At 68.5% G+C, this 57,671-nt stretch carries 50 protein-coding genes (2 of these 50 only partly in view); 13 read left to right on the top strand and 37 right to left on the bottom strand.

Annotated elements, in window-relative coordinates:
• Both AC5RVS_RS16390 and AC5RVS_RS16385 read right to left on the bottom strand, forming a co-directional pair.
• Positions 1 to 903 carry the 5' portion of a ComEC/Rec2 family competence protein gene (locus AC5RVS_RS16390; RefSeq protein WP_494108929.1) on the bottom strand. Its footprint begins 1,323 nt before the window's first position, so the window shows 903 of its 2,226 coding nt (coding positions 1-903); its start codon is at positions 901 to 903; the stop codon falls past the left edge of the window.
• A gap of 536 nt (positions 904 to 1,439) precedes the next feature.
• A complete protein-coding gene (locus AC5RVS_RS16385) occupies positions 1,440 to 2,255 on the bottom strand; it encodes a ComEA family DNA-binding protein (protein ID WP_494108928.1) in 816 nt (271 codons plus the stop codon).
• Between the two features lie 287 nt (positions 2,256 to 2,542).
• On the opposite strand from AC5RVS_RS16385, the gene AC5RVS_RS16380 reads away from it, so the two are divergent.
• The 3 genes from AC5RVS_RS16380 to AC5RVS_RS16370 all read left to right on the top strand — a co-directional run bounded on the left by AC5RVS_RS16380 (position 2,543) and on the right by AC5RVS_RS16370 (position 4,702).
• The gene (locus tag AC5RVS_RS16380) at positions 2,543 to 3,085 is read left to right on the top strand and encodes a hypothetical protein (RefSeq protein WP_494108927.1); all 543 of its coding nucleotides are present in this window, start codon (positions 2,543 to 2,545) and stop codon (positions 3,083 to 3,085) included.
• A gap of 215 nt (positions 3,086 to 3,300) precedes the next feature.
• Positions 3,301 to 3,867 carry a phosphoribosyltransferase family protein gene (locus tag AC5RVS_RS16375; protein ID WP_494108926.1) on the top strand — a complete coding sequence of 189 codons (567 nt, stop codon included), beginning with the start codon at positions 3,301 to 3,303 and terminating at the stop codon, positions 3,865 to 3,867.
• Positions 3,868 to 3,997: 130 nt separating this feature from the next.
• Positions 3,998 to 4,702, top strand: coding sequence for a hypothetical protein (locus AC5RVS_RS16370; protein WP_494108925.1), 705 nt, complete (start codon positions 3,998 to 4,000; stop codon positions 4,700 to 4,702).
• A gap of 232 nt (positions 4,703 to 4,934) precedes the next feature.
• Here the strand turns inward: AC5RVS_RS16370 and AC5RVS_RS16365 are convergent, their stop codons facing one another.
• Both AC5RVS_RS16365 and AC5RVS_RS16360 read right to left on the bottom strand, forming a co-directional pair.
• Positions 4,935 to 5,819 (bottom strand): hypothetical protein, encoded by an 885-nt coding sequence (locus tag AC5RVS_RS16365; RefSeq protein WP_494108924.1) that lies wholly within the window; start codon positions 5,817 to 5,819, stop codon positions 4,935 to 4,937.
• A 139-nt stretch (positions 5,820 to 5,958) separates the two neighbouring features.
• Positions 5,959 to 6,543, bottom strand: a complete 585-nt coding sequence (locus tag AC5RVS_RS16360; RefSeq protein ID WP_494108923.1) for a hypothetical protein — start codon at positions 6,541 to 6,543, stop codon at positions 5,959 to 5,961.
• Positions 6,544 to 7,071: 528 nt separating this feature from the next.
• Here AC5RVS_RS16360 and AC5RVS_RS16355 point away from each other — a divergent pair.
• Both AC5RVS_RS16355 and AC5RVS_RS16350 read left to right on the top strand, forming a co-directional pair.
• Positions 7,072 to 7,536: a hypothetical protein gene (locus tag AC5RVS_RS16355; protein WP_494108922.1), complete on the top strand. Its 465-nt coding sequence runs from the start codon at positions 7,072 to 7,074 to the stop codon at positions 7,534 to 7,536.
• Between the two features lie 20 nt (positions 7,537 to 7,556).
• Positions 7,557 to 8,318: a hypothetical protein gene (locus AC5RVS_RS16350; protein WP_494108921.1), complete on the top strand. Its 762-nt coding sequence runs from the start codon at positions 7,557 to 7,559 to the stop codon at positions 8,316 to 8,318.
• A 219-nt stretch (positions 8,319 to 8,537) separates the two neighbouring features.
• Here AC5RVS_RS16350 and AC5RVS_RS16345 read toward each other — a convergent pair whose 3' ends face one another.
• From AC5RVS_RS16345 to glpK, 3 genes are all read right to left on the bottom strand, one after another.
• Entirely contained in the window at positions 8,538 to 9,485 is a 948-nt protein-coding gene (locus AC5RVS_RS16345) for a DegV family protein (protein WP_494108920.1), read from the bottom strand.
• 17 nt (positions 9,486 to 9,502) lie between these two features.
• Positions 9,503 to 11,992: a leucine--tRNA ligase gene (gene leuS / locus AC5RVS_RS16340; protein WP_494108919.1), complete on the bottom strand. Its 2,490-nt coding sequence runs from the start codon at positions 11,990 to 11,992 to the stop codon at positions 9,503 to 9,505.
• 164 nt (positions 11,993 to 12,156) lie between these two features.
• The gene (gene glpK, locus AC5RVS_RS16335) at positions 12,157 to 13,671 is read right to left on the bottom strand and encodes a glycerol kinase GlpK (RefSeq protein ID WP_494108918.1); all 1,515 of its coding nucleotides are present in this window, start codon (positions 13,669 to 13,671) and stop codon (positions 12,157 to 12,159) included.
• 242 nt (positions 13,672 to 13,913) lie between these two features.
• On the opposite strand from glpK, the gene AC5RVS_RS16330 reads away from it, so the two are divergent.
• The 3 genes from AC5RVS_RS16330 (at position 13,914) to AC5RVS_RS16320 (ending at position 18,116) form a co-directional block, all read left to right on the top strand.
• A complete protein-coding gene (locus AC5RVS_RS16330) occupies positions 13,914 to 14,792 on the top strand; it encodes an alpha/beta fold hydrolase (protein WP_494108917.1) in 879 nt (292 codons plus the stop codon).
• Positions 14,789 to 15,874, top strand: coding sequence for a glycosyltransferase family 4 protein (locus AC5RVS_RS16325; RefSeq protein WP_494108916.1), 1,086 nt, complete (start codon positions 14,789 to 14,791; stop codon positions 15,872 to 15,874). Before AC5RVS_RS16330 ends, AC5RVS_RS16325 begins: the two co-directional genes overlap by 4 nt.
• Positions 15,875 to 16,370: 496 nt before the next feature.
• Complete coding sequence (locus AC5RVS_RS16320) at positions 16,371 to 18,116, top strand: HNH endonuclease (RefSeq protein WP_494108915.1); 1,746 nt, start codon at positions 16,371 to 16,373, stop codon at positions 18,114 to 18,116.
• On the opposite strand, the gene AC5RVS_RS16315 is transcribed toward AC5RVS_RS16320, so the two are convergent.
• The 25 genes from AC5RVS_RS16315 to rpsD form a co-directional block, all read right to left on the bottom strand.
• A complete protein-coding gene (locus AC5RVS_RS16315; protein WP_494108914.1) occupies positions 18,038 to 20,290 on the bottom strand; it encodes a primosomal protein N' in 2,253 nt (750 codons plus the stop codon). The two genes, AC5RVS_RS16320 and AC5RVS_RS16315, sit on opposite strands and share 79 nt — an antisense overlap.
• A gap of 5 nt (positions 20,291 to 20,295) precedes the next feature.
• Complete coding sequence (gene metK / locus AC5RVS_RS16310; protein ID WP_493987141.1) at positions 20,296 to 21,501, bottom strand: methionine adenosyltransferase; 1,206 nt, start codon at positions 21,499 to 21,501, stop codon at positions 20,296 to 20,298.
• A gap of 198 nt (positions 21,502 to 21,699) precedes the next feature.
• Positions 21,700 to 22,980: a bifunctional phosphopantothenoylcysteine decarboxylase/phosphopantothenate synthase gene (locus AC5RVS_RS16305; protein ID WP_494108913.1), complete on the bottom strand. Its 1,281-nt coding sequence runs from the start codon at positions 22,978 to 22,980 to the stop codon at positions 21,700 to 21,702.
• 24 nt (positions 22,981 to 23,004) lie between these two features.
• Positions 23,005 to 23,268, bottom strand: a complete 264-nt coding sequence (gene rpoZ / locus AC5RVS_RS16300) for a DNA-directed RNA polymerase subunit omega (RefSeq protein ID WP_493977538.1) — start codon at positions 23,266 to 23,268, stop codon at positions 23,005 to 23,007.
• Between the two features lie 42 nt (positions 23,269 to 23,310).
• Positions 23,311 to 23,883 carry a guanylate kinase gene (gmk, locus tag AC5RVS_RS16295; RefSeq protein WP_494108912.1) on the bottom strand — a complete coding sequence of 191 codons (573 nt, stop codon included), beginning with the start codon at positions 23,881 to 23,883 and terminating at the stop codon, positions 23,311 to 23,313.
• Between the two features lie 12 nt (positions 23,884 to 23,895).
• Positions 23,896 to 24,213, bottom strand: coding sequence for an integration host factor, actinobacterial type (gene mihF, locus AC5RVS_RS16290; RefSeq protein ID WP_494108911.1), 318 nt, complete (start codon positions 24,211 to 24,213; stop codon positions 23,896 to 23,898).
• Positions 24,214 to 24,367: 154 nt separating this feature from the next.
• Positions 24,368 to 25,243, bottom strand: coding sequence for an orotidine-5'-phosphate decarboxylase (gene pyrF / locus AC5RVS_RS16285; RefSeq protein ID WP_494108910.1), 876 nt, complete (start codon positions 25,241 to 25,243; stop codon positions 24,368 to 24,370).
• On the bottom strand, positions 25,236 to 28,535 hold the full coding sequence (gene carB, locus AC5RVS_RS16280) for a carbamoyl-phosphate synthase large subunit (protein ID WP_494108909.1): 3,300 nt from the start codon (positions 28,533 to 28,535) through the stop codon (positions 25,236 to 25,238). The genes pyrF and carB overlap by 8 nt, the downstream gene beginning before the upstream one ends.
• Positions 28,535 to 29,740 (bottom strand): glutamine-hydrolyzing carbamoyl-phosphate synthase small subunit, encoded by a 1,206-nt coding sequence (gene carA, locus AC5RVS_RS16275; protein ID WP_493987135.1) that lies wholly within the window; start codon positions 29,738 to 29,740, stop codon positions 28,535 to 28,537. The genes carB and carA overlap by 1 nt, the downstream gene beginning before the upstream one ends.
• 8 nt (positions 29,741 to 29,748) lie before the next feature.
• Positions 29,749 to 30,249 (bottom strand): PH-like domain-containing protein, encoded by a 501-nt coding sequence (locus tag AC5RVS_RS16270; protein ID WP_494108908.1) that lies wholly within the window; start codon positions 30,247 to 30,249, stop codon positions 29,749 to 29,751.
• 1 nt (position 30,250) lies between these two features.
• Complete coding sequence (locus AC5RVS_RS16265) at positions 30,251 to 31,579, bottom strand: dihydroorotase (RefSeq protein WP_494108907.1); 1,329 nt, start codon at positions 31,577 to 31,579, stop codon at positions 30,251 to 30,253.
• The gene (locus AC5RVS_RS16260; RefSeq protein WP_494108906.1) at positions 31,576 to 32,580 is read right to left on the bottom strand and encodes an aspartate carbamoyltransferase catalytic subunit; all 1,005 of its coding nucleotides are present in this window, start codon (positions 32,578 to 32,580) and stop codon (positions 31,576 to 31,578) included. The genes AC5RVS_RS16265 and AC5RVS_RS16260 overlap by 4 nt, the downstream gene beginning before the upstream one ends.
• Entirely contained in the window at positions 32,577 to 33,173 is a 597-nt protein-coding gene (gene pyrR, locus AC5RVS_RS16255) for a bifunctional pyr operon transcriptional regulator/uracil phosphoribosyltransferase PyrR (RefSeq protein ID WP_494108905.1), read from the bottom strand. The genes AC5RVS_RS16260 and pyrR overlap by 4 nt, the downstream gene beginning before the upstream one ends.
• Positions 33,174 to 33,450: 277 nt before the next feature.
• Complete coding sequence (gene nusB, locus AC5RVS_RS16250; protein WP_493987130.1) at positions 33,451 to 33,870, bottom strand: transcription antitermination factor NusB; 420 nt, start codon at positions 33,868 to 33,870, stop codon at positions 33,451 to 33,453.
• Positions 33,870 to 34,433: an elongation factor P gene (efp, locus tag AC5RVS_RS16245; RefSeq protein ID WP_493987129.1), complete on the bottom strand. Its 564-nt coding sequence runs from the start codon at positions 34,431 to 34,433 to the stop codon at positions 33,870 to 33,872. Before efp ends, nusB begins: the two co-directional genes overlap by 1 nt.
• Before the next feature lie 122 nt (positions 34,434 to 34,555).
• Positions 34,556 to 35,653 carry a 3-dehydroquinate synthase gene (gene aroB, locus AC5RVS_RS16240; RefSeq protein WP_494108904.1) on the bottom strand — a complete coding sequence of 366 codons (1,098 nt, stop codon included), beginning with the start codon at positions 35,651 to 35,653 and terminating at the stop codon, positions 34,556 to 34,558.
• Positions 35,650 to 36,192 (bottom strand): shikimate kinase, encoded by a 543-nt coding sequence (locus AC5RVS_RS16235; RefSeq protein ID WP_494108903.1) that lies wholly within the window; start codon positions 36,190 to 36,192, stop codon positions 35,650 to 35,652. The genes aroB and AC5RVS_RS16235 overlap by 4 nt, the downstream gene beginning before the upstream one ends.
• A complete protein-coding gene (gene aroC, locus AC5RVS_RS16230) occupies positions 36,192 to 37,391 on the bottom strand; it encodes a chorismate synthase (protein ID WP_494108902.1) in 1,200 nt (399 codons plus the stop codon). Before aroC ends, AC5RVS_RS16235 begins: the two co-directional genes overlap by 1 nt.
• A 32-nt stretch (positions 37,392 to 37,423) precedes the next feature.
• A complete protein-coding gene (locus AC5RVS_RS16225; protein ID WP_494108997.1) occupies positions 37,424 to 38,338 on the bottom strand; it encodes a shikimate dehydrogenase in 915 nt (304 codons plus the stop codon).
• Entirely contained in the window at positions 38,335 to 39,870 is a 1,536-nt protein-coding gene (gene mltG, locus AC5RVS_RS16220; RefSeq protein WP_494108901.1) for an endolytic transglycosylase MltG, read from the bottom strand. Before mltG ends, AC5RVS_RS16225 begins: the two co-directional genes overlap by 4 nt.
• Complete coding sequence (ruvX, locus tag AC5RVS_RS16215) at positions 39,867 to 40,439, bottom strand: Holliday junction resolvase RuvX (RefSeq protein WP_494108900.1); 573 nt, start codon at positions 40,437 to 40,439, stop codon at positions 39,867 to 39,869. The genes mltG and ruvX overlap by 4 nt, the downstream gene beginning before the upstream one ends.
• Positions 40,440 to 40,447: 8 nt before the next feature.
• Positions 40,448 to 43,126 carry an alanine--tRNA ligase gene (alaS, locus tag AC5RVS_RS16210; RefSeq protein WP_494108899.1) on the bottom strand — a complete coding sequence of 893 codons (2,679 nt, stop codon included), beginning with the start codon at positions 43,124 to 43,126 and terminating at the stop codon, positions 40,448 to 40,450.
• Between the two features lie 76 nt (positions 43,127 to 43,202).
• A complete protein-coding gene (locus AC5RVS_RS16205; protein ID WP_494108898.1) occupies positions 43,203 to 43,436 on the bottom strand; it encodes a DUF6167 family protein in 234 nt (77 codons plus the stop codon).
• 19 nt (positions 43,437 to 43,455) lie between these two features.
• Positions 43,456 to 43,839 (bottom strand): DUF948 domain-containing protein, encoded by a 384-nt coding sequence (locus AC5RVS_RS16200; RefSeq protein ID WP_493987121.1) that lies wholly within the window; start codon positions 43,837 to 43,839, stop codon positions 43,456 to 43,458.
• Positions 43,840 to 44,089: 250 nt separating this feature from the next.
• Positions 44,090 to 44,716, bottom strand: coding sequence for a 30S ribosomal protein S4 (rpsD, locus tag AC5RVS_RS16195; RefSeq protein ID WP_493987120.1), 627 nt, complete (start codon positions 44,714 to 44,716; stop codon positions 44,090 to 44,092).
• Positions 44,717 to 45,048: 332 nt separating this feature from the next.
• On the opposite strand from rpsD, the gene dtd reads away from it, so the two are divergent.
• The gene (dtd, locus tag AC5RVS_RS16190; RefSeq protein WP_493987119.1) at positions 45,049 to 45,501 is read left to right on the top strand and encodes a D-aminoacyl-tRNA deacylase; all 453 of its coding nucleotides are present in this window, start codon (positions 45,049 to 45,051) and stop codon (positions 45,499 to 45,501) included.
• A gap of 25 nt (positions 45,502 to 45,526) precedes the next feature.
• Here the strand turns inward: dtd and AC5RVS_RS16185 are convergent, their stop codons facing one another.
• The 3 genes from AC5RVS_RS16185 to aspS all read right to left on the bottom strand — a co-directional run bounded on the left by AC5RVS_RS16185 (position 45,527) and on the right by aspS (position 49,491).
• Positions 45,527 to 46,945, bottom strand: a complete 1,419-nt coding sequence (locus AC5RVS_RS16185) for a replication-associated recombination protein A (RefSeq protein WP_493987118.1) — start codon at positions 46,943 to 46,945, stop codon at positions 45,527 to 45,529.
• Between the two features lie 48 nt (positions 46,946 to 46,993).
• A complete protein-coding gene (locus tag AC5RVS_RS16180; protein ID WP_494108897.1) occupies positions 46,994 to 47,611 on the bottom strand; it encodes a GNAT family N-acetyltransferase in 618 nt (205 codons plus the stop codon).
• 83 nt (positions 47,612 to 47,694) lie between these two features.
• Complete coding sequence (gene aspS, locus AC5RVS_RS16175) at positions 47,695 to 49,491, bottom strand: aspartate--tRNA ligase (RefSeq protein ID WP_494108896.1); 1,797 nt, start codon at positions 49,489 to 49,491, stop codon at positions 47,695 to 47,697.
• 212 nt (positions 49,492 to 49,703) lie between these two features.
• Between aspS and AC5RVS_RS16170 the strand changes: the two genes are divergently transcribed.
• Positions 49,704 to 50,954: an APC family permease gene (locus AC5RVS_RS16170; RefSeq protein ID WP_494108895.1), complete on the top strand. Its 1,251-nt coding sequence runs from the start codon at positions 49,704 to 49,706 to the stop codon at positions 50,952 to 50,954.
• Positions 50,955 to 50,996: 42 nt separating this feature from the next.
• Here the strand turns inward: AC5RVS_RS16170 and hisS are convergent, their stop codons facing one another.
• Positions 50,997 to 52,346 carry a histidine--tRNA ligase gene (gene hisS / locus AC5RVS_RS16165; protein WP_493987114.1) on the bottom strand — a complete coding sequence of 450 codons (1,350 nt, stop codon included), beginning with the start codon at positions 52,344 to 52,346 and terminating at the stop codon, positions 50,997 to 50,999.
• Between the two features lie 195 nt (positions 52,347 to 52,541).
• Between hisS and AC5RVS_RS16160 the strand changes: the two genes are divergently transcribed.
• The 3 genes from AC5RVS_RS16160 (at position 52,542) to AC5RVS_RS16150 (ending at position 55,827) form a co-directional block, all read left to right on the top strand.
• Positions 52,542 to 53,333 (top strand): peptidylprolyl isomerase, encoded by a 792-nt coding sequence (locus tag AC5RVS_RS16160; protein ID WP_494108894.1) that lies wholly within the window; start codon positions 52,542 to 52,544, stop codon positions 53,331 to 53,333.
• Between the two features lie 62 nt (positions 53,334 to 53,395).
• Positions 53,396 to 55,117, top strand: coding sequence for a DUF349 domain-containing protein (locus tag AC5RVS_RS16155; protein ID WP_494108893.1), 1,722 nt, complete (start codon positions 53,396 to 53,398; stop codon positions 55,115 to 55,117).
• 98 nt (positions 55,118 to 55,215) lie between these two features.
• Positions 55,216 to 55,827, top strand: coding sequence for a type IV toxin-antitoxin system AbiEi family antitoxin (locus AC5RVS_RS16150; protein ID WP_494108892.1), 612 nt, complete (start codon positions 55,216 to 55,218; stop codon positions 55,825 to 55,827).
• 56 nt (positions 55,828 to 55,883) lie between these two features.
• On the opposite strand, the gene AC5RVS_RS16145 is transcribed toward AC5RVS_RS16150, so the two are convergent.
• A protein-coding gene (locus tag AC5RVS_RS16145; protein WP_493987529.1) for a RelA/SpoT family protein crosses the window boundary here: on the bottom strand, positions 55,884 to 57,671 show its 3' portion. The gene runs 423 nt beyond the window's last position; the window shows 1,788 of its 2,211 coding nt (coding positions 424-2,211); its start codon lies off the right edge, out of view — the gene reads right to left on this strand; its stop codon occupies positions 55,884 to 55,886.

Genomic DNA, 57,671 nt, shown 5'->3' with positions numbered 1-57,671 from the left:
CCGGCGGGAACACACGGTCCCCAGCAGTACGAGGGAAAGGGTCGCAAGCACCGACAGCACGAAGCTGTAGCTGGACGCCAGCCACGGATCCACGATCAGCAGCACCAGCACCGCGAAGGCCAGAAAGGCCAGCGAGGCCCTGCGCCGTCCGCTCAGCACCGCGACCACCCCCAGCGAGCCCATCACCGCGGCGCGCAGCACGCTGGGCTCCGGCCGGACCAGGAGCACGAATCCGACGAGACCGGTCAGGCCCGCAACAGCTTTCGCCCAACGGGGCAGCCGGACCGCCGATCCGAGCAGGTAGATGAAGGCCAGCACGTACGAAACATTGGCGCCGCTGACCGTGAGAAGGTGCGTCAGCCCGGTACGCCGCATGGCCTCCTCGAGGTCCGCACCCTGGTGTTCCTTGTCCCCCAGCACCATCCCGGGGAGGAGCCCGCGGGCGTCGGGTGGCAATCCGGCCAGCGCCGCCACGAACTGGCCGCGCAGGCCCGAGACCCATGCATCCAGGGGTGGCGCCGAGCGTTCCAACGGGGCGGTGGATGCTATCAGCAGGGCGTCGACGGCCTGGCCCGGGTCCGCCCGGACGAGCTTGCCGGAGGTGCGCAGCCGCTCGCCGAACCGCACGTGGGACCACTCCGGCCCGCCGAGGACCAGCACCGGGGTGTCGGCCTCGAACCGCACGCGGTCGGCCGTGGCCTCCACGATGGTTGCGGTCAGGTGGAAACGCGGGCCGCTGCCAAACTGCCGCGGCGCCTTGACTTGCGCTGCGTCACCGGTGGCCACCAGGCGGGCCGTGATGGTCTGCTCGCCCGTGATGGCCGTCCCGATCGGGCCCGCCAGCCGCTCCGCCTGTTGCAGGCCTACCGTCAGTGCCAGCAGCCCGGTGCAACTGCACAGCACAACGACGACGGCGATGCCTCCCGCACCGCGGGCGCCGCGCCGAGGCCGGGCGCGAGATTGAGGCGGGTTCCCCTGCTGCCGGGCCCGTGTGTGGCGCCGGCTTCCCTGCCGTGGGGACCTTGGCTGAGGCGGGTCTTCCCGGGGCCGGGACCGGTGGTGCCATGCCGACAAGCTGGCCGGGCGAGGCAGTGGCCAAACCGGCCGCAGCGGCAACAGCAAACCGGCGGTCGCTGTACAGGCGGTTCCCAAGAGCACGCCCGCGGACAGCAGGGCAACCCCCGGCGGCGCGTGGGGCAGCGCCAAGGCAGCTCCCCAGCATGCCGCCGCCGCGAGCCCCAAGCGAAGATCCAGGCGCCGGCCGTCGGCCTCCGCCGCGGCGGCCTCAGCGGCTGCGGGATCTGGCTTGACGTGGCGCAGCAACCGCCGGCCCAGGTCGCCGCGCCGTCTGGGCGGCTGGCGCCCCTCATTCAGGTCCTGCGTCGCGGCAATTGGACGTCGGGCCGCTTCCGCATACCGCTGCCAGCGCGGCGGCCGGCTCATACCGACACCAGCTCCACCAGCGCCTCCAGCATGACCGGCCCGATGCCGGGCACCGCGTCGAGATCCGACGGCTGCCCGTACGGGCCATGCTGCTCGCGGAACTCAACAATCCGGGCGGCAAGCACCGGTCCAACACGGGGCAGCTCGAGGAGCTCCTCGGCCGTGGCCGTATTGATGTTGATCTTGGCGGCGGGATCGCCCGTGGCGACGCCCCCGCCGGCTTCCGCGTCGCCGCTGCGAGAGCCGTCGCTAGAGCCTCCACCGGCTCCGCCGGCGCCTCCCGAACCAGCCGCCGGTTGCGGACCCGGCGCATCCGGCGTGGGCACATAGACCTGCTGTCCGTCGGTCAACGGCGCCGCCAGGTTCAGCGCCTCGAGCTGCGCCTTCTTCGTGGCACCCCCGGCCGCGTCAATGGCTTCGAACACCCTGGAGCCCTCGAGCAGCCGGACAATCCCCGGCGAAGCAACGGCTCCGGCAACATGGACGATGATGCCAGGGCCGGCGCCTGCCGAATCATCCCCGGTCTCCGCACCGTCCTCGCCGGCAGTAGGCGGCGCCGCTGGGGGCTTCCCTTCCGTTCCCTCGTCGAGAGCCGGACCGGCAGCCCGGTCGGACGCCAGCGGAATGCTCTCCAGGATGGGAGCAGCCGAGCGGCTCACATCAGCGGTGGCCAACGAAACAAGCCCGTAGCCCAGGCACAGCCCGGCCACCACGAACGCTGCCCCGAGGGCTATGCGGAAGCGCGGAGTTCGCCTCGGCCGCGACGCAATACCGCCGCGGGCGGTTGCCGGAAGCCAGCGGTGTCGGCCCATGCGGCAACACTAGGTCGGCGGCGCCGCTGCCCGGCCGGCCGGCAAGCACTCGTGGACAGCCGCTCCGGCGGCGCAGTCTGTGGAGGAGAGGAACGGTCAGCCCAGGGGCGGCGTCGGCTGCCCGACTACCACCGCGACGACGTATGTCCTGACACCGACGCCCGCCAGTCTTTGCTTCCCTCCTGTTTGACCGACGAGACAGGGACGTACGCCGTGACGCGTATGGTCTGGTCGGCAGAGATCAGAAATCTGCTTGGACAAATCATTCCTCCAGCAATACTGAGTGCATGGGAAACGACCGCCACCGCCTGAGTGTCGAAGCTACTACCTCGCACTACACGGATTTTCCCTCGGGAAGAGAGCACCCGGTGGATTTCCTCGGCTTGCTGGTTGACGGTCGGCCCCTGAAGGACCTGCTGAGAGTTCCAGAAGACGCGGCGCGGCCGGAACAGGAAACCACGGCACTACGCGGTGATTGGTCACCGAAGGCTGCAATGGAATACTTGGACCGACTCCTGGGACAAATTCCCGGTGACTTCCACGACGGGCGTATTGCGCTCCTGCTCTGTCCGGTCTGCGGCGATCTATGGTGCGGCACGGTAAGCATGGAACTGTCGCAGACGCCACAGACAATCACGTGGCAGAGTTTCGGCTGGCAGACCGGTGACGACGAGCCATGGATTTTCCCGGGCCAGTCCTTCACCTCTGAGCGGACCGAATACGAAAAGCTTCTGCAAGATCTCCGGGAGCACTATGAAAAGCGAGCCTCCCGGCCTACGCCGCTCAGAGGTTTACGGCGCTTATTTGCGCCCCGCACGGACCGAAAATAGCGGGCATACGGGCCGTAGCGCGTTGAGTACCGATGGGAGGCGTGAGATGAACGAGGATAAACACCCAGGAAATGTTCCGGAGACGCCAAGGGACCGCAGCGGCAGGTCAAGCAGCCGGGTAATTCTCAGCGCTTTCTTACTCCCAACTGGCGGCATGGTCCCGGATAGGGCGCGGGGAGGCATGCAAAACGGTTTTGAATATTAGGATTCAGCCTATGGCCGCGAAACATAGAGAACTCCGACGGCGTATGGCGGAGATATTCGAGTGGAAAACGACTCGCTCAATCAACCAAAACTACTTCAATCTTTTTAGTTGGTGGCGGGAGCCAGAGGTTTTGGCCGGCGTAGGCGAACTGCTCGCCGAATATTTCCGCGCGGCCGCTCCCACCGTTGTCATTGGTCCGTCCGCCAGCGGGTACCTGACAGGGGCACTGACTGCGTCGAATCTGGGCGTCGGGTTCTGTCCAGTGCCAAAAGACGCCGCCCCGACCTTCGACAGCGATCCCTGGGTCACAGTCACTAGCCCGCCCGACTATAAGGACCGCCACCTTGAGCTTGGGCTCCCCAAAGGTCTCATCAGATCCGGGGACCGCGTCCTTGCCGTGAACGATTTGGTCGATACAGGCGGTCAGCTCCTGGCGCTCCAAAGACTCATCCACGAAATCGGCGCGACGTGGGTTGGAGCATCGGTTCTTATCGACAACCTCAAAGAAAGCCAGCCCCGGCGCCAATTGAACCTCAAGTCTGTCTTCCACGTCCGAGACTTCTACCGACGTACCTGACACATCCGAAGGCACCCCCACTTACGGGTGATCAACCGGTGCGAATGCCTATACTCTGCCGTGAACGTCGGGCGGGCATGAGGGGCAGGTGCGGGCGGGCATCTCCCACCTGCTCTGCAATACTGCAGGCATGGAGACCCTCAGGGATCGGCGCGACTGGCTTGACGATGTAGCGGCTCCAGGCCGCCCCTGGGCGGTGGCCGCTGTGGCTGTCGCAGCAATCGGCATCCTGTTGCTCCTCCTTGGGCTGGGGACCCGGCCCGATGCTGAACTGTTGCCCGGGTATGCGATCGTTTACGCGGCGGTTGGGTTATTCATCTACGGTCCTGGGATCAGGGATGCCACTTGGGGCCGGATCCTGGCATTCGTTCTGCCCGGTTTGTTGATGGTGGCACTGTGGGTGCTGGGCACGGGCTACTGGGGCGGGCTCTGGCTGCTGGGCCTGCCGGCCTGGGCCATTATCTGCCTGCGCTGGGACAGTTACAGCAGGACGCAGCGGGTGGCAAAGCTGGCACTGTTCGTGGTGCTCCTGGCCGCATCGTCGCTGTTCTTCGTGGTTTACGGGTTCTACCCGATTCTCGGTCCCGCTCTACTCGCCCTCGTGCCGGTAGTACCGCTGGCACACTTCATCGCATCGCCTGTTTACCGGCAGCGGCCCCTGCGAGCCGCCGCCGAGTTCCTGCTCTCCTGCGCGGTCGTTGCCGTGGCGCTGACGCTGCCGGAGTTCGGATGGGCTTCGCCGCTGGGCTTCGCAGGCGCGGCGGTGCTGGCAGGGCTGCTAATGGCAGGTTGGGCCGGCCGGCGCTCCGTTGCCGTTAGGTCCGAGCCAAGGTAATCCTGAAGTTGGCGTCGTTGAGCAACAGATTTCTCGGGACAGGTGGAACATGAAGGGCCCCCGCCATCCGTACCTACCTACTGGAGCCCGCTCAGGCCTTGGCCCTGGTACGGCGCCCCCGCGATGATCAAACCAATAGATCCAGACATGGTGAGCTGCTTGTTGCCCTTGTATATTTGGTCCTCCTTCTTTGCGTCTCCAGGGACCGCAGGACGGGATCTAGACGCGGCAGCTAGGGCACCCAGGCCCGGTCGAACTCCCAGCGCCGCTCCCAGCCATCGGGACGGTGCAGCAGAGCCTCGTTCACCCACTTCATAACGTTGGGCCGACCCTCGACCGTGATCTCGTCGGCCTGAATCAGCCACGGGTTAACGGTTGTGCCCAAGCTGCGCACGTCACGCAGCACCAGTTCCCGCAGCGGGTGCTCGCTGGAGACGACCTCCAGGCCGGAAACCTCGCCAATACCTTCAAAGATGATCTTCCTGGCCGAGGCCAGCTGGTGGATGCGGCTGACATCGACCCTGCCAGTGGTGTCGATGTAGACGACCTCGGCCGGGTGCGGCCAGCCGCACGAGCCGTCGGGCAGCTTCAGCCGCTGGAGGCCGAGCCAGGACAGCGGTCCCCGGATCAGGTTCAGGGCCTCCTGGGTGGCACCCCGGAGCAGCAAGGAATTCAGGCGGGGTGCGGCGACGAAGGGCGCGGCTTCCGCCTGCCACGGGCCGTCATACGAGCATAGTTCCGGCCATTCCTGCTGAGTGGGTGCAACCTTGATCTTGTCGTCGATGACCAGCCCTTCCAAGTGCGGCATCTCGTCCAGCAGGGAGAAGTCGGTAACCCCGTAGGTGGCCTGGACGGTCCGGACGACATCGAAGACCGGGGCGAGAACCTCCAGCCCCGGCTGGTCATCGGGTGGGTAGTCGATGACCACGCGCCCGTCCTCGAAGGTCAGCAGATGCTCACGGGCATCCGGAGGCAGCACCCCGTGCTCGACGAACAGCGGGTTAGGCTCGTCGTCTTCGTCCTCGAAGCCCTCGGGAGCCACGAAGAACCCAAACTCCTCGAGCATCGCCGCCCACGCGGGGTCATCTTCCAAACGTCCCCCTTCTGCAAGTTCCATGACCCCCCAGTGTGGCAGGCATGTTCCATTTTTCCCGCAAACTGGAGACTTGCAATCCTGTACGCGGGAAAACGGTCATGCACTGGCGCGCATGACCGCTGGCTGTCGCCCGGCATGACTTGACCACGGTCGTGAGCGCCTAATCGCCCTGGTTTGTTCCGTAGACGAGCCGGTGCAAAGAGTTGAGGCTCATCTCATCAGCTGCCAGTTCCACCTCGCCGCCGCTCGTTCGGATACTGACCACGCGCTGGTTCCTTCGGAGCTCCTTTGGCGTGTGCGGAGGCAGCACTCGTTGCTCGGGGAACGACCGGACTTCGAGGATTCGGGGCGCTCCGATGACTTGATCCAGGCCAAAGGGTTCAATGACGTTGCGCTCTCTGAACACGATGGTGCTCGGTTTGAGCTGAGCCGACCCGGGTGCCCAGCGGCCGCGCAGCGACCCAGGCACAGCATTTGGATAGCGGAGGAGGCAATCAATGATCCCGTGTTCTTCGATATCCACGGTCAGACGCTTGCGTTTGTCGCGTCTCACGCCGACGAGCAGCAGGGCCTCGACGAGGAGGACTGCCCCGAGGCTGGTGAGGATCCGGGCGCCCAGGTCCGCATTCGGCAGCAGGATATTTGCAGGCAGCAAAGTTACCATGGGCAGCCACCAAATTGCGTGGTCAGAGATGCGCTCCAGTTTGCTCTTCGGAGCGCGTGTCGGTACTTCGGGCGCGACCATGCTTAATTGTCGTCCCTTCGCCTTTGGATTTACTTGGACACGAGTATCGATATGAGAGTTGTGCCGCAGGTGAGCACAAGGCTGTTCCCCGAACTGTAGAGCCGACAGCCGCCCTCCATCACAGCGACAGATCCCGAGAGCTCGTCGCCGGCATCCGTGAGCCGGTAGAAGAACGTGCTGTGCGGGCCCAGATCGATACTTTACGTATTCGCTAGGAGGTGAAAAATGGTCAACCCCGAAATCACCTCCATGTGGACGGCATGGGTTTTCCCCGTGTTATTCTTTTCCTTCTTGATTTTCCAGATCGAGCCGGAAACTCGGTCGTTGCCGGGAAAGAACACACGTGGTGTTCTAAGCCTGCTCCCCTGCCCAAACCGGACTTGGGGGGCGAAGTAGAGAGCAGCAACAGCTAAGATGCTATGGCGATGCACATATAAGAAGTTATTGCTTCGCAACGTTGGAAATATCCCGTGCCTAACGTCCTGCGGTTAGTCTAAGACAAACATTTCCAAGGTAAAGGAAATCCGTGTGACTAAACGCCGCCCAGGGAGCCAGTTCTCTTTGGTGTTAACACTCGGGTTGATTGGTGCCACGACAGCCTGCGGTAGTGCGAGTGGTGGCGGCCAGGAATTGCCGCGATTCTCGTCGCTGGATGCTGCCTATCAGGCGGTCGACGCAGTGCTGGACTGTGAGGATGACGTCGGTGCCCCGCCGACCAAGTTTCCGCTAGGAGGAGGGCCTACCGGCGAGGCTGTGTTGTGTACTGAGACTGTCGAAGTTCTCTGGTTCGACAGTCAGGAAGCCTTCGAGAACGTTCACGAAATGTATGTCGGTGCGGCTGGTAACCCTGGGTCTGTCTACCTAGTAGAGGGCCAAAACTGGTTTGTCGCCGATGTCGCTGAGGTCGCGCTGGGGGTAGAGGATCGCCAAAGAAATACGAACATGGAAGCCCTCGCCGAGGATCTCGGCGCCAAGTACGCAGTGAAGCGGTAACACCAGCAGACGGGAACAGAATGCGCACCTTCGCCAAACTCGCAGCTGGCACTGCGGTACTCCTGGCGATGGCCGGCTGCACCAGCGGACCAAAGCCCGCGCCGTCTGATCTGGCATTCAAGGACCTGCCCCTCACCTCAACCAATAAGCATCTGCTGGCAGAAGAGGCGCCCTACAGGTTCTACTCTTTGGTGCCACTCCCCAGCATGGCTAGCGGGCGCCTCTGCGTGGTCATACAGGATGAAGAGGGCGTCGAATCAACTGGATGTGGCGACAGTACCCCCTATATTGCCTGGGACAAGACAGAGGGAAATCCCGGCCTCCTGGAAGCGAAGCTGGCATACGACGGCTACGACGCCAGTAAGGAACTAGCCGAAGGCTGGCGCTACCTGCACAAGAACCTGCTGGTGCGCGGATTGGATGATCCGAAGTTCGAGATTGCTGCTCTCGAAGCTCCGGCCGGACCGGCCGATACCAGCCTGGCCGACGACGCGGAGGACTTAAACATCAAGGCAGACAGTGCACGGCTATTGGTCAAGGAGCACGACTACGTGTTCCACGCGGCGCTGTCGAACGACCCTGGTGAAGACGGCATTGTGTGCGTGGTCGTCGAGAATCTTAAAGCCGACACAGCTTCCGCCGGCTGCGGCGGCGGGGCCCCCGGTGTGGAGCTGGGCGCCCTTGGCGTAACGGCGAAGCTGGTTGTCGATGACTACGACGCCAGCAAAGAACTGGCTGAAGGCTGGCGCCAAGTGCACAAGAACTTGCTGGTTTACCCCTGATCAGCAGGCACGCCCGCAAGGGTCCGCTGCCCCGGCACATCCGCGGTGCCCAGCGAAACAAGTCCGTAGCCTAGGCACAGCCCGACAGACCGAACGCCGCCCCGAGGGCTATACGGAAGCGCGGAGTCCGCCTCGGCCGCAACGCAATGCCCCGACCGGCCGGCATGCACTCGTGAACAAGAACCGCTCCCGGCGGCGCCGTCTGCGGAAAAGGAACGCTCAGCCCATGGGCGGCGTCGGCGGCCCGACGACCACCGCGACGACGCCCAGGCCGGTGTGGGCGGCCAGGACCGAGGGCACCGGGGTCACCAGCACGTCGTCGCTCAGGTACTGCTGCAACGTTTCCGCGATGGCCCGGCTCTCGGTTTCGTTGCCGAAGTAGTGCACCGCAACCCGGGGTTCGTAGTCGAGTTCCTCGATCCGGCGCACCACCAGCTGCTGCAGCCGGGCCTGGGCTCGGGCGGCGGTCCGCACCTTCTCCAGCGGCAGGATGGCACCGTCGCGGATGGCCAGCAACGGCTTGATCGCCAGCAGGGAGCCGAGCAGTCCGGAGGCGGCGGAAATCCGGCCGCCGCGGCGCAGCTGGTCCAGGCTGGGCACGTAGAAGAAGACGTCCGAACACACGGCGGCCGCCTTGGCGCGCTCCGTCACGGCCTGCCGGTCGAGACCGCTCTGCGCCGCGATGACGGCGTCGATGACGGCGAATCCTTCACCCAGCGCGGCGCTGCGCGTATCCACCACTTCCACCGGGATGCCCACGCCGTCGGCCGCCAAGCCTGCCGCTTCGATCGTGCCGGAGAGCTCGGCCGAGAGGTGGATGGAGACGATCGCGTCGAAGCCCAAATCCTCGAGCTCCCGGTAGGTCCGCTCCAGAAGCCCCGGCGACGGGCGCGAGGTCTTGATGTCGCGCCCCTCGGCGAGCCCGACCGCCAAGGCGGAAGCGACGTCGTCGACGCCTTCCCCGTAAATCTGCCCGGAGATCATCACCGGCATCGGCACCACCCGCAGCCAGTCCGCGGTGTCCGGCTGGTTGACCCAGTCCGCGGGCAGCGAAGCGGCCGAATCCGTGACGACGGCAACCCGGTGCCGCTGCGGCTGGCCCGGCCGGGCAGGCGGCTGCTGCAGCAGTTGCTTGGACCGCTGTACCAGTTGCTCGAGCCAATTCATCGGGGCCAGGCCGCCGGTCAGGCCGGCACGATGTTGACCAGCTTCGGCGCGCGCACAATTACCTTGCGCACTCCGCGGCCGTCAAGCGTCCGGATGACCTGCGGCGAGGCCAGTGCGAGCTTCTCCAGCTCGTCCTCGTCGACATCGGCCGCCACCTCCAGCCGGTCGCGCACCTTGCCGGCTACCTGCACCACCGCGGTCACGGTGTCCTGCACCAGCAGGGACTGGTCCACGGCCGGCCAGGACGCCTTGACCACGGAGGGTTCGTGGCCCAGCTGGGCCCAGAGGTCCTCCGCGGTGTAGGGGGCAAACAGGCTCAGGATGACGGCCACTGCCTCGGTGGCCTCGCGGACGGCCGGGTCGGCGGCACCGGGGCCGGCGTCGATGGCCTTGCGGGTGGCGTTGACCAGCTCCATCAGCCGGGCGATGACCACGTTGAACTTGCCGGCATCGAGCAGTTCCGCCGCGTCGGCAACGGTCCGGTGGGTGACCGAGCGCAGGGCGCGGTCGCCGTCGTCGTAATCCGTGCCCGGAGCGGAGGCGACGTCCTGTCCCAGCCGCCAGGCGCGCGCCAGGAACTTGGCCGAGCCGGAGGGCGAAACGTCCGCCCAGTCCACGTCGTCTTCGGGCGGCGAGGCAAAGATCATGGTCAGGCGGACGGCGTCCACGCCGAACTTGTCCAGCTGTTCGCCCAGGTCCACGCCGTTGCCCAGCGACTTGCTCATCGCCTTGCCGCCGTTGAGCACCTGGCCCTGGTTCAGCAGCGCGCGGAACGGCTCGTCGAAATCGATCAGGCCCATGTCCTTGAGCACCTTGGTGAAGAACCGGCTGTAGAGCAGGTGCAGGATGGCGTGCTCGACGCCGCCCACGTACTGGTCCACCGGCAGCCAGCGGGCCGCGGCGTCCTTCTCGAACGGGCCCTCGGTGTAGTCCGGGGAGGCGAAGCGCAGGTAGTACCAGGAGGAATCCACGAAGGTGTCCATGGTGTCGGTGTCGCGCCGGGCGGCCTTGCCGCAGTTCGGGCAGTCGGTGTTGACCCAGTCCGCGGCGGAGGCCAGCGGCGAGGTGCCCTTGGGCGACAAGGCTTCGCCGCGCAGGTCGTCGGGCAGCCGCACGGGCAGCTGGTCATCGGGAACCGGGACCTCCCCGCACTCCTCGCAATGAACGATCGGGATCGGCGCGCCCCAGAACCGCTGACGGGACAGCAGCCAGTCGCGCAGCCGGAAGTTCACGGTCTTCTCGCCGGTGCCGGCCGCCTCCACCAATTCGATGGCGCGGGCGATGGCTTCGGTCTTGGACAGGCCGTCGAGCTCGCCGGAATTGATCAGGGTACCTTCGCCGCTGGTGGCGATCCCGGTGTCGGCCGGGTCCCCTTCCCCGGTATCGACGACGGCGCGCACGGGCAGGTCGAAGGCCTTCGCGAAGTCAAGGTCGCGCTGGTCGTGCGCCGGGACGGCCATGATCGCGCCGGTCCCGTAGTCGGCCAGCACATAGTCGGCGGCCCAGACCGGCAGCTTTTCGCCGTTAAGCGGGTTGATCGCGTAGCGGCCCAGGAACACGCCGGTCTTCTCGCGTTCGGTGGACTGGCGTTCGATGTCGGAGAGCGCCTTGATCTGCTCGCGGTAGGCCATCAGCGCATCGTGGTGTTCCGGGGCCACCAGGTCCAGCGCCAGGTGCGTATCGGCGGCGACCACGAAGAAGGTGGCGCCGTTCAGCGTGTCCGGGCGGGTGGTGAAAACCGTGACGTCCTGCGCCGGGCGTCCGCCGGCTTCCTCCACCGTGAAGCGGACGTGGGCGCCTTCCGAGCGGCCGATCCAGTTGCGCTGCATCGCCAGCACCCGCTCCGGCCAGTGGCCCTTGAGCTCGTCCATGTCGTCCAGCAGGCGGTCGGCGTAATCGGTGATCTTGAAGTACCACTGGTTCAGGCTCTTCTTGGTCACGGGCGTGCCGCAGCGCTCACACGCCCCGTTGACCACCTGTTCGTTGGCCAGCACGGTCAGGTCCTTCGGGCACCAGTTGACCGGGGAGTTTTTCCGGTAGGCCAGACCGCGTTCGTAGAACCGCAGGAACAGCCACTGGGTCCAGCGGTAGTACCCCGGGTCGGAGGTGTGCAGCCGGCGCGACCAGTCGGCGCTGATCGCGTAGCGCTTAAAGGACGCGGCCTGGGTGTCGATGTTGGCGTAGGTCCACTCGCTGGGGTGGGCGTTGCGCTTGATCGCGGCGTTCTCGGCCGGCAGGCCGAAGGAGTCCCAGCCGATCGGGTGCAGGACGTCGTAGCCCTTCAGCCGCCAGTAGCGGGCCACCACGTCGCCCATGGCGAACGCTTCGGCGTGGCCCATGTGCAGGTCGCCGGAGGGGTAGGGGAACATGTCAAGCACGTAGCGGCGTTCGCGGGAACCGTCGTCGGCGGGAGCGAAGACATCGAGTTCCTCCCACACGGCCGGCCATTTGGCCTCCATGGCGGAGAAACTGTACTCGTGCTGTTCCGTACCCGGCTGCGTACTCACTGTGCTTGCCTCGTCCTCTTGTCTGTACTGCGCACTGGCCTGACTCCCCTAGACACACAAAAGCCCCTCGGCATCGGAGGGGCGGGCCGCTGAAGCAGGGCCTGGGCCCCGCGGCAGCGGCTAGCTAAGGAGCAGTGCGAACATGGGACCACTTTACCGCACGTTCACAGGACATCGTCGTCGACCCAGTCGAAGGTCCGGGTGACCGCCTTCTTCCACAAACGCAGCCTGCGTTCCCGCTCTTCCGCCGGCATCTGCGGCTCCCAGCGTGCCTCCTGCACCCAGTTCCGGGCCAGCTGGTCCGTGCTCTCCCAGAACCCGACGGCGAGGCCCGCCGCATATGCCGCTCCCAGGGCGGTGGTCTCGGTGACCCGCGGGCGCATCACGGGCACGCCCAGGATGTCCGCCTGGAACTGCATCAGCGCATCATTGGCGACCATCCCGCCGTCGACCTTCAAACCGGTCAGCGGCACCGCGGCGTCCGCGTTGACCGCGTCCAGGACTTCCCGGGTCTGGAAGGCCGTGGCCTCCAGCGCGGCGCGGGCAATGTGCGCCTTGGTCACGAACCGGGTCAGGCCCACCAGTGCGCCGCGGGCATCCTGCCGCCAGTACGGCGCGAACAGGCCCGAGAACGCGGGCACGAAGTAGCAGCCGCCGGTGTCCTCGACCGTGGCCGCCAGTTGCTCGGCCTCCTGCGCGGATGACACCATGCCCAGGTTGTCGCGCAGCCACTGGATCAGCGACCCCGCGACGGCGATCGACCCCTCCAGCACGTAGTGCGGCGCCGCTTTGCCCAGCTGGTAGCCCACGGAGGTCAGCAGTCCGTGCGATGACCTGACGATCTCCTCGCCCGTGTTGACCAGCACGAAGCAGCCCGTGCCGTACGTGTTCTTGGCCTCGCCGGGGTTGAATGCCGCCTGCCCGAACGTGGCCGCCTGCTGGTCGCCGAGGATGCCCGCCACCGGGACGTGCCGCAGCAGTTGGGAGCCGTGCACGGTCGCGTAGGGCTCGGACGATGAGCGGATCTCCGGCAACATCGCGGCCGGCACGCCGAAGGCGTCCAGGATCTCCCGGTCCCACTGCAGCGTGCGCAGGTCCATGAACAGGGTGCGGGAGGCGTTGGTGACGTCGGTGGCGTGCGTGCCGCCGTCAGGCCCGCCGGTCAGGTTCCACAGGACCCAGCTGTCGGTGGTGCCGAACAGCAGCTCGCCGGCCTCGGCCCGTTCCTGCGCCCCGTCCACGTTGCGCAGGATCCAGGCCAGCTTGGTCCCGGCGAAGTAGGGCGCAAGCGGCAGGCCGGTCTGCTCGCGGAAGCGGTCTACGCCACCGTCGGCCGCCAGTTCGTCGCAGATCTGCTGCGTGCGCACGTCCTGCCAGACGATCGCGTTGTACACCGGCCGGCCCGTGCTCTTCTCCCACACCACCGTGGTTTCGCGCTGGTTCGTGATGCCGACGGCGGCTATGTCGTGCCGGGTCAGGCTGGCCCGGGACAGCGCCGTGCCCACCACCTCGCGGGTGTTGTCCCAGATTTCCAGCGGGTCGTGTTCCACCCAGCCCGGCTGCGGGAATATCTGCCGGTGCTCGCGCTGGCCGGTGGAGACCGGTGTCCCGGCGTGGTCGAAAATAATTGCGCGCGTGGAGGTGGTCCCCTGGTCGATTGCCAGCACGAACTCCGCCATCTCAGCCCTCCACGCTCCGGTCCGGGATTCGGTGCCCGGCTGCTGTTGAACCTAACCGGCGGCGCAGTGCAGCGTCAATCGAGCGGGCGCTGCCGGCGGCCCGCCGTGCTGTCCGCCCCGGTGCAGGGCCTCCGGTGCGGGCACGCGGTGCCGGCCCTGCTGGGGCAACATGGGCCGCGCTGCGCGGCAACGCGCCCGGGGGTCGGTAGAGTCGAAGGCATGAAATCAGGAGGGACCCTGGCGTGACCGCCGTTGCCGACCGCGCGGTGCGCCGCGAAATTCTGCTCGACGGCGCCCGGGTGCGCTACTGGGAATATCCCGCGGACGACGACGGCGCGCCCACCCTGCTGGTCATCCACGGGTTCCGCGGGGATCACCACGGGTTGGAACTGGTGGTGGGACAGCTGCCCGGTTACCGCGTGATCGCCCCCGATTTGCCCGGCTTCGGCGAATCGGAGCCTCTGGCCGCCGGCACGCACGGAATCGAGGGCTACACCCGGTTCCTGCACGCCCTCGCCGGCGAACTCAAGCTGGGCCCGGATACCTACGTCCTGGGACACTCCTTTGGGTCCATCGTGGTCAGCCACCACCTGGCGGCGCATCCGGGCAGCTTCCGGGCGGCCATCCTGGTCAACCCGATCAGCGAACCCGCGCTGCAGGGCCCCAAGGCGATCCCCTCCCGGCTCGCCGGGTTCTACTACTTCGCCGGGGCCAAGCTGCCCGAGCGGTTGGGCCTCTGGCTGCTGCGCCACCCGTTGATCGTCCGGGGCATGAGCATCATGATGGCGAAGACCCGCGACCCGCAGCTGCGCGCCTACATCCACGGGCAGCATGACGCCTACTTCAGCGCCTTCGCGAACCGGCGGGTGGTGCTGGAGGCCTTCCGCGCGTCCATCTCCGCCGACGTCGCGCAGGTCGCCGGCCGGCTGGACCTGCCGGTCCTCCTGATCGCCGGCGAACGGGACGACATCGGTTCCGTGACGAGCCAGCGCAGGCTCGCGGCGATGATCCCGGACTCCCGGCTTGAAGTGATCCCCGCCGTCGGGCATTTGATCCATTACGAAACCCCGGCACCGGCCGCCGCCTTCATCCGGGACTTCATCGACGGAATGAGTGCATGAAACTCCTGATTGACGCCCGGTTCACCCGCACCGACCAGCTGGACGGAATCAGCCGCTACGGCGCCAGCCTTATCGAAGCCGCGTCCCGGCTGGCGGACGTGAGCATGCTGATCAGCGACGAGCGGCAGCTGCAGCTCCTGCCCGACGTGCCCTGGGTCAAGATCAACAGTCCGCTCTCCCCCGCCGAACTCTTCGTGGCGCGCCGCGTGAACAAGCTGGGCGCCGACGTCGTCGTCTGCCCGATGCAGACCATGGGCAGCTTCGGCCGCAAGTACGGGCTCATCCTGACCCTGCACGACCTGATCTACTACTCGCACCCCAAGCCGCCGGGCTTCCTGCCCAAGCCGGTGCAGTGGCTCTGGCGGCTCTACCATAAGGCCTACTGGCCGCAGCGTCTCCTGTTGAACCGTGCGGACACGGTGGCCACCATCAGCCACACCACGCAGGCGCTGATGGAACGGCACCGGCTCACCCGCCGGCCGATCCGGATTGTTTCCAACGCCGCCCAGCCGCAGGGAGCGCCGCGCGATCCGGCCGTCGGCCGCGACAAGACCCTGCTCTACATGGGCTCGTTCATGCCGTACAAGAACGTGGAAACGATCATTGACGCCATGGCGCTGCTGCCGGACTACGAGCTCCATCTGCTCAGCCCGGTGCGTCCGGACAGGCAGGCCGAACTGGAGGCCCGCGCCGTCGACCCTCGCCGGCTGGTCTTCCACAACGGGATTTCCGACGCCGGATATCAGCAACTGCTGCAACGGACCACAGCGCTGGTCACCCTCTCCCGCGACGAGGGCTTCGGCCTGCCGCTGATCGAGGCCATGGCCGCCGGCACGCCGGTGATCGCCAGCGACATTCCGATCTTCCGTGAGGTTGGTGGCGGCGCCGTCACGCTGGTGGACCCGGATGAGCCCGCCGACTTCGCGGCGGCCGTGGCAGCGCTGGACCAGCCCGGTGCCTTCCGCGCGGCGTCGGAGGCCAGCATCCGCCGAGCCGCGGCGTACGACTGGAACGAGTCGGCCAAGCAGCTGGTCGCCGCCGCCGAGGAAGTGTTGGAACGACGGCGGAGCCGGTCCCGGTAGTTGTAGCCTGTCGTCAAGTCCAGGAATGTGCCTTGCAGTAGGGCCGGGACCTCGCCTAGGGGCCGGACAGGCCGGCTAGATCCGGGGTGCTGACGCGGCGGCCTTGCAAGCCGGTGGAGCTGCTGGGGTGGATGTCCTCCTGACGTGGCCGCATCCGGTCGGGCCACTCCACGGCGATCGTCCGCCCGTGCCGCATTCGGTCAGGGGCGCGCCACGGTTGCCATGCAGCTGGCACCGGCACGGATGCTGCGTCCCCCGGAAGTGGCGGTTTTGCCTCCTCGGAAGTGGCGGTTTTTGCTGCCTCCTCCGAAGTGGCGGTTGCTGCATCCTCTGAAACTGTCAGTGGCGGCGCATAGTCTGTTTTCAGTAGCAGTTCAGCACCAACGTTGGCCGCCGGGTCGTGGGTTTGCCGGTGGCGTCCGCGGATCCGTTCAGGGTTCGTGACCGCTCGTAGTCGAGGCCATGCAGTACGCATGCTGAAGATTGAGACGCTGAGATGTTTGATCCGGCAGTATCCGAACCTCCCGCCGCAGGACCGTCTGCCCCGGCCCGGCCTGCCGCAGCACCGGCTGCCGGCAGCGCTTCAAGGCGGGACGCCGGGCCGGCCTCGGGTCCGGTCGGGTCTGCCGCCGTTCGCGCCGCCGCCGCTGCCTTGGAGGGCATCGATCTGGAGGCGCCGGACCGGGAGTTGGTGGAAGAGCTCACGGCGCTGGAGGGGCTGAAGGCTGCCGCCGCGGCGGCGCAGGCCAGGGTTCAGGTCGCGCTGGAGAAATCCGTGCGTGCCCGCCGTGCCGCCGCTGGGATCCCCAAAGACCGGCAGGGCGCCGGTGTGGCGGCCCAGATCGGGTTGGCCCGGCGCGAGTCCCCGCACCGGGCCGCGGTCCTGCTGAACCTGTCCCGGACCCTGGTCGGGCAGATGCCGCACACCCTGGCCGCCCTGGCCGCGGGGCACCTGAACGAATACCGGGCCGAGATCCTGGCCCAGGAAACCGTCTGCCTGACCCCGGAGCACCGCGCCCGCGTGGACCGGGAACTGGCCCGGAACCCGGAGCGGCTGCACGGCCTCGGGAACCGGGCACTGCGGGCCGAAGCCAAACGCCTCGCCTACCGGCTCGAGCCCCGCTCGGTGGTGGACCGGGCGGCGCAGGCCGAAGCGGACCGGCACGTTTCCTCCCGCCCGGAGCCGGACACCATGGTCTCGGTCCGGACCCTGCTGCCGGTAATCCAGGGCGTGGCGGTGATGGCCGCCCTGCACCGGGAAGCGGACCGGCTGCGCAACAGCGGCGACCCCCGGTCCCGCGGCCAGATGATGGCCGACACCGTGTTCGAACGCGTCACCGGCCGCAGCACCGCCGACCCGGCCCGGCTGGAAATCCAACTGGTGATGACCGACCGCACTCTGCTCCAGGGCGAGGCCGAACCGGCCTGGCTGACCGGCTACGGCATCGTCCCGGCCCACTACGCCCGCCACCTCACCCGGTCGCCGCACCAACCGCCGGCAACGGCACACACACCCGAAGCCAGCACCGAAGCCAGCCCGCCCGGCCGCACCGCTGCCGGCGCGGGTCGCGAGGACAGCGGGTTACCGGCGGCAGCACCACACGGTGGCAGCCCGCCCTTCGGCGCCTGCAGCCCGCCGGGCGGGATGGGGCAGAAGGCGCCGCCGGCCGGGACCGAGCCGGGCTGGAAGACAGCCCGCGAGCAGGCCCACCGCACCAAAGTGCTGACACAGGGCACCGTGGAGGACATCTGGGTCCGCCGCCTCTACACCGCCCCCGGGACCGGACAGCTGCTGGGGATGGACTCGGCCGCGCGGAAGTTCCCCGACGGGATGCGCCGGATGATCCTCGCCCGCGACGCCGTCTGCGGCAGGCCCTGGTGCGACGCCCCGATCCGGCACATCGACCACATCGTGCCCTGGTCACAAGGCGGCAAAACGACCATGGCCAACGGCCAGGGACTGTGCGAGCAATGCAACCAGTCAAAAGAAGCCGAAGGCTGGTCCAGCCGCCCCCTCGAAGGACCACACCACACGATCGAAACCACCACCCCCACCGGACACACCTACACCTCCACACCACCACCACTACCCGGCACGCCGCCGCCCGGTACAGATGGAGCCCGAGCGCCCCTCGCATGGCACCGGACGGCGCACCCGGAAGGTTATAGCAGGTCGGTCCCGTCGCAGCGCACCTGTACCGGGTCGGGGACGCGTTTGGCGGACAGCGCCGCCTTGCGGTGACGGAGCGCAGCGGTCACGCGCGCTCCATCCTGATAGCTGAAGAACAGCAGCAGGCGGTGCTCGCTGCTCTCCCCCGATCGGGCCGGCAGCTCAACGGGGCCGACGCTGCGAAGGCTGCCGCTAAGCTCAAAGTCCGCCATGAAAGCTTCAATGCCTGAGGGCTTCCCGGTCAGGGCGGCGATCCTCACGGCCGGGGGAAGCTGAAGCTCACGTCGCAACTGCATCTCCCTGGCTGCGGCGCCAGCGGGGTCCCACCGAACCAAGGGCGCCACAACGGCATCCTGGTCGGCGGTGACTACCACCAGCCCCCCTTCCGACGCCGGCTGCACCAGCGACGCCGCGCGGAACCATCGGCGCAGCACGTCTTCGGGTGCGCGAAGGGACTCTCGGCTGAGCATGGCATTGCCATCCAGCAGCAACGCGGCCGCGTAGCCACCGGGCGCCACAGGCTCGGCTCCCGGTGTTGCGACCACCAGGGCTTTCCTTGACTCGACCACAGACTTGATGTGTTCCCCCGAAGAAGACACGACCGTCGCCCCCGGGAACGCACGTCCCAGTTCCTCTGCGGTACGCAGGGCCCCGACCGCAGAGGCACGGAGCCTGTGCGATCCGCATTCGGGACAGGAATAGTTCGCGGCCAACCGACCGCACCACCGGCAAGCCGGAGCCGCCGCGCGGCCCGGCTGCGCCAGCGGCCCGTTACAGTCGGTGCATCTGGCGGGCGTGCGGCAGTCCTGGCAGGCAAGGGCAGGTGAGAAGCCGGTCCGCGCCACCTGCACCAGCACCGGTCCGCGTTCCAGGCCTTCCTTGGCGGCCCGCCAAGCGGCCTGCGGCAAACGGGCATGGCGCAGCATGGGATCGCGTTCCTGTTGGAACGAATCCGCGGTGTTGAGGATGCGCGGAGTCGCCTGGCGCAGGAAGGGCCGGGCGGGCGTGAGCGCCGACGCCCAGCCGGTCTCGACCAACCGCTGTGCTTCGCCGCTGCGCGAGACCCCGGCGAACAGGGCCGCGCAGCCGGCCTGCGCCGTGCGCAGCAACAACACCTCGCGGGCATGCTGGTAGGGGGAACGCTGCTCCAGCAGCAGGTCATCGCCGTCGTCCCACATGGCCACCAGGCCCAGATCCTGCACCGGGGCGAAGGCGGCCGAGCGCGTCCCGACGGCCACGGATACCTCGCCATGCAGCAACCGCAGGTAGTTCCGGTAGCGCGGCGTCGGCCCGTCCTCGGCAGTCAGGCGGACAAACTGGTCCGTGCCAAGGACTCGCTCCAATTCGGCTTCCAGCCGGGCCAGGTCCTTGGCGTCCGGAACAACGACGACGGCGCCGCGGCCGCTCTGCCGTACGCTCGCCACGGCGTGCGCAACTTGGGCTGCCCACGAAGCGGGGCCGTAGGACTTGTGGCTGGCCAAAACGGCCCGCGGAGCGGCGCCCGACGCCAGCTGGGCCAGAAAGACGCCGGCGTCTTCATAACCGGCGAAGGCTTGCTCCGCCTCAGCCGTAGCTGCCGGGCCAGCAGTAGCAGCGGTGGTAGCCGGAGGGGCGGTGGTAGCCGTGGCAGCGGCAGTAACCGAAGGGGCTGCGGCTTCCGTAGCGGCGGTGGTAACCGAAGGGGCGGCAGCATCCGTAGCAGCGGTGGTAACCGAAGGGGCGGCAGCATCCTTAGCATCCGTGGCGGCGGTGGTAGCCGGGTGGGTATCCGCGGCCGGCTTGGCCTCCGCTGCCGCCGCGCCCGTCTCCCGGGCAGCGAATTCCTTGTCCACTTTGGCGACGCGGGGTGGGATGGCGGCGCGCAGTACGTCGCTGACGTTTCCGGCGTAGCGCTCGGCCACCGACGTGGCCAGCCGGAGCAGCTCCTCGGTCAGCACCGGCTGCGCGGAAACCACCTTGGCCAACGGGGCCAGCTTGACCCCTTCCGGCACCTCGGACGTGCGGCGGGTGATGTACCCGCTCATTTCCTGGCCGCCGAACCGGGCCTTGACCCGCGCGCCGGGAACAGCGTCGGCGTCCAAATGCTCCGGCACCAGGTAATCGAAGATCCGGTCCAGATGCGGCAACGCCGTTTCGATCAGCACCCGGGCCACCGGATCGGTCGCCGCCGCCGGCGAGGTGCCCGGCGCCTGCTTGGGGGCACCGAAGCCCTGCAGCAGGCTCAGCTGGTGCGGATCAGAGCCCATCAGGCTCAGGCGTTGAAGTAGCTGCGCAGTGCGTCCGCCCGGTCGGTCCGCTCCCAGGTGAAGTCGGCATGTTCACGGCCGAAATGGCCGTGTGCCGCGGTCTGCTTGTAAATGGGCCGCTTGAGCTCCAGGTCGTCGATGATGCCCAGCGGACGCAGGTCGAAGACTTCCTCGATCGCCTGGGCAATGCGCGCCGGATCAACGGTCTCGGTTCCGAAAGTTTCCACGTAGATGCCGACCGGATGCGCCATCCCGATGGCGTACGCGATCTGGATCTCCGCGCGCCGGGCCAGTCCGGCGGCCACCACGTTCTTGGCCACCCAGCGCATGGCGTAGGCGGCGGAACGGTCCACCTTGGACGGATCCTTGCCGGAAAATGCGCCGCCGCCGTGACGGGCCATGCCGCCGTAGGTATCCACGATGATCTTGCGTCCGGTCAGCCCGGCGTCGCCCACCGGCCCGCCGATCACAAAGTCACCGCCCGGATTGAGGATGTAGCGCACGTTGGTGGCGTCCAGGGAGCTGGCCGCCAGCACCGGCTCGATCACGCGCGAGGCGAGGTCGGCCCGCAGATGTGCCAGGTCCACGCCGCCTTCATGCTGGCTGGAAATCACGACCGAGTTGACGGACACCGGCTTGTCGCCGTCGTAGCCGACGGTCACCTGCGTCTTGCCGTCCGGCCGCAGATACGGGAGCGTCCCGTCCTTCCGCACCTCGGTCAAACGCTCGGACAGCCGGTGCGCGAGCCAGATCGGGGCGGGCATCAAGACGTCGGTCTCGTCGCTGGCATAGCCGAACATGATGCCCTGGTCGCCGGCGCCCTGGGCGTCACGCGCGTCGATGCTTGTCCCCTCGCGGGTTTCAAAGGAGTTGAAGACCCCGGAGGCGATCTCCGGCGACTGCTGGCCGATGGAAACCGAGACCCCGCACCGCGCACCGTCAAACCCCTTGTCCGAGGAGTTGTAGCCAATCTCCAGGATGGTATCCCGGACGATCTGCGGGATCTCCACGTAGCCCTGCGTGGTGACCTCGCCGGCCACATGTACCAGACCGGTCGTCGTCAGCGTCTCTACGGCTACCCGCGACTCGGGATCCTCGCGCAGCAGGGCGTCGAGGATGGCGTCGGAAATCTGGTCACAGATCTTGTCCGGATGGCCTTCGGTCACGGACTCGGACGTGAAGAGCCGCAGATTGCTGTCAGAAGAAGTCACAGACATACCTTACTTGCTGGCGGGGACCGCCACGGAACTGTAGACGCGGCCCCAAAGGCCCGGTCATGGAGCGAAACAGTAGTACACACGGGGTCACGGGCGGCCCGGTTCCCGCGGCACGAGGGAGACGGCGCCCTCGCGCTCCCCCACAGGCAGAAGCAGCGGCCGCCCGGTGCCAGCGTCAGCCCGGAGTCAGCCTCAGCCGGAGAGTTCGGCGGTAATGCGCTCAATGATCACGGCCGCCGCACTGTCTTTGCTGCCGCGGTGGGTCTGCGGTTCGACTTCGCTGCGTGCCAGCACCGTGATCTCGGTGTCATCCTGGCCGAACACCAGGTCGCGGCCCACGCGGTTGAGCACCAGCAGGTCGCAGCCCTTCCGTTCGAGCTTGCTGCGCGCGTAGTCGAGCACGTCCCCGCGGTCGTCGCCGGTTTCCGCCGCGAAACCGACGATCAGCGGCGCCTCGCCGGAGCCGCGCTGCTGCACGACCTCCACCAGGATGTCCGGATTCCGCACCAGCGTAATCACCGGGTCGTCGGCGTCGTCGCGCTTCTTGATCTTGGTATCGGTCACTTCCGCCGGCCGGAAATCCGCCACGGCGGCTGCCATGATCACGACGTCGGAGCGCGCCGCCGCTTCGAGCGTCGCCTCGCGCAGGTCCAAGGCGGTTTCCACCGAGCTGGACTTGATCCCGTCCGGAATTTCCACCTCAAGGTGGGCGGCGATCAGTTCGACCTCCGCTCCCGCAGCCGCAGCGGCGCGGGCCAGTGCCACGCCCTGCTTGCCGGAGGACCGGTTGCCCAGGAAGCGCACGGGGTCCAGCGGTTCGCGGGTGCCGCCGGCAGTGACCAGGACCCGCTTCCCGGCCAGCGGACCGGGTTCCGGAGCCGCGAGCCCGGGCACGGCCGAGTCCGGCGCCCAGCCAGCCTCCGCCGTCGTCCGGGGTTTTAACGTTCCGTCGGCGAGGCCTGCGGCGATGAAATCGTAGATTTCCGCCGGTTCGGGCAGCCGGCCGGGGCCGGTGTCCTTGCCGGTCAGGCGGCCTACGGCCGGGTCCATCACCGTGGTGCCCCGGCTGCGCAGCGTGGCCACGTTCGCCGCGGTGGCCGGGTGCTGCCACATTTCGGTGTGCATGGCCGGCACAAAGACCACCGGCGCGGTGGCCACCAGCAGCGTGTTGGTGAGCAGGTCGCCGGCCAGGCCGGCGGCTGCGCGTGCCAACAGATCCGCGGTGGCCGGGCACACGACCACGAGGTCGGCTTCCTGTCCGAGGCGGACGTGGTTGACCGACTCGACGGCATCGAAAACGCTGTTGCTCACCGGGTTGCCGGAGAGGGCTTCCCAGGTGGCGCGGCCCACGAACTTTTCGGCGGCGTCGGTCGGGATGACCGTCACCTCGTGGCCGGCTTCCTTAAACAACCGAAGCAGGGATGCCGACTTGTAGGCGGCGATGCCGCCGCCCACGCCCAAAATGATCCGCATGCCTGCCCCGGTGTTAGACGCTGGTTACTCTGCGGCCTTTTCGACGGGCTTGCTGACCAGCAGGCCCTCGTTGATTTCGCGCAGTGCGATGGACAGCGGCTTCTCGTTCAGCTTGGTGTCCACCAGCGGGCCGACATACTCGAACAGGCCTTCGTGCAGCTGCGAGTAGTAGGCGTTGATCTGGCGGGCACGCTTGGCACCGTAAATCACCAGCGCGTACTTCGAATCCGTTGCTTCCAGCAGGGAGTCGATCGGCGGGTTGATGATGCCTTCGAGGTTGGTCGACACTAAATCTCCAATGGGTTCCGGGACGTGTTCTTCTGGACCCGCTCAGCGCGGGTGCGGGACAAGTCCCATCAATGAAACGAGCTCGTCTGCCGCCCGCTGGACATCGTCGTTAACGACGGTGAAATCGAACTCGGGCTCGGCAGCAAGTTCTAGTTTAGCGGTTTCCAGCCGGCGCTGCTGTTCTTCGGGTGTTTCCGTGCCGCGGCCCACCAGTCGGCGGACCATTTCCTCCCAGCTCGGCGGGGCCAAAAACACGAACGTGGCATCCGGCATGGACTCCTTGACCTGCCGGGCGCCCTGCAGGTCGATCTCCAAGAGCACGGATTTGCCGTCCGCCATGGCTTCCTCCACGGTGCGCCGCAGCGTCCCGTAGCGGTTCCGGCCGTGCACCAGGGCCCACTCGAGCATGTCGCCGGCGGCCACCAGCCGATCGAACTCTTCGGGGCCGACGAAAAAGTAGTGGACTCCGTCCTGCTCACCGGGCCGCGGTTCGCGGGTGGTGGCGGATACCGACAGCCAGACGTCGGGGTAGTTGTCGCGGATATAGGTGGAAACGGTGCCCTTGCCGACGGCCGTGGGGCCGGCGAGAACGGTCAGGCGGGGTTTGTCGGACATATCTTCCATCTGTTACTGGGATTTCAAGTGGTCTATCAGGGCCCGCCGCTGGTGGATGCCGAGCCCGCGCAGCCGGCGGCTGGGCGCAATGCGGACGCTCTCCATGATGGCGGCGGCGCGGACCGGTCCGATGCCCGGCAACGATTCGAGCAGTTCGGCCACGCGCAGCCGGCCGACCGATTCCATCGACGCGGCCGCCTCAATCACCTCGGCCACGGTCATGACGCCGGATTTCACTTTGGCCTTGATTTCCGCGCGTTCGACCCGGGCGGCCGTCGCTTTCAGCCGGGCGGTGGTGCGTTCGCTCTCCGTCAGCGGTCGAAGACCCACAGCTCCTCCAGACAATCCGGCCCCTCGGACAAGATGCCGGGCGGGCACTTTGGGCATGAATTGAACTTACCAGAACCGCAACACCGCGGCTCAGGGCCGCCGCCACGCCCGGCTGTTCGGCACGGGAGGTTAGACGGGCCAGCCCGGCCGCTGCTCAGCCCACGAGGCCCGACAAACCCGCCAGGGTGCGGTCCGCGGCCCCGCGCAAGGCGGCGGTGTCCGGGCCGGCCTGGAGGATGTCCCGGCTGGAGGTGGCCAGGACATTCCCGACGGCGGAGCCGAAGGCCGCCGCGATGTCCGCGCCGGTGGCACCCTGTGCGCCCAGCCCGGGGGCCAGCAGCGGCCCGTTGACCGCCGCCAGGTCCAACCCGAGCCGTTCCATCACCTCGGCCCGGACCGTGGCGCCGACCACCAGGCCGACGGAGCCCAGCTCGCCGGCGCGGCCGGCCTCCGCGTTGTCGGCGGCCGCCGCTTCCGCGATCCGGGCGGCCACGGACTCGGCGCCGCCGACGTGCTGCACGCTGGCGCCCTCCGGGTTGGAGGTCAGCGCCAGCACGAACACTCCCCGGCCCGTTGCCGCGGCCATATCCAGCGCGGGCCGCAGCGATCCATACCCGAGGTAGGGGCTGAGCGTCACGGCGTCGGCCGCCAGCGCCGAGCCGTCCCGCAGCCAAGCGTCTGCGTAGGCCGCCATGGTGGAGCCGATGTCGCCGCGCTTGGCGTCGGCGATCGTCAGGGCACCGGCCTGGGCCGCGGCCGCCAGCAGCTTCTCCAGCACCGCCAGGCCGGCCGAACCGTGCCGTTCGTACAGTGCCACCTGGGGCTTGAGGGCGGCAGCCTGCTCCCCCACCGCGTCCAGCACGGTGAGGGAGAAGCGTTCCAGCCCTCCGGCGTCGTCGTTCAGTCCCCAGGCGGAGAGCAGCGGCGGGTGCGGGTCGATGCCCACGCACAAAGGCCCGCGGGCCTCCATTGCCGCCCGCAGCCGCCGCCCGAAGGTGGCGGGCTGCGGCCGGTCGTGCGGCTCAGGCATGGAAGGCGGCCTTCAGGTTCTCCGCGTGTTCCTGCAGGCTTGTGACGTCCCACTCGTACTGGCGCATCGCTTCGATGGCCTGGATGGCGGCACCGAACTCGGACACCGTGGTGATGATCGGCGTTCCCACCGACGTCGCCGCAGCGCGGATCTCGTAGCCGTCGCCGCGGGCCTGGCCGCCGGACGGGGTGTTGAGGATCAGCCCGATGCGGCCTTCGGCGATGAGGTCGACGATGGTGCCCTCGCCCTCGTCGGAGCGCCCTTCGGCGATCTTGCGCACGGTGGTGGACTGGATGCCGTTGCGGCGCAGCACTTCGGCCGTGCCGCCGGTGGAGAGGATTTCGAAGCCCAGGTCCACCAGCAGCTTCACGGGCATGATGATGGAGCGCTTGTCGCGGTTGGCCACCGAGACGAACACCTTGCCGGACGTCGGCAGCGCGCTGCCGGCCGCGGCCTGGCTCTTGGCGAAGGCCGTGTCGAAGTACTTGTCGATGCCCATGACCTCGCCGGTGGAGCGCATCTCCGGGCCGAGCAGCGAGTCGACCACGGTGCCTTCGGGCGTGCGGAAGCGGCTGAACGGAAGCACCGCCTCCTTCACGGCGACAGGCGCCTCCAGCGGCAGCCGGGAACCGTCGCCGGTCTCCGGCAGCACCTTGTAGACGCTGCGCAGCATGGCGATGTCAACGCCGGTACCGATCAGCGCCGCGGCCTTGGCCAGCTGCACGCCGGTGGCCTTGGAGACGAACGGGACGGTGCGGGAAGCTCGCGGGTTGGCCTCAATCACATAGAGCACGTCGGCGGCCAGCGCGAACTGGATGTTGATCAGGCCGCGCACCCCCACGCCCTCGGCGATGGCGGCGGTGGCGTTGCGCACCCGGTCCAGGACGTCGGCGCCCAGGGTGATCGGCGGCAGCACACAGGCGGAGTCGCCGGAGTGGATCCCGGCCTCCTCGATGTGCTCCATGATGCCGCCGACGTAGAGGTCCTTGCCGTCGTAGAGGGCATCGACGTCGATCTCGATCGCGTCTTCCAGGAAGCGGTCCACCAGCACCGGGTGGTCCGGGGTGATCTCGGTGGCGTTGGCGATGTAGCGCGACAGGTTGGCCTCGTCGTAGACGATCTCCATGCCGCGCCCGCCCAGCACATACGACGGGCGGACCAGCACGGGGTAGCCGATCTCGTCGGCGATCTTCTTCGCTTCCTCGAAGGACACGGCGGTGCCGTTCTTCGGGGCGATCAGGCCGGCCGAATCCAGCACGCGTTGGAACGCGCCGCGGTGCTCGGCCAGGTCGATGGCTTCCGGCGAGGTGCCGAGGATCGGGATGCCGGCGTCGGCCAGCGCCTGGGCCAGCTTCAGCGGCGTCTGGCCGCCCAGTTGCACGAACACGCCGAGCACGCCGCCGGTGCGCTCCTCCGCCGCGATGACCTCCAGCACGTCCTCGAGCGTGAGCGGCTCGAAGTACAGGCGGTTGGAGATGTCGTAGTCGGTGGAGACGGTCTCCGGGTTGCAGTTGATCATGACCGTCTCGTGCCCGGCCTTGCGCAGCGCCATGGTGGCGTGGACGCAGGAGTAGTCGAACTCAATGCCCTGGCCGATCCGGTTGGGGCCGGAGCCGAGGATGATCACGGACGGCTTCGCGTGCAGCTCGACCTCGTCCTCCTCGTCGTAGGACGAGTAGTGGTACGGGGTGTAGGCGGCGAATTCGGCGGCGCAGGTGTCCACCGTCTTGAACACCGGGCGGATGCCCAGCGCGTGGCGGACCCCGCGGACCACTGCCTCGCTGGTGTGGCTCAGCTTGCCGATCTGTTCATCGGAGAAGCCGTGCCGCTTGGCCAGCCGCAGGATGTCCTCGGTCAGTGCCGGCGCGCGGCGGATTTCGGTGGCCACCTCGTTGATCAGCTGCAGCTGGTCCAGGAACCACGGGTCGATCGCCGTGGCTTCGAAGACCTGCTCGACCGTGGCACCGCCGAGCAGCGCCCGCTGCACCATCGAGAGCCGCTCGGTGGACCCGACCCTGGACTTGGCCAGCAGTTCGGGCACGTCATAGTCGTTGACCGGGTCGAACTCGAGCTGCGAGCCCTTCTGCTCCAGCGACCGCAGCGCCTTCTGCAGCGCCTCGGTGAAGTTGCGGCCGATGGCCATCGCCTCGCCCACGGACTTCATAGTGGTGGTCAGCGTCGGGTCGGCGGCCGGGAACTTCTCGAACGCGAAACGCGGGACCTTGACGACGACGTAGTCCAGCGTCGGTTCGAAGGCGGCCGGGGTCTGCTGCGTGATGTCGTTGGGGATCTCGTCCAGCGTGTACCCGAGCGACAGCTTGGTGGCGATCTTGGCGATCGCGAAACCGGTGGCCTTGGAAGCCAGCGCCGAGGACCGGGACACGCGCGGGTTCATTTCGATCACCACGACGCGGCCGGTGTCCGGTTCGATGGCGAACTGGATGTTGCAGCCGCCGGTATCGACGCCGACTTCGCGGATCACCGCGATGGAGATGTCGCGCAGCTTCTGGAACTCGCGGTCGGTCAGCGTCATGGCCGGGGCCACCGTGATGGAGTCGCCGGTGTGCACGCCCACCGGATCGAAGTTCTCGATCGAGCACACGACCACGACGTTGTCGTTCTTGTCGCGCATCATCTCGAGCTCGTATTCCTTCCAGCCCAGGATGCTCTCTTCGAGCAGCACCTCGCTGGTGGGGCTGTACTGGATGCCGGCGCCGGCGATCCGGCGCAGGTCGTCCGCGTTGTAGGCCATGCCGGAGCCGAGGCCACCCATGGTGAAGGACGGGCGCACCACCATCGGGTAGCCCAGCTCCTCGGCCGCGGCAAAGGCTTCGTCCATCGAGTGCACGATCACGGACTTGGCGGATTCGGCGCCGCAGCGCTCCACCACGCCCTTGAACTTCTCCCGGTCCTCGCCGAGTTCGATGGCGGCGATGTTGGCGCCGATCAGCTCAACGTTGTACTTGTCCAGCACGCCGTTCTTGTCCAGCGCTATCGCGGTATTCAGGGCCGTCTGGCCGCCCAGGGTGGGCAGCAGGGCGTCCGGGCGCTCCTTGGCGATGATCTTTTCGACCACCTCCGGGGTGATCGGCTCCACGTAGGTGGCATCGGCGAACTCGGGGTCCGTCATGATGGTGGCCGGATTCGAGTTGACCAGGATGACCCGCAGGCCCTCCTCCTTCAGCACCCGCAGCGCCTGCGTGCCGGAGTAGTCGAATTCGGCCGCCTGTCCGATCACGATGGGACCGGAACCGATGACCAGGACGGACTTCAGATCTTCTCTCTTGGGCATTACTTGCTTTCCTTCGTCGTCTCGGAAGCGGTTCCGGTCTGGGTTCGGCGGGAGTTCATCAGGTCGGTAAATCGGTCGAACAGGGGCGCCGCATCGTGTGGCCCGGCGGCCGCCTCCGGGTGGTACTGGACGGAGAAGGCGGGGATGTCCAGGCAGTTCAGGCCCTCGACGACGTCGTCGTTCAGGCAGACGTGGCTGACTTCGACCCGGCCGAAGCGTTCCTCCGGGGCCAGCGTGGGCCCGTCCAGCGGGGCGTCGACGGCGAAGCCGTGGTTCTGCGAGGTGATCTCGACCTTTCCGGTGCGCCGGTCCATCACCGGCACGTTGATGCCGCGATGGCCGTAGCGCAGTTTGTAGGTGCCGAAGCCCAGGGCGCGGCCCAGGATCTGGTTGCCGAAGCAGATGCCGAAGAACGGCAGGCCGGCGTCGAGCACCTTGCGCAGCAGCAGCACCTGGCGGTCGGCCGTGGCCGGGTCGCCGGGCCCGTTGGACATGAACATGCCGTCGGGCGAGACGGCCTGGATGTCTTCGAAGCTGGCGGTGGCGGGCAGCACGTGCACCCGGATCCCGCGCTCGGCGAACCGGACGGGGGTCATGGCCTTGATGCCCAGGTCGAGGGCGGCGACCGTGAACCGCGGCTCACCTTCCCAGCCGTGGTCGGCCGGTTCGACGACGTAGGCTTCCGTGACGCTGACCTCTTCGGCGAGCCGGGCGCCTTCCATCGCCGGCTGCGCGGCGACCTCGGCCAGCAGCTCCGCCGCGGGGCGGGCGGCCGCGTCGCCGGAGAAGATGCCGGCCTTCATCGCGCCGCGCTCGCGCAGGTGGCGGGTCAGCGCGCGGGTGTCCACGCCCTGGATGCCCACGATGCCCTGGTTGACCAGTTCGTCGTCCAGGCTGCGCTCGGAGCGCCAGTTGGAGGGCCGGCGGGCCGGGTCGCGGACCACGTAGCCGGCCACCCAGATCTTGCGGGATTCCGCGTCGTCGTCGTTCACCCCGGTGTTGCCGATGTGGGGCGCGGTCTGCACCACCAGCTGGCGGGCGTAGGACGGGTCGGTGATGGTCTCCTGGTAGCCGGTCATGCCGGTGGAAAAGACCGCCTCGCCCAGCGCGGTGCCCTGGGCGCCGTAGCTGCGGCCGCGGAAGGTCCGGCCGTCTTCGAGCACCAGCAGCGCCGGTGCGGAGAGGAAAGTTGTTTCTGCGCTCACGATGTGTCCTAGTCTTCCTGTACGGCGGGTAGGTATGTCTGCAGCTGCGCGAGCAGCGGTTGTTTCTCGGCGGCCTGCCGGGTGCGGAAGGCCGTGTCGACCTCGCGCTCCCCCAGCTTCCACGTGATCACGGCCAGGCCCTCGGACTCCACGAACTTGCCCACCATGCCGCTCTCGGTCCGGACATCGGAGATGCTTCCGGCCGGAATGTAGAGGTCCGTGGAGCCGGGTCGCTCGATCAGCACGCCGTGCGGATAGGTCCGCAGTGACGCCTTGGTCCGGATGCCGAGGCCGTGGACGGCGACGCGGTCCAGCCAGTCCCCCGCCGTCGTCGTGACCACGTACATGCCTTCGTAGTAGCCGGTCGGGTTGGCGGTGTCCGCCGGGACCTGCGGCAGCGGCGCGATGTCCCGCTGCCGCTTGAGCCGGTTGCGCCAGCCGACGGCCACCAGCGCCATGAGCACGAGGGCGACGGCGAGCATCACCAGGCCGGCCTGGATCTGGTCCATGTCAGGCCTCCCCTGCCGGGCGTGCCGGGGTGTTCAGGGCGCCGTCCAGCACGGTGGGGTGCCCGTTGAGGAACGTGGCGACCACGCGGCCGGGCAGCTCCCGGCCGGCGAACGGCGAGTTCCTGCCCTTGGTGGCCATCGCGGAGGGGTCCACCGTCCAGCGGGCCGCGGGGTCCACCAGGGTGATGTTGGCGGCCGATCCGGCCGCCAGCGGTTGGCCCTGCCCGGCCAGCCGGCCGATGCGGGCCGGCATGGCGGAGGTGATCCGGGCGAAGTCGGCCCAGTCGATCAGGCCGGTTTCGATCATGGTGTGCTGCACGACGGACAGCGCTGTCTCCAGCCCGGTCATGCCCATGGCTGCCTGGGCCCATTCGCACTCCTTCGCCTCGGAGGGGTGCGGCGCGTGGTCGGTGCCGATGACGTCGATGGTCCTGTCGGCCAGGCCGGCGCGCAGGGCCTGCACGTCCTCGTCCGTGCGCAGCGGCGGGTTGACCTTGTAGACCGGGTCGTAGCTGCGGACCAGTTCGTCGGTCAGCCACAGGTGGTGCGGCGTGACCTCGGCGGTGACCTTGATCCCGCGGGCCTTGGCCCAGCGGATGAGCTCCACCGATCCGGCCGTGGAGACGTGGCAGACGTGCAGGCGGGAGTCCACGTGCTGCGCCAGGAGCACGTCGCGGGCGATGATGCTCTCCTCCGCGACGGCGGGCCATCCGGTCATGCCCAGCACCGCCGACACGGTTCCCTCGTTCATCTGTGCACCGTCGGTCAGCCGCGGCTCCTGGGCGTGCTGGGCGATCACGCCGTCGAACGCCTTGACGTACTCCAGCGCGCGGCGCATCAGCACCGGGTCCGAAACGCAGATGCCGTCGTCGGAGAAGACCCGGACGCGGGCACGGGAGTCGGCCATCGCGCCGAGCTCGGCGAGCCGTTCGCCGGCCAGGCCCACGGTCACGGCGCCCACCGGGCGGACGTCCGCCCAGCCGGCGGTCCGGCCCAGCGTGTACACCTGTTCGACCACGCCGGCGGTGTCAGCGACCGGCGTCGAGTTGGCCATGGCGTGCACCGCGGTGAAGCCGCCCAGGGCCGCCGCCCGGCTGCCGGTCTCCACCGTCTCCGCGTCCTCGCGGCCCGGTTCGCGCAAATGGGTGTGCAGGTCAACCATGCCCGGCAACGCGATCAGCCCGTCGGCGTCGATGTCGACGGCGCCGGCCGCGCTCAGGGCGGTGCCCGCCTCCACGATTCTCCCGCCGCGGAGCAGCAGGTCGGCGCGCTCCCCGCCGGTCAGCGAAGCCCCGCGGATCAGGTAGGTGGTTTCGCTGGACTCGGTCACTTGGCCTCCTGGGTGGCGGTGGGTGCGGGGGCGGCGGATTCGGTGCCCCCGGAGAGCAACAGGTAGAGCGCGGCCATCCGCACGGCGACACCGTTGCGTACCTGGTCCAGCACGGTGGACCGCGGCGAGTCGGCTGCCGCCGATGAGATTTCCAGCCCGCGGTTCATCGGGCCGGGGTGCATGATGATGGTGCCGGCGCGGCCGGAGGCGTCCAGCGCCGCCAGGCGGCGGTCGTCGAACCCCCAGCGGCGCGAATACTCCTGCGTGGACGGGAAGTAGGCGGCGTTCATCCGCTCCCCCTGCACGCGCAGCATCATGACGGCGTCCGTGCCCTCGGCCAGCGTGGCGTCCAGGTCGTAGCTGATCGTGCACGGCCACTGGCGGCTGCCCACCGGCAGCAGCGTCGGCGGGGCGACCATGGTGACCTCGGCGCCGAGGGTGCGCAGGAGCCACAGGTTGGAGCGGGCCACCCGGGAGTGCAGGATGTCCCCGACGATGGCCACCTTCATGCCGGCCAAGTCGCTCCCCGTCGACGGGATGCCCGTGAGCCTGGCCCAGGTGCGCCGCAGCGTGAACGCGTCCAGCAGCGCCTGGGTGGGGTGTTCGTGGGTGCCGTCGCCGGCGTTCACCACGGCGGCGTCGATCCAGCCCGAACCGGCCAGCCGCGCCGGGGCCCCGGAGGCCCAGTGCCGGATGACGACGGCGTCGGCGCCCATCGCTTCCAGGGTCTGGGCGGTGTCCTTGAGCGATTCGCCCTTGGAGACCGACGACCCCTTGGCGGCAAAGTTGATGACGTCGGCCGACAGCCGCTTGGCGGCCGCCTCGAAGGAAATGCGGGTGCGGGTGGAGTCCTCGAAGAAGAGGTTGACCACGGTGCGGCCGCGCAGCACGGGCAGTTTCTTGACCTCGCGCTGGGAGACGGCGGACATCTCCTCGGCAGTGTCCAGGATCCGCACCGCGTCCTGCTTCGCCAGGTCGGCGGTGGAGAGCAGGTGTTTCATGCGCTGACGTCCTCGATCACTACTTCGTCGGTCGCCGGCGCGCCGTTGTTGGTGTCGGTTTCCGCCAGCCGGACCCGGACCTTCTCCTTCGAGGAGGTAGGGAGGTTCTTGCCGACGTGGTCGGCGCGGATCGGCAGCTCGCGGTGCCCGCGGTCCACCAGGACGGCCAGCCGCACAATCCTCGGCCGGCCCAGATCCACCAGGGCGTCCAGGGCGGCGCGGATGGTGCGCCCGGAATAGAGCACGTCGTCGACCAGTACCACGACCTTGTCGTCGATGCCGTCGGCCGGCAGCTGGGTGGGCAGCGGGGAACGCGTGGGATGGCGGCGCAGGTCGTCGCGGAACATGGTCACGTCGAGCTGGCCGATGATTTCTTCGGCGGCGACGGAAGGGTCGGCGGCGGCAATCTTGGCGGCCAGCCGCCGGGCCAGCGGGTAGCCGCGGCGCGGGATACCCAGCAGGACAAGGTCCTTGGGGCCCTTGTTCGCCTCGAGGATCTCGTGGGCGATACGGGTCAATGCGCGGTTGATGTCCGCTTCGGCAAGTACAACGCGCGACGATGCCGGCTGCTGCACCGGGGAGTCCGTGTTCATCTGTTGCCGCCTCCTTCCCCGCCTCACTGGACGGAATTTAAAGGTTGCTTGCGCCCTCAAAATTACCACGGCCGGGTCGGCATGAAGCGTTCGTGACGGCTGTGCGACGGCGATCCGCGGACGATGTGCGCAAGCTCACCCGCGCAGGGCCGAAGCCCACTCGCGCAGCGCCAAACTCACCCGCGCAGGCAGGGGGTGGTGGCCAACGCGCGGCGACGGCGGACGCCGCAGGGGGCACCCGCCGTCGCGCGTGGGGATGGTGGCTGTGAGGCCGGAGTCAGGCCAGGAGCGTGGGCTTGAGCTGCTGCAGCCGGCCCAGGAGTCCGTTGACGAAGGACGGCGACTCGTCGGTCGACAGCGTCTTGGCCAGTTCCACGGCCTCGCTGACCGCTACGCCGTCGGGGACGTCGTCGTTGTAGAGCAGTTCCCAGGAGCCGACCCGCAGGATAATGCGGTCCACCGCGGGCATCCGTTCCAGTGTCCAGCCCTGGGCGTAGGTGGCCAGGAACTCGTCGATGGTCGGCTGGAGCGCGGCGACACCCTCCACGATCTGCGCGGTGTAGGGGTTGATCACCTGGTCGGTCTTGCCCCGCCCGGCCAGCGCCTCGGCGGCGGACACGCCGCGCTGCTCGGCTTCAAAGAGGACGTCGACGGCCCTGCGGCGGGCCTTGCCGCGGGCAGAAGTGGGAGCACTCACTAGTCGTTGACTCGTCCCAGGTAGTCGCCGGTGCGGGTGTCGACCTTGACCTTGGTGCCGGTCTCCAGGAACAGCGGAACCTGGATCTGGTAGCCGGTCTCCACCGTGGCGGGCTTGGTGCCGCCGGTGGAACGGTCGCCCTGCAGGCCGGGCTCGGTGTAGGTGATCTCCATGACCACGGAGGCGGGCAGCTCGATGTAAAGCGGGATGCCGTCGTGCATGGCGATGTTGACCTTGATGTTTTCCAGCAGGAAGCTCTCGTCGTCGCCGACCACGGGACCGGGGACGGTGACCTGGTCGTAGTCCTGCACGTCCATGAAGACGAAGTCGTCGCCGTCCTTGTACAGGTAGGTGTAATCGCGGCGGTCAACCGTGGCGGTTTCGATCTTCAGGCCGGCGTTGAACGTCTTGTCCTGGATCTTGCCGCTGACGACATTCTTGATCTTGGTGCGCACGAACGCACCGCCCTTGCCCGGCTTCACGTGCTGGAACTCAATGACGTTCCACAGCTGGCCGTCCAGCTTCAGCACGGTGCCGTTCTTGATGTCGTTGGTTGTGGCCACAGTTTCACTTTCGTCGATGATGGCGGGCCGCGGGCGGAAAGTCCGCCCGGCCCGGAGCGAAGTCCAGCAGACATTCTACCTGCTGGCGGGTTGCCGCCCGAAGGCGGCGGCGGCGGCCGGGGCTACTCGGCGATCTCCTGGTAGGCGGCGAACAGCAGCGAGGTGTCCGGCACTTCCAGGATCCCGGGCTTGGCCAGGCCGTCCAGCACCACGAACCGCAGCAGGTCGCCGCGGGCCTTCTTGTCCCGCTTCATCCCGTCCAGCAGCGCGGCCCAGCGGTCGCGGCGGTAGGTAACGGGCAGTCCGAGCGACGTCAGGATCGCCTGGTGCCGGTCGGCGGTGGCGTCGTCCAGCCGGCCCACCATTCGGGACAGCTCGGCCGCGAAGGCCAGCCCGATCGAGACGGCCGCGCCGTGGCGCATCTGGTAGCGCTCGGCCAGCTCGATGGCGTGGCCGAGGGTGTGCCCGTAGTTCAGGAACTCGCGGCGTCCCGACTCGCGCAGGTCGGTGGAGACTATTGCGGCCTTGACCCGGATGGACCGTTCGATGATCTCCCGCAGCTGCGGCGTGCCGGCGGTGCTCGCGGCCTTGGGATCGGCCTCGATCACCTCCAGGATGGCAGGGTCGGCGATGAACCCGCACTTGACGGCTTCGGCCAGGCCGGTGACCAGTTCGTTGGGCGGCAGTGTCTGCAGCGCGTCCAGGTCGGCCAGCACGGCGGCCGGCGGGTGGAACGCGCCCACCAGGTTCTTGCCCTCGGCGGTGTTAATGCCGGTCTTGCCGCCCACCGCGGCGTCCACCATGCCCAGCAGGCTGGTGGGGATGTGCACCACCTTGACGCCGCGCAGCCAGGTGGCGGCCACGAAGCCGGCCACGTCGGTGACCGCCCCGCCGCCCACGGCCACGATGGCGTCCGAGCGGGTGAAGTCGTTCTGGCCCAGCACCTGCCAGCAGAACGAGGCCACCTGGATGTGTTTGCCCTCCTCGGCGTCCGGAATTTCGGCGGTCAGCGCCTCCAGCCCGTTGGAGGCCAGGTCCTCGCGCACCGCGTCGCCGGTGGCACGCAGCGCCCGAGGGTGGATCACCAGGACCTTCCGGACCCGCTCCCCCAGCACCTGCGGCAGGCGGCCCAGCAGCGAATGGCCGACGACGACGTCGTACGCTTCCTGGGGCGTGTTCCCGGTGACCGGGATGGTGGTTGCCTCGGCGGTGTTGCTCACTGTTCGTGCCTTTCATCAAGCAGTTGTCTCAGTTCGGCCAGCAGTTGCTGCTGTGTCTTGCCGCGGGTGTCCAGCACCAGGTCGGCCAGTCGCTCGTAGACCGGCCGGCGTTGCCCGAAGGTTTCGATCCAGCGGCCCACGGGGTCGCCGGCCAGCAGCGGCCGGCCGGTGTCCTTGATGATGCGCGGCCGCACGGTGTCCACGTCGATGTCCAGGAAAACCACGGTGCAGTCGGCCAGCAGCTGCTGCGTGCCGGTGTCCAGGATGGCGCCGCCGCCCAGGGACACCACCGCCGGCGGCTTGCCCGCGGCGAGCAGCGCCGCCACTTCGCGGGCCTCGAGCTCGCGGAAGGCGTGCTCGCCCATCGAGGTGAAGATGGCGGTAATCGGCCCGTGCCGTTCGACGAGCCGCTTGTCGCTGTCGGCAAAAGCGAGGCCGTGCCGACTGGCGAACTGGCTGCCCAGCGTCGACTTGCCGGACGCCATCGGGCCGATCAGGACCAGGTGTCGCCGCAGCTTGATCGGCTGCCCGGCTGCCACTAGCGGCCGATCGAATCCAGCGACTCCGGGATCGCTGCCAGGTAGGACTGGAGGTTGCGTGCCGTCTCGCGCACGGAGTCGCCGCCGAACTTCTCGGTCACGGCCTCGGCCAGCACCAGGGCCACCATGGCTTCGGCGACGACGCCGGACGCCGGCACCGCGCAGACATCCGAACGCTGGTGGTGGGCCTTGGCTGGCTCTCCGGTGGTGACATCGATGGTGGACAGCGCGCGGGGCACCGTGGCGATCGGCTTCATGGCCGCGCGGACGCGCAGCGTTTCGCCGATGCTCATGCCGCCCTCGATGCCGCCCGCCCGGTTGCTGGCCCGCACGATGGTGCCGTTCTCGTCGCGGACGATTTCGTCATGGGCTTCCGATCCGCGGCGGGCGGCGGTGAGGAAGCCGTCGCCGACCTCGACGCCCTTGATCGCCTGGATCCCCATCAAGGCGGCGGCCAGGCGGGCGTCCAGCCGGCGGTCCCAGTGCACGTAGCTGCCCAGTCCCGGCGGCAGGCCGTAGGCCAGTACCTCGACCACGCCGCCCAGGGTTTCGCCGTCCTTGTGCGCCTGGTCCACTTCCAGCACCATGGCCCCGGACGTCTCCGCGTCGAAGCAGCGCAGCGGATCTTCGTCCAGCGCCAGGACATCGCCCGGCCCGGGAACCGGGCGGCCTTCAGGAACGGAGACCCGACCGACCGCGGTGGTGTGGCTGACCAGCCGGATGCCCAGCGCGGCGAGGAATTTCGCGGCGACGGTTCCCAGGGCCACCCGCGCCGCCGTCTCCCGGGCGCTGGCACGTTCCAGCACGGGGCGGGCTTCGTCGAAGCCGTACTTCTGCATGCCGGTGAAGTCGGCGTGGCCCGGCCGGGGCCGGGTAAGGGGGGCGTTGCGGGCCAGGTCCTCCAGTGCGGCCGGATCGACCGGATCGGCGGACATGACGGTTTCCCACTTGGGCCATTCGGTGTTGGCGACCTCGATGGCCACCGGGCCGCCCTGGGTCAGGCCGTGGCGGACGCCGCCCACCAGGGTGACCTCGTCCTTTTCGAACTTCATCCGGGCACCGCGGCCGTAGCCAAGGCGCCGCCGGGCCAGGGCATCCTGGACCTCGGCTGCGGTCAGTTCGACGCCGGCAGGGACGCCTTCGATAATTCCTACCAGGGCCGGACCATGGGATTCACCGGCGGTTAACCAACGCAACATGGATTCAATACTGCCATGCATCGGCGGGCTGTTTAGCGCCGCGGTGCACCTACCGCGTCACACATCACATTTGTGACTTCGGCGGCGTTGGTGAAGCGATCGCCGGCGAACAGGCGCACCTGCTCCACGGCCTGGTAGATCAGCATTTCCAACCCATGGACCACCGACCCGCCGTGGCGCTGCCAGACGGCCGCCAGTTCGCTGGGCCAGGGATCGTAGGCGACGTCGAGCAACACGCGGCCGCTCCGGTCCGTTCCGGCCTCCGCCGCCAGCTCCGCGGCCAGGGAGTCGGCGGCCCGCGGCGGCAGCGTGCAGACCACTGTCCCGGCCCGCCGCAGCACGGTGGTGGCCTGGTCCCACCCGGCCACCCGCAGCGGCAGGCCGAAGTGGCGGGCGATGCCTTGCACGCTCCCGGCGCTGTCCGGGTTCCGCAGGCACAGGGTCACCTCGGACGGTTTCAGGTCCGCCAGCGCGGCGGCGGCCGCTGCGGCGGTGCCGCCGCCGCCGAGGATCACTGCCGGCACGCCCTCTGCGACACCGCCGTGGCGCAGGGCGCCGACGATGCCTGCCACGTCGGTGTTGTGACCGGAGAGCGTCACGCGTCCCTCGCCGTCGTACTCGGGAACCACGGTGTTGAGCACTCCCAGCAGGTCCACGAGTTCGCTGACCCGGTCCATCTGGCCGACCATGGCGGCCTTCAGCGGCATGGTCACCGACAACCCGGCCCAGTCCCGTTCCGCGCGCAGCCCCTGCACGAACTGCGGCACGCGGTCCGCCGTGACGTCGATGGCCCGGTAGCTGCAGTCGAAGCCGATGAGCTCATAGGCGGCGCGGTGCAGGGCAGGCGACCGCGAGTGGCCGATCGGATGACCAAGCACCGCCGCCTGGAGCTGCCGGGAAGCGGGTTGCCTCCCGGCAGGCCCGCCGTCCGCGGGACGGGCGGTCAACTGCACCGGCCCTCTTCCTGCTCGCTGCACCACTGCTGGTATTCCTTGGTGTACGCGTTGTGCTCTGCCAGCGTCTCAGCGAACTTGGTCTCGCCGGTGTCCAGGTTGACCGTCACCCAGTAGTAGTAGGGCACGTCGGCCGGGTTGGCGGCCGCGTCGATGGCAGGTCCGCCGGGCGAGTTGATCGGCCCGGCCGGCAGCCCGGTGTGCGCGTAGGTGTTGTACGGGTTCGACTTGTCGGCCTTTTCCTCGGGCGTGATGTCGTAGCCCTTCCGGCCCAGCCCGTACGTGACCGTGGCGTCGGACTGGATCAGGCCGTTCGTTTCGGTGTTGTCAGGCTTCAGCCGGTTCTGGATGGCCCCGGCGACCTTGGCGTAGTCGGCCTCGCCGGCCTCGGCTTCGATGATGCTGGCGATGGTCAGCACCCGGAACTGATCCTGCGGGTCGGTGATGCCGTCACTGGTCAGCCGCTCCTTGGCGTTGGCGACCAGTTCCGCGATGATGTCCTCCGCGGTGGCGTCCAGCGGCCAGCGGTACTCTCCGGGGAACAGGTACCCTTCCAGGTTCCGTGCGTCCTCCGGCAACCCGAACTGCTGCGGATTCTTGGCCAGCTCCGCGAACTCGGAGGCCGGGATCTTCGTGCCCTTGCTCAGGGCGTCGAAGACCTCGTCCTGACGCCAGGTGCGGTTAATGGCAACGTAAGAAACCTTCTCCCCCACGTCCGCGAGCAGGATGGCGGCCGCGTCCGCGGCCGGCAGCTTGTACTGCATCTGGTAGTCGCCGGGCTGGACCTCGCGTCCGTTCGCCTGGCTGGCCAGCTCGCCCAGGAAGATTTCGCTGTTGGAAACGATGTCCTTCTCCACCAGTGAACCGGCGATGGCCAGCGGACCGGCCCCTTGTTCCACGGTGAAGGTCACCTGCCCCTCCCCGGGGCCGGCATAGTCTTCGGGACCGCCGCCCATGCCGAGCAGGTTCTGCAGGAACAGCACGACGCCGACCAGGCCGGCGGCGAAGACCGCGAACACCACCAGCATGATCGTGTTGCGCCGGCGGCGCGCCTTCTGCTTGCTGCGGGGCTTGCCCTTGCGGCCGGGCGCCGGCTCATCCTCGAAAAAGTCCAGCCGGCCGTCGTGGTAGATCTGTCCGTCGTCCTGATTCACGCCGGTGTCGTCGGCCACGTCCCAGTCCTGCTCCGCTTCGCCGTCCGCGGCAGGGATCTGCTGGTGGACGACGGTAACCGGCTCCGGTTCGTGCCAGGCGGCGGCAGGCTCGTCCCAGCCGGCGGGGGCCTGCTCGTCCCGGAGGCCGGGGGCAGGCTCGTTCCGCCCGGGAGGAACCGGCGACGCGGCTGCGGCGGGGCGGGCGGGCGGCTCGGGCCAGGCCTCGTCCGCGGGCGCTTCCTCCCATTCGGGCACAGCGTCGTCGTCCCAGTACGGCGGGACGGTGTCATCGAAGCGCGGGTCAGCGGCCTGGCGGCCGCGCGCGGCGCGCCGGGATGGCAGGTTGTTCCAGTCGTCGGGGTGCTTGCTCATGTCCCGGGGTCCCCGCTTCGGTCATGTCCGTGCGAAATCGTCGGCTCCTCATGGCTGGCATCCGGCACATGGCTGCCGGCGGGCGGTGCGACAGGTGTCCCCACGTCCTGCCCTTGGGCCCGTTGCATGTCAATAGCCTGCTGCAGTATACCCACCGCAGCTACCTGATCAACTACTTTACGATGTTGACGCGTATCCATGCCAGCCTCCCGCAGTCCGCGGTGCGCAGCCACGGTAGTCAGGCGCTCGTCGATCAGGTTGACCCGGGCAGCCGACCCCGCCCCGGCCAGGGCTGCGGCCAGCTTCCGGGCGTAGCCGCGGGCCATTTCCGTGGAGGCCGAGTCCCCGCCCGAAAGCGTTCGAGGAAGCCCGACGAACACCTGCACGGCCTTCCGCTCGGCGGCTTCACGCACCAGGACCCTGACGTCGCTGTCTTTCTTGGCATCGCGTTTCAGGGTGCGCACCGGGGTGGCCAGGATCCCGTCCGGATCACAACTGGCCACGCCCACGCGCACCGCACCGACGTCGACACCGAGTTTGGTGCCGCGCGGATAATCGGGAACAGACACCGGACGCCCTAGCGGTTGGCGACCGCGGCCGTCACGGCGGCCAGTGCCTCGTCGATCTTGGTGGCATCGGACCCGCCGCCCTGCGCGACGTCGTCCTTGCCGCCGCCTCCGCCGCCCAGCACTCCCGCAGCGGTCTTGACCAGGGCGCCGGCCTTCACGCCGGCGGCACGGGCGGCCTCATTGGTGGCCACCAGGATCAGGGGCCGGCCGTTGGCCACTCCCGTCATCGCCACGGTGACCGGGTCGGAGCCCAGCCGCGTCCGCAGGTCCAGGGCCAGGCTGCGCAGGTCGTCGGCGCCGCTGAGTTCGCCGGCATTGTGCGCCAGCAGCCGCACTCCTGCCACGTCCTGGGCCTGGACCACCAGCGAAGCAGCCGAGGCGGCCAGCTGTTCCTTGCGGAGCTTGTCCAGCTCCTTCTCCACGGACTTGAGCTTGGCCAGGGTGGCGGCGATCCGCTCGGGCAGCTGGGCTCCCGGCACCTTGAGCATTTCGGAGAGTTCGTTCACCAGCGCGCGCTCGGCGGCCATGTGGCGGAAGGCCTCCATGCCCACGAATGCCTCCACGCGCCGGTTCCCCGAGCCAACCGATGCCTCGCCCAGCAGGGTCAGCGAACCGATCTGCGAGGTGGCCTCCACGTGGGTTCCGCCGCAGAGCTCGCGGGACCATGCCCCGTCGATCTCCACCACGCGCACGGTGTCCCCGTAGGCCTCGCCGAACAGCGCCATGGCGCCCAGCTCGCGGGCCTGGGCCAGCGGCATGATGCGGGTCTGGACCTCGAAGTTGTTGCGGATGGCCAGGTTCGAGACCTCTTCGACCTCCGACTTGGCGGCGTCGGAGAGGCCCTCGCCCCAGGAGAAATCGAAGCGCAGGTAGCCGGCCTTGTTGAAGGAACCGCGCTGCAGCGCCTCCGGGCCCAGGATCTGGTGCAGGGCCGCATGGACGATGTGCGTGCCGGTGTGCGCCTGCTCGCCGGCCTGGCGGCGCTGGGCGTCGACGGCGGCCTGCACCTTGGCGCCGGAGGGCAGTTCGCCCTCGCGCACCACGGCCTTGTGCACGCTCAGGCCCCTGACGGGCCTCTGGACGTCGAGCACCTCGACCACGAACCCGTCGCCGGTGATCAGTCCGACGTCCGCGGCCTGACCGCCGGCCTCGGCGTAGAACGGGGTGGCTTCCAACACCAGTTCGATTTCCTCGCCCTGGCCGGCGAAACCGCGCACTTCGCCGCCGCGGACGATGCCGCGCACCGTCGATTCGGTGGTGAGTTCGTCGTAGCCGGTGAAGACGGTCTCGCCATCGGCGAGCATCTCGCGGAAGACGGTCACGTCGGCGTGGCCCAGCTTCTTGCCGCGGGCATCGGCCTGGGCGCGCTGGCGCTGTTCGGCCATCAGCGACCGGAATCCGGCCTCGTCCACCTGCAGGCCGGCTTCCTCGGCCATCTCGAGGGTCAGGTCGATCGGGAAGCCGTAGGTGTCGTGCAGGGTGAAAGCGTCCTCGCCGGAGATCGGCTTCGCGGCAGCCTTGGATTCCTTCACGGCCTCTTCGAGCCGGGCGGTGCCGGAGGCAATGGTGCGCAGGAACGCCTTCTCTTCGGCGTAGGCAATCCGGCTGATCCGCTCGAAGTCGTCGGCCACTTCCGGGTATGTGCCCTTCATCGCGTCCCGGGAGACCGGCAGCAGGTCCGGCAGGCAGGCGCGTTCCACGCCGAGCAGGCGCATGGCGCGCACGGCCCGGCGGATCAGCCGGCGCAGCACATAGCCGCGGCCCTCGTTGGAGGGGGTCACGCCGTCGGCAATCAGCATCAGGGCGGAGCGGATGTGGTCGGCCACCACCCGCAGGCGCACATCGTCGCCGTGGTGCGGGTCGTCGTCGGACTCGGCGCTTGTGTACTCCTTGCCGGAGATCTCCGCGGCCTTGTCCAGCACGGGGCGGACCTGGTCCGTCTCGTACATGTTCTCCACGCCCTGCAGGATCATCGCGAGGCGTTCCATGCCCAATCCGGTGTCGATGTTCTTCTGCGGCAATTCGCCCAAAATCTCGAAGTCTTCCTTGCCGATGCCCGCACCGCGCTGGTACTGCATGAAGACCAGGTTCCAGATCTCGATGTAGCGGGTCTCGTCGGCGATCGGGCCGCCCTCGATCCCGTACTCCGGGCCCCGGTCGTAGAAGATTTCCGAGCAGGGGCCGGCCGGGCCGGGCTGGCCGGTGGACCAGTAGTTGTCCTTCTTGCCGGACTTCTGGATCCGCTCGGCCGGGACGCCCACCTGGTCGCGCCAGATGGCCAGTGCTTCCTCGTCCTCTTCGTACACGGTGATCCAGAGCTTCTCCGGCGGCAGGCCGTAGCCGCCCTGCTCCACCGGGCTGGTCAGCAGTTCCCAGGCCATCGCGATGGCCTGTTCCTTGAAGTAGTCGCCGAACGAGAAGTTGCCGCACATCTGGAAGAACGTGCCGTGCCGAACGGTCTTGCCGACTTCTTCAATGTCCGCAGTGCGGATGCACTTCTGCACGCTGGTGGCGCGCGGGTACGGCGGCGTCTCGCGGGCGGTCAGGTACGGGATGAACGGCACCATGCCGGCCACGGTGAACAGCAGCGAGGGATCCGGCGACACCAGGGACGCCGAGGGGACCACGGAATGGCCCTTCTTCTCGAAGAAGTCGAGCCAGCGGCGGACAATCTCATGGGATTTCATGGTGCCTGTGTCTTACCTTCCGGGGTGCAAAACGGTTGTGGGGGCCGGGCTGCGGCTTCGGTGACCGTAGAAAAACTTATCGCTTGCGGACGTCGGCGGCGGAATCGATGCCGAGGGCCAGGCGCAGGTCGGTTTCACGTTCCTGCATGCCGTCGCGGACCGCGTCGGCAAAGTTGGCCACGGAGTCGGCCACCTGCGCCAAGGCACGGTTCAGTCCCGCCGGACCCAACGCGTCACGCGTTTGGGACACCTTGCGCACCGCGAGCACGCCGATCGCAGCACCGGCGGCCATCCAGATCATTCGCTTCATATCGGTTCCTCTTTCCCGGTTAGCGGCCGCGGCGGCGCTTGCCCTCGGGCGCGCCCTTGCCGGCGGAATTAAAGGCGCTGCGCACGCCGTAGGAGAAAGCGGCCACCTTGATCAGGGGCGAGCCCAGGGTCGCGGAGACCAGCGAGGTCAGGGCCGACACGTTGGCGGAGGCGTCCGAGACGTGGTTGGAAATCCCGTCGACCTTCCTGAGCTGTTCGTTGGTGGTGCTCACCGTGGTGGTGACTTCGCCGATTAGCGGCGTGGTGCCGTCGCTGATCTCCCGGATTGCCTGGCGCAGTTCGTCAAACACCTTGCCGAGCTTCCAGACCGGTATGGCCAAAATGGCCACCAGCACCGCGAACACGCCCGCGGCGATCAGACCGGCGATATCTCCACCTGACATGGGCTCAAACGCTCCTCATTGTTGGTTAACGGCGTACTCCGGTTCCGCGCGCAGCGTGGGCGGGCCATCCGCTGCGGGTCCGGCTAACGACGGCGGGGCGCACCTGACGCAGGCACCGTCCCGCCACTGACAACACCTTACCTACTGAACAGCCCGCGGCCGATGCCGCGGGCTGTTCAGCGCCGCCCCCGCGCACGGGGGCGGCATCTCGCAGGTGCGGTCCCGGGGTTTCACGCCCGGGACAACGGGCCTAGCGAGCGTAGTATTCGACCACCAGCTGCTCTTCGCAGGTCACGGGGACCTCGGAGCGCTTGGGGCGGCGGACCAGGCGGGCCTGCAGCTTCTCCAGAGCGACATCCAGGTACGCCGGAACGTTGGGGAGCACGTCGCGGTGAGCGCCGGCAGCTGCCACTTGGAACGGGGGCATCTTCTCGGAGCGCTCGTGCACGTGGATCAGCTGGCCTTCGGAAACGCGGAAGGACGGGCGGTCCACGCGCTTGCCGTCAACCATGATGTGGCGGTGCACCACCAGCTGGCGGGCCTGGGAAATCGTGCGGGCAAAGCCGGCACGCAGCACCAGGGCGTCAAGACGCATTTCCAGCAGCTCGATCAGGTTTTCACCGGTCAGGCCGGCGGTGTTGCGGGCTTCCTCGAAGACACGGGTCATCTGTGCTTCGCGGATGCCGTACTGGGCACGCAGACGCTGCTTCTCGCGCAGACGTACGGCGTAGTCACTGTCCTGCTTGCGGCGGGCGCGTCCGTGCTGGCCGGGGCCGTACGGACGACGCTCCATGTACTTCTCAGCCTTGGGCGTCAGGGCAATGCCAAGGGCACGCGAAATGCGGACCTTGCGGCGGGCTCGTGTGTTGTTAGCCACGATGTCCTTCCAGTTATGTGCGGTGCAATGGTTTGCTGGCCTCCATGTATCGGAGAGCGTTGGTCAACCGCTACCTTCAGCTACAGTCCGTTCGCGGCACGCGTCTCGCCCCACCTCTGATTTGATCCGGGGTTTGACGGCGCGTGAAGAACGGCTTGCCAGTCAGCCAACCATTCTAGCAGCAGCCTGGGTTGGTGCCGCACGCTTCGGGTGGGCACGGTCCGCGGGCTGCCGTCACTCGGTGGTCCCTCCGTCCGCGGGCGGGCAGCACCCGTCGTCGGCTTCGGCCCCGCCGTTCGTGTGGAGGGGCGGCTTTTGCCTAGGCTGGGTCCATGCGAGCCATTCTGCAGCGCGCCAGCCGCGCCAGCGTCAGTGTCGACGGCGCCGTGGTGGGCGCCCTGCCCGGTCCCGGACTGGTGGTGCTGGTCGGCGCCACGCACACCGACACCCCGGACGACGCCGTGGCGCTGGCGCAGAAGACCTGGCAGCTGCGGATCCTCGACGACGAGCAGTCCTGCGCCACGGCCGGCGCCCCGCTGCTGGTCGTCAGCCAGTTCACCCTGTACGCCGATACGCGCCGCGGCCGGCGGCCGTCCTGGTCGGCGGCCGCCCCGGCGGCGGTCGGCGAGCCCTTGGTGGAGGACTTCGTGGCGGCGCTGCGGGTGCTCGGCGCGCGGGTGGAAACCGGGGTCTTCGGCGCGATGATGGAGCTGGAGCTGGTGAATTCCGGCCCGTTCACCATCAGCCTGGACACGGAGGACTTCGGCAAGCCGCGCCGAGATTAAGCCGCGCAGGCGGGCGCCGCCGTCGTTATTCGCCGCGGATGATCTTCCGCAGCCGGTCCACCCGGGGGGAAATTTCCCGTTCCGCCCCGTTGGTGGTCGGTTCGTAGTAGTTTCGGCCCACCAGGTCGTCGGGTGCGTACTGCTGGGTGGCGATCCCGTGCGGGGCATCGTGCGAGTAGACGTAGCCCTTCCCGTGGCCCATGCCCTTGGCGCCGGCGTAGTGGGAGTCGCGCAGGTGCACGGGCACTCCCTGGCCGCGCCCGGCGCGCACGTCCGCCACTGCCGCGTTGATCGCCGCGTAGCAGGCCGGCGACTTCGGTGCGGTCGCGATGTGGACCACGGCCTGGGCCAGCACCAGCCGGGCCTCGGGCATGCCGATCAGCTGCACGGCCTGGGCGGCCGCGACGGCTGTCTGCAGCGCGGTGGGGTCCGCCATGCCGACGTCCTCGGACGCATGGATGATGATCCGGCGGGCCACGAACCGCGGGTCCTCCCCCGCCTCCAGCATCCGGGCCATGTAGTGCAGCGCCGCGTCCACGTCGGAACCGCGCATCGACTTGATGAAGGCGCTGGTGATGTCGTAGTGCTGGTCGCCGGCGCGGTCGTAGCGCAGCGCGGCGCGGTCCATCGCACGCTCGGCGTGGCCGAGCTCGACGAGCACCGGGGCGCCGTCCTCGCCCGTCCCGCCGGATTCGCCCCAGGCCACTCCCGCGGCGGCCTCCAGCGCGGTCAGGCCGCGGCGCGCATCGCCGGCGGCCAGCCGGACCAGGTGTTCCAGCGCCTCATCGCTCAGGGCCACGCGCCCGGCCAGCCCACGCTCGTCCGCCACGGCGCGCACCAGCAGGGCTTCGACGTCGTCCGCGGTCAGCGGCTTCAGCGTCAGCAGCAGCGAGCGGGACAGCAGCGGCGAGACCACGGAGAACGACGGGTTCTCGGTGGTCGCGGCGACCAGCACCACCCAGCGGTTCTCGACCCCGGGCAGCAGCGCGTCCTGCTGCGCCTTGTTGAAGCGGTGGATCTCGTCCAGGAACAGCACGGTGGTCATCCGGTGCAGGTCGCGGGCGGTCAGCGCCTCGTCCATCACCCGGCGCACGTCCTTGACGCCGGCGGTGATCGCCGAGAGCTCCACAAACTTGCGGCCCGGGCCGCGGGCGATCACGTGCGCCAGCGTGGTCTTGCCGGTGCCGGGCGGACCCCACAGGATCACCGACGACGGCCCCGCCGGGCCGGTGGCCGCACCGCCGGCGGCCAGCAGCCGCAGCGGCGATCCCGACTGGAGCAGGTGCTGCTGGCCGACTACGTCGTCCAGCGTCCGCGGCCGCATCCGGACCGCCAGCGGGCTGCGCGGACGCCCCGATCCGGCGTCGCCGTCGGACACCGGTTCCCGGCCATCGCCGTCGTAGTCTTCATCGTCGCCTGCGGCCGCACTGAACAAGTCACTCACACGGTCAAGGCTATCGTTCCCCCCTGACGCCCCGGGCACCGCCCGGCCCTACTCCTGGAAGTCGAGCCGCATCACCGCGCGGCGGGGCGTCGGGCGGGTGACCTCGCGGAAACCCGCCGCGCTGAAAATGCTGTGGCTGCCCACGTACAGTTCGCCCCACGTCAGCCGCTGCCCGGGCTTGGGGATGAGCGGGTAGCCCTCGATCGCGCGGGCGCCGTTCTCCTTCGCCCAGTTCACGGCGGCGGAAACCAGGGCCCGGCTGACGCCGCGGCGCCGGAAGCCGGCCCGAGTGGTGAAACACACCGCAGCCCACACCGTCCCGTCGTCGGGGTCTTCATCGCGGCCGGCCCACACCACCCTGCTGGTGCGCAGGCGCCGGTACGCCGTCCGGGGTTCCACGGCGCACCAGCCTGCCGGTTCGCCGTCCAGGTACGCCACCAGGCCGCTGGTGGAACCGGCCGCGGGATCACCGCACCGGGTCTCGGCCCGGAGCCGGAGAGCCCGGTCCTCGACCAGCTCCTCCCGCCATTGAGCCGCCGGCGTCTGAAACCACTGGCACTGGCAACGGGCCGCTTCACCGCGGGCACCGAAAACCGCCTGCAGGTCGTCCCAGGAGGCCCGGTTTGCCGGGACGACGGCGACGCCGGCACCGGTAGCTGTCTGCATGCTCCCAGCAGACAGCACGGCGGGCACGCACCGCAAGAGGTGCGCGCCCGCCATCGTGCGTCAGGGAGGTTAAAGTGCCCGGGCTACTCCGCCTTGGCCCCGGCCTCCTTGGCCGCGTCCTTGGGCTGCGGCTTGGCGTCGACGCCGGCTTCCTTGCGCTGCTGCGGCGTGATGGGTGCCGGCGCTGCGGTCAGCGGGTCGTAGCCGCCGCCGGTCTTCGGGAAGGCGATGACCTCGCGGATGGACTCCTCGCCGGCCAGCAGGGCAACCACGCGGTCCCAGCCGAAGGCGATGCCGCCGTGCGGCGGGGCGCCGTACTTGAAGCCCTCCAGCAGGAAGCCGAACTTGGTCTGCGCGGACTCCTTGTCCAGGCCCATCACCTTGAACACGCGTTCCTGCAGGTCCCGCTTGTGGATACGGATGGAGCCGCCGCCGATTTCGTTGCCGTTGCAGACGATGTCGTAGGCGTAAGACAGCGCGGACTCCGGGTCGGTGTCGAAGGTGTCCATGAATTCCGGCTTGGGCGAGGTGAAGGCGTGGTGCACGGCCGTCCACTTGCCGCCGCCCACCGCCACGTCGCCCGAGGCGACGGCCGCTTCGGCGGGCTCGAACATGGGCGCGTCGACCACCCAGACGAACGCCCAGTCGCCCTCGTTGATCAAACCGGTGCGGTGGCCGATCTCCACGCGCGCCGCGCCCAGCAGCGCGCGGGAGGCGGCACGGTCGCCGGCGGCGAAGAAGATGCAGTCGCCGGGCTTGGCGCCCACGGTGTCCGCGAGGTTCGCGCGCTCGAAGTCGGTGAGGTTCTTGGCCACCGGGCCGGTCAGCTCCCCGTCCTCCTGGACCAGCACGTAGGCAAGGCCCTTGGCGCCGCGCTGCTTGGCCCATTCCTGCCAGGCATCCAGCGTGCGGCGGGCCTGCGAGGCTCCGCCGGGCATCACCACGGCACCCACATAGGGTGCCTGGAAGACGCGGAACGTGGTGTCCTTGAAGAATTCGGTCAGCTCGGTCAGCTCCAGCCCGAACCGCAGGTCCGGCTTGTCCGAACCGTACTTGTCCATCGCCTCGGCGTAGGTCATCCGCGGGATCGGCGCGGTGATCTCGACGCCGATCAGCCGCCAGAGGGCCTGGACGATCCGCTCGCCGAGGGCGATGATGTCGTCCTGGTCCACGAAGCTGGCCTCGATATCCAGCTGGGTGAACTCCGGCTGGCGGTCGGCCCGGAAGTCCTCGTCGCGGTAGCAGCGGGCAATCTGGTAGTACTTCTCGAAGCCGCCCACCTGCAGCAACTGCTTGAACAGCTGCGGGGACTGCGGCAGCGCATACCAGGCCCCCGGGGCCAGGCGCGCCGGGACCAGGAAGTCGCGGGCGCCTTCCGGGGTCGAGCGGGTCAGCGTCGGGGTCTCGATCTCCACGAATCCGTCGCCGTGCAGGAGCTCGCGTGCCACCCGGTTGGCTTCCGAGCGCAGCCGCAGCGCCTTCGAGGGGCCCGGCCGGCGCAGGTCCAGGTAGCGGTGCTTGAGGCGGGCTTCCTCGCCCACCTCCACATGCTCGTCCACCTGGAACGGCAGCGGATCGGCGGTGTTGAGGACGACGACGTCCTCCGCCATCACCTCCACCTCACCGGTGGCGAGGGCCGGGTTTTCGTTGCCCTCCGGGCGCTTCTCCACGGTGCCCTTGATCTGCAGCACGTATTCATTGCGCAGCGAATGGAACACGTCCTCCTCGCGGACCACCACCTGCGCCACACCGGAGGCGTCGCGCAGGTCCAGGAACGCCACACCACCGTGGTCGCGGCGGCGGGCCACCCAGCCGGCGAGGGTAACGGTTTGTCCGATGTGCTCGGCCCTGAGGGTGCCGAGGTCGTGTGTGCGCAGCACAACAGTCCTTCCGGTAGAACGATTCGCTCATCTGTTCGCCGCCCGCTGTTTACCTCGTGCGGCGGCGGGGTACGGCTATGGTGAGTGGAGATGTAGACGAGTTTACCGTTGATCAAGCCGCGCCCCGGACCTCGACTACCGCCGTGCGGCAGGAAATGGCCCGGACCGGCCGGTCCGCGCCGGGGCGCAGCGGGCAAGGAGCTGGAGCAACCGTGAGTAGTGAATCGTCGCTGGAACGCCGCCTGGGCGGAGTCGACGCGACCACCGTGGGCGTCGGATCCATGATCGGAGCCGGCGTCTTCGTGGTGTTCGGTCCGGCAGCCGCCGCCGCCGGTCCCTGGCTGCCGCTGGCACTCGCCATCGCGGCGTTTGTGGCCTATTGCAACGCGGCGGCCAGCGCGCAACTGGCCATGCTCTACCCCACCAGCGGCGGCACGTATATCTACGGACGGAAGCGCCTGGGCGAATGGCCCGGCTTCCTGGCCGGCTGGAGCTTCGTGACCGGCAAGATTGCCTCCTGCGCGGCCATGGCACTGACCTTCGGCCTCTACGTTTTCCCGGAGTATGCCACCGCCGCCGCCGTGGCCGCCGTCGTCGTGCTGACCTCGATCAACCTGCTGGGCATCACCCGGACCGCCTGGGTGACCCGGTGGATCGTGGCGTTCGTGGCCGCCGTGCTGGTTTTCGCGATCGTTGTGGCCTTCGACGCCGATCCGGTCGGGGCTCCGGCCGGGCAGATCGCGGCGTCGCCGTACGGCGTGCTGCAGGCCGCGGGGCTGTTCTTCTTCGCGTTCGCCGGCTACGCCAGGATCGCCACCATGGGCGAAGAGATCCGCGAACCGAAGAAGCTGATTCCCGTGGCCATCTTCTCCGCGCTGCTGATTACGTTCGTGCTCTACATGCTGATCGGCCTGGGACTGCTGCGCTATCTGGGACCCGAACTGCTGGCGGAGAGCGAAGCCCCGCTGCGCGCCGTCATGGAGGAGGTCGGAGGCGGCGTGGGCACCACGGCCATGGCCATCGCCGCCGCCCTCGCCAGCCTAGGCGCCCTGCTGGCGCTGATCGCCGGCGTCGGCCGGACCACCTTCGCCATGGCCCGCGAAGGCGACCTGCCGCGCGTCTTCGCCACGGTGGGTACCCGTTTCAAGGTTCCGTGGGCGGCGGACCTGGTCGTGGCCGCCGTCGTCATTTTCCTGCTGCTCACCCAGGATGTGCTCGCGGTGGTGGGGCTCTCCAGCTTCGGCGTGCTGATTTACTACAGCGTCACCAATGCGGCCGCCCTGACCCTCGACGAGCGGCCCTGGCACGCGCCGAAGCTGCTGAATGTTGCAGGGCTGGTCGGCTGCCTGCTGCTGGCCTTCACCCTGCCGGTCACATCCGTGCTGATGATGGTGGCCGTGCTCGGCGCGGGCGTGGTCGGCCGCGCGGCGCTGGCGCCGGTCCGCCGCCGTCCCGGCGCCTGAGCCGGGCCGGCAGCCGCAGCCCCCGTCAGTGGGCGGCCCCCGTCAGTGGGCGGCCGCGGTGATCTGCGGGGCCAGGTCCTCCGCCGGAGGGGTCCAGACCGCCGGATCAGCCGCGGCCTGGTCTCCGGAGCGGATGTCCTTGACCTCGTGGCTGAGGCTCCCGTCGTCGGCCAGCGAGGTGAACCAGACGAAGGGGATGCCGCGGCGGTCCGCGTACTTGATCTGCTTGCCGAACTTGTCCGCCTTCGCGGCCACCTCCACGCTGATGCCGCGTGAACGCAGCTCCCCCGCCACGTCCTGGGCCTGCGACCAGCTGTCCTCGTTCGCCAGGGCGACGAGCACCGTCGTGGGCACCTGGCGGGACGCCACGGCGAACTCCTGCCCCAGGATCCGCATGACCAGCCGAGTTACGCCGATGGAGAGGCCAACGCCGGGAAAGGTCCGGTTGCCCTTGGCCGCCAGCGCGTCGTAGCGGCCTCCCGAGCAGATGGAGCCCAGCTGCTCGTGGCCCACCAGGACGGTTTCGTAGACGGTGCCGGTGTAGTAGTCCAGGCCGCGGGCGATGCTCAGGTCGGCCAGCACCTTGCCCGGGGCGCGCCGGTGCGCCTCGCCGATGACTTCCTCCAGCTCGGCCAGACCGGTGTCCAGCAGCTCGTGCCGGACACCGAGCGCCCGCACCTGGTCCACGAAGGAGGTGTCCTCGGTGCGGATGGACGCCAGCTTCAGGGCGGCCTGCGCCTGTTCGTCGGTGGCGCCGAGTTCTTCCTGGAGCAGTGCGGCGACCTTCTCGGGACCGATCTTCTCCAACTTGTCGATGCTGCGCAGCACCCCGGCGGTATCCGTCAGGCCGATGCCGCGGTAGAAGCCTTCCGCCAGCTTCCGGTTGTTCACGCGCAGCTTGAACTCCGGGATGGGTAGCGCGCTGAGGGCCTCGACGATGACCAACGCCAGCTCCACGTCGTAGCGGAACGGCAGCTCGCCGTCGCCCACCACGTCGATGTCCGCCTGGGTGAACTCACGGGCCCGGCCCTCCTGCGGGCGCTCGCCCCGCCAGACCTTTTGGATTTGGTAGCGGCGGAACGGGAAGGCCAGGTGGCCGGCGTTCTCCACGACGTAGCGCGCGAACGGGACCGTGAGGTCGAAGTGCAGGGCCAGCTTGTCCTCGGCCTTGCCCTCGGATTCGTCGGCCTGCAGGCGGTGCAGGCCATAAACCTCTTTGTCGATCTCGCCCTTGCGCAGCAGCTGGGCCACGGTTTCGACGGCGCGGGTCTCGATGGAGGAGAAGCCGTGCAGCTCAAACGTCCGGCGCAGGGAATCCAGAACATGCAGCTCCACAAGCCTCTCCTGCGGAAGCCATTCCGGGAAGCCTGACAGGGAGGCCTTGCGTGCCATACGGACGTATCTCCTAGTAGATGAGGGGTGAGGATGAGGCGGGTGCATCGGAGCCGGCGGCAGTGCGGCGGCACTGGATCGCTAGACTTGCTGCTGGACCAGTTTAAGGCCTGCCACGGCAGCGGAACCAAACGCGCTGCCGGGCGACGCCCCGACGTCGGGCGGAGCCGTTCATTGCAACGACCAGGAGGAGCTTTGGCCCGGAGCCGTCATGACCGCGAAACCCGGCGCCGCATTGCCCGGATGGAGGCCAAGCGCGACCTGCGCCGGCAGCAGGCGGCGCGGCGCAAGCGCGACAACATTATCGGCGGCGCAGCCGTGGCGGCCCTGGTAGCCGGTGGAGTGATCGTCCAGTTGACCGTGTTCGCCTCGAACCCCACTCCGTCGGAGGTGGAACAGGTCCGCCAAGGCCTCGAAGACCCGCAAGGCGTTGCCTCGCCGCAGCCCTCCGCCAACGCGGCATACATTCCGTCGCCGGAGATCGCCGAGGGAAAGGTCTTCAGCGGCACGATCGCCACGAACGAGGGCGACATCGGCGTGGAACTGGACGGCAGCGTGGCGCCCCAGGCGGCAGCGGTCTTCAGCACCCTGGCCCGGGACGGTTTCTTCGAGGGCAAGACCTGCCACCGGCTCACCACCGCCGCCAGCATGGGCGTTTTGCAGTGCGGTTCCGTGGACGGGGCCGGCAGCGGCGATCCCGCATACCAGTGGGGCCCGGTGGAGAACACCCCCGAAGACGGTGTGTATCCGGCCGGCACTATTGCCGTCGCCCGCGGTGCTGATACCTACAGCAACGGGACGCAGTTCTTCATTGCGTGGAAAGATTCGACGATCCCGCAGGATACCGGCGGCTACACGATTATGGGTAAGGTAACCGAAGGGCTGGACGTCATCGAGCAGATCGCGGCCGGAGGCGTCGAGGATGCCGACAGCCAGGACGGCCCGCCTAAGATACCGGTAACAATAGAGTCGTTCACCCTCCAGTGAGCACCCACCACGATGGTGCCGCTGAACAGGCGGCACCAGGCACAAGCGAAAGAGTTCTAGCGGTGACACCCAGTCAGCAATCCGACGAAGCAGCCCAGACCGCCGAAACCGAACAGACCGCAACCGGTCCGGCAGCGGAACAGGCCCCGATCGACCAAGCCGCAAGCGTTCCGGCAGCGGGCCAGGCTCCTGCCGAAGAGGCTGTGCAGGCGCCGGAGGTGGCACCGGCTGTGCAGGCTCCGGAGGCTGCTGCACCGGCTGAACAGGCGCCGGAGGCTGCACCGGCTGAACAGGCGCCGGAGGCTGGCGGGCCCGCAGCTACCCAGCCCCCGCCCGCCGCGGAGCGGCCGGCCACCGAGGAAAAGTCGCCGGCCGCGCCCGGGCCCTCCTCCAGCGCGCCGCAACCGGCGGGCAAACCGGTCCCGAAGCCCGCCCCGGGCCCCAAGCCCACGCCGGCGGCCATGCCGGGAAAGATTGCTGCCGCCGCTCCCGCACAGCAGGTCATCCCCGTTCCGGCGGTCGCCTCCACGCCGCTGTCCGAAGCGTCCAAGTGGGCGCGAATTACAGACGACGGCCACGTGTTCCTGCTGCTCGACGGACAGGAGCACCCGGTCGGGCAGTACCCGGACGCCAGCAAGGACGAGGCGCTGGCCTACTTCGTGCGCAAGTACGACGACGTCGCGGCCCAGGCGGCACTGCTGGAACAGCGGGTGGAAGCCAAGGCTCCCTCCAACGACATGCACAAGACCCTTGAGCATCTGAAGGCCCAGGTGGCCGAACGCCACCTGGTGGGCGACGTGCCCGCGCTCGAGTCCCGGCTGGCCGAACTTGGCACTGCCATCAGCGAGCTGCAGAAGGCCGAGAAGGCAAGCCAGGAAGCCCAGCGTGCCGCCGAGCTGGCGGCCCGCGAAGCCATCGTCGCCGAAGCCGAGGAGATCGCCGGCAAGGACCCGTCGTCGGTGCAGTGGAAGACCAGCAGCGCCCGCATGAACGAACTCTTCGACGCGTGGAAGTCCGCCCAGAAGAACGGCATCCGGCTGGGGCGCAGCACCGAGGACGCACTGTGGAAACGCTTCCGCTCCGCACGGACGGTCTTCGACCGGCACCGCCGCGCGTTCTTCAGCCAGCTGGACAGCGACAACGCGGCGGCAAAGGCCGCCAAGGAAGCCCTGATTGCCCGGGCCGAAGAGCTTTCGACGTCCACCGACTGGGGCCACACCGCGGCCGAGTACCGGAAGCTGATGGACGACTGGAAGGCTTCCAAGCGCGCCAGCCGCAAGGATGACGACGCGCTGTGGGCGAGGTTCCGGGCGGCGCAGGACAAGTTCTTCGCCGCGCGCCAGGCCGCCAACGAGGCGATCGACCAGGAGTTCGCCGCCAACCTGGTGGTCAAGGAGGCGCTGGTCGCCGAGGCCCAGGCCCTGCTGCCGGTGACCGACCTGTCCGCAGCCAAGAAGGCCCTGCAGTCCATCCGCGACCGTTGGGAGGAAGCCGGCAAGGTCCCCCGCGGTGACATGCAGCGGATCGAGGCAGGCCTGCGCAAGGTTGAGGACGCGGTGAAGGCCGCCGACGACGACCACTGGCGCCGGACGAACCCGGAGACCAAGGCCCGCACCAACAGCGCGCTGTCCCAGCTCGAGTCGGCAATCGTCGGGCTCGAGGATGACCTGGCCCAGGCCGAAAAGGCCGGCGACCAGCGGCGGATCGCCAAGGCCCGCGAGGCCCTGGATGCCCGCCGCCAGTGGCTCGATACGCTGCAGCGCTCTGCGGAGGACTTCTCCTAGCGGGTAAGCCCTACACAGCCGAAGGGCCCCGGAACGCTTTCCACAAAGCGTCCCGGGGCCCTTCGGCTGTCCCGGACCGTTTTGGCATGCTGTCTGGCATGACCCGTCAACCTCCCGCCGCCCCGGCGGCTGCACGTAACGCCCAGGCCCCGCCGGCGGTACTCCGACCGGGGCATCCCTTCAGCCGCAGCGAACTCGAGTGCATGCGGCTGGACGGCCTCCTGGTCAACGTCTATGGTCCGGGGTTCGCCCTGCCGTGGGACCAGATCACACCCCGGCACCGCGCGGCCGCCGCGTACTACAGCCTGCCCGAGCATGTCCGCCGGAAAGTGGTGCTGGGGAGGCTGACGGCGGCATGGGTTTACGGCTGCGCGCCGGCCCCGCAGAAACTTTCGGTGCTGCTGGACCACCGGCACCGGACCACGTCGCAGGGCCGGTACCGCCTTGCCCTGATCCACGAAGTGACGCTGGGCCCCCTGGATACCGTGACAATCGGCGGGGTCCCGGTCAGCACACCGCTGCGGACCGCGCTGGACGTTGCCCTGCACGCACCGGACCCGGACGCTGTCCCCGTGTTGAGGGCGCTGGCCGGAACCAGCGGGCTCGGCTGTCCGCTGGACGCCATCCGGCAGGCAATCGAGGCCCGGCCGAGACTGCCGGGCAAGTCCCGGGCGCTGCAGCGCCTGGACTCGGCGATGGGCGCAGCCTGACAGCGGGAACGTTCTCCCGGGGGACGCGGAGGGGCGTTCCCCCCTCGTCGGGCGGATCAGCGGCGCTGGGACCCCGAGCTGCGGTACACGTCGTACACGCCGTCGATGCGCCGCACCGCGCCGAGCACATGGCTGAGGTACTTCGGGTCGCCCATCTCGAAGGAGAACCGCGAGATCGCCAGCCGGTCGCTCGAGGTGTGCACGGTCGCGGAGAGGATGTTGACATGGTTCTCGGCGAGCACGCGGGTGACATCGGAGAGCAGGCTCTTGCGGTCCAGCGCCTCGACCTGGATTTCCACCAGGAACACGCTGGACTGCGTGGGCGCCCAGGCGACGTCGACGATCCGGTCGGGGCTTTCCCGCAGCTCCGCCACATTGCGGCAGTCGGAGCGGTGCACCGACACGCCCGAGCCCCGGGTGACGAACCCCACGATGGGATCCGGCGGGACCGGGGTGCAGCACCGGGCCAGCTTGACCCAGACGTCGCCGACGCCGACGACGGTGACGCCGGAGTCCGGATGCTTCGGCCGCTTGACCGTCGTCGGGAGGGACGGCTCGGCCTCCTCCACCGCTTCCCGTCCGCCGAGCAGGCCGACCAGGTGCTCGATCACGTTCTGCGCGGACGTATGGCCGTCGCCCACGGCGGCGTACAGCGCTGATACGTCGGCATGGTGAAGTTCCTGCGCCACCGACATCAACGCGTCGTGCGTCATCATCTTCTGCAGCGGCAGGTTCTGCTTCCGCATGGCGCGGGTGAGCTGGTCCTTGCCCTTCTCGATCGCCTCTTCGCGGCGCTCCTTGGTGAACCACTGGCGGATCTTGTTCCGTGCCCGCGGGCTCTTGACGAAGCCCTGCCAATCCTGGCTGGGACCGGCGCCCTCCGCCTTGGAGGTGAAGATCTCCACCCAGTCGCCGTGGCTGAGTTCGCTGTTCAGCGGGACCAGCTTGCCGTTCACCCGGGCACCGATGGTGCGGTGGCCAACCTCGGTGTGCACGGCATAGGCGAAGTCCACCGGGGTTGATCCGGCCGGCAGCGCCATGACTTCGCCCTTGGGGGTGAAGACGAAGACTTCCTTGGCGTTGATTTCGAACCGGAGGGAGTCCAGGAACTCGGCGGGGTCGCTGGTCTCCTGCTGCCAGTCAACCAAACTGCGCAGCCAGCCCATGTCACCGCCGTCGGCCGTCCCGCCGCGGGCGATGTCCTTGTACTTCCAGTGGGCCGCGACGCCGTACTCGGCGCGGCGATGCATTTCATGGGTGCGGATCTGGATTTCCACCGGTTTGCCGCCCGGACCGATCACCGTGGTGTGCAGCGACTGGTACATGTTGAACTTGGGCATGGCGATGTAGTCTTTGAACCGGCCGGGCAGCGGGTTCCAGCGCGCATGCAGGGCCCCGAGTGCCGCGTAGCAGTCGCGGACCGTGTCCACCAGCACCCGGATACCCATCAGGTCGTGGATATCGTCGAAGTCCTTGCCCCGCACGATCATCTTCTGGTAGATCGAGTAGTAGTGCTTCGGCCGGCCGGTGATCGTGGCCTTGATCTTCACGGCGCGCAGATCGTCGCCGATCTTGGTGCGCAGCGTCGTCAGGTACTTCTCGCGTTCGGGAGTGCGCTCCCCCACCATCCGCACGATCTCTTCATAGACCTTTGGATGCAGGGCCGCGAAGGAGAGATCTTCCAGCTCCCACTTGATGGTGTTCATGCCCAGCCGGTGCGCCAGCGGGGCGAAGATCTCCAGGGTCTCGCGGGCCTTCTTCGCCGACGACTCCGGGGAGACAAAGCGCCAGGTCCGGGCGTTGTGCAACCGGTCGGCCAGCTTGATCACCAGGACGCGGATGTC

It is taken from the genome of Arthrobacter sp. Y3221048, assembly GCF_059092685.1.
Note: the sequence above shows the minus strand (reverse complement) of the source record. Positions and strands in the feature narration are given on the sequence as shown.

Bases quoted from the DNA above. Each gene is read 5' to 3' on its own strand.
- AC5RVS_RS16385 (WP_494108928.1), bottom strand. From the start codon at position 2,255: ATGGGCCGACACCGCTGGCTTCCGGCAACCGCCCGCGGCGGTATTGCG.
- AC5RVS_RS16380 (WP_494108927.1), top strand. From the start codon at position 2,543: ATGGGAAACGACCGCCACCGCCTGAGTGTCGAAGCTACTACCTCGCAC.
- AC5RVS_RS16375 (WP_494108926.1), top strand. From the start codon at position 3,301: ATGGCCGCGAAACATAGAGAACTCCGACGGCGTATGGCGGAGATATTC.
- AC5RVS_RS16370 (WP_494108925.1), top strand. From the start codon at position 3,998: ATGGAGACCCTCAGGGATCGGCGCGACTGGCTTGACGATGTAGCGGCT.
- AC5RVS_RS16365 (WP_494108924.1), bottom strand. From the start codon at position 5,819: ATGGAACTTGCAGAAGGGGGACGTTTGGAAGATGACCCCGCGTGGGCG.
- AC5RVS_RS16360 (WP_494108923.1), bottom strand. From the start codon at position 6,543: ATGGTCGCGCCCGAAGTACCGACACGCGCTCCGAAGAGCAAACTGGAG.
- AC5RVS_RS16350 (WP_494108921.1), top strand. From the start codon at position 7,557: ATGCGCACCTTCGCCAAACTCGCAGCTGGCACTGCGGTACTCCTGGCG.
- AC5RVS_RS16345 (WP_494108920.1), bottom strand. From the start codon at position 9,485: ATGAATTGGCTCGAGCAACTGGTACAGCGGTCCAAGCAACTGCTGCAG.
- glpK (WP_494108918.1), bottom strand. From the start codon at position 13,671: ATGGCGGAGTTCGTGCTGGCAATCGACCAGGGGACCACCTCCACGCGC.
- AC5RVS_RS16325 (WP_494108916.1), top strand. From the start codon at position 14,789: ATGAAACTCCTGATTGACGCCCGGTTCACCCGCACCGACCAGCTGGAC.
- AC5RVS_RS16320 (WP_494108915.1), top strand. From the start codon at position 16,371: ATGTTTGATCCGGCAGTATCCGAACCTCCCGCCGCAGGACCGTCTGCC.
- AC5RVS_RS16315 (WP_494108914.1), bottom strand. From the start codon at position 20,290: ATGGGCTCTGATCCGCACCAGCTGAGCCTGCTGCAGGGCTTCGGTGCC.
- AC5RVS_RS16305 (WP_494108913.1), bottom strand. From the start codon at position 22,980: ATGCGGATCATTTTGGGCGTGGGCGGCGGCATCGCCGCCTACAAGTCG.
- gmk (WP_494108912.1), bottom strand. From the start codon at position 23,883: ATGTCCGACAAACCCCGCCTGACCGTTCTCGCCGGCCCCACGGCCGTC.
- pyrF (WP_494108910.1), bottom strand. From the start codon at position 25,243: ATGCCTGAGCCGCACGACCGGCCGCAGCCCGCCACCTTCGGGCGGCGG.
- carB (WP_494108909.1), bottom strand. From the start codon at position 28,535: ATGCCCAAGAGAGAAGATCTGAAGTCCGTCCTGGTCATCGGTTCCGGT.
- AC5RVS_RS16270 (WP_494108908.1), bottom strand. From the start codon at position 30,249: ATGGACCAGATCCAGGCCGGCCTGGTGATGCTCGCCGTCGCCCTCGTG.
- AC5RVS_RS16260 (WP_494108906.1), bottom strand. From the start codon at position 32,580: ATGAAACACCTGCTCTCCACCGCCGACCTGGCGAAGCAGGACGCGGTG.
- pyrR (WP_494108905.1), bottom strand. From the start codon at position 33,173: ATGAACACGGACTCCCCGGTGCAGCAGCCGGCATCGTCGCGCGTTGTA.
- aroC (WP_494108902.1), bottom strand. From the start codon at position 37,391: ATGTTGCGTTGGTTAACCGCCGGTGAATCCCATGGTCCGGCCCTGGTA.
- mltG (WP_494108901.1), bottom strand. From the start codon at position 39,870: ATGAGCAAGCACCCCGACGACTGGAACAACCTGCCATCCCGGCGCGCC.
- alaS (WP_494108899.1), bottom strand. From the start codon at position 43,126: ATGAAATCCCATGAGATTGTCCGCCGCTGGCTCGACTTCTTCGAGAAG.
- AC5RVS_RS16205 (WP_494108898.1), bottom strand. From the start codon at position 43,436: ATGAAGCGAATGATCTGGATGGCCGCCGGTGCTGCGATCGGCGTGCTC.
- AC5RVS_RS16200 (WP_493987121.1), bottom strand. From the start codon at position 43,839: ATGTCAGGTGGAGATATCGCCGGTCTGATCGCCGCGGGCGTGTTCGCG.
- dtd (WP_493987119.1), top strand. From the start codon at position 45,049: ATGCGAGCCATTCTGCAGCGCGCCAGCCGCGCCAGCGTCAGTGTCGAC.
- AC5RVS_RS16180 (WP_494108897.1), bottom strand. From the start codon at position 47,611: ATGCAGACAGCTACCGGTGCCGGCGTCGCCGTCGTCCCGGCAAACCGG.
- hisS (WP_493987114.1), bottom strand. From the start codon at position 52,346: ATGGCACGCAAGGCCTCCCTGTCAGGCTTCCCGGAATGGCTTCCGCAG.
- AC5RVS_RS16150 (WP_494108892.1), top strand. From the start codon at position 55,216: ATGACCCGTCAACCTCCCGCCGCCCCGGCGGCTGCACGTAACGCCCAG.